61 protein-coding genes and 7 pseudogenes (1 of these 68 cut by a window edge) are annotated in these 53,224 nt (G+C 69.2%); 35 read left to right on the top strand and 33 right to left on the bottom strand.

Going from position 1 to position 53,224, the window contains the following annotated elements:
- Positions 1–25 precede the first annotated feature (25 nt).
- Positions 26–613: an Rv1733c family protein gene (locus ACZ58N_RS27535; RefSeq protein ID WP_471165002.1), complete on the top strand. Its 588-nt coding sequence runs from the start codon at positions 26–28 to the stop codon at positions 611–613.
- Positions 614–751: 138 nt separating this feature from the next.
- On the opposite strand, the gene ACZ58N_RS27540 is transcribed toward ACZ58N_RS27535, so the two are convergent.
- The gene (locus tag ACZ58N_RS27540) at positions 752–1,288 is read right to left on the bottom strand and encodes a universal stress protein (RefSeq protein ID WP_471165004.1); all 537 of its coding nucleotides are present in this window, start codon (positions 1,286–1,288) and stop codon (positions 752–754) included.
- A gap of 393 nt (positions 1,289–1,681) precedes the next feature.
- On the opposite strand from ACZ58N_RS27540, the gene ACZ58N_RS27545 reads away from it, so the two are divergent.
- From ACZ58N_RS27545 to ACZ58N_RS27565, 5 genes are all read left to right on the top strand, one after another.
- Positions 1,682–2,239, top strand: a complete 558-nt coding sequence (locus ACZ58N_RS27545; protein WP_471165006.1) for a universal stress protein — start codon at positions 1,682–1,684, stop codon at positions 2,237–2,239.
- 45 nt (positions 2,240–2,284) lie between these two features.
- Positions 2,285–2,506, top strand: a complete 222-nt coding sequence (locus ACZ58N_RS27550; protein ID WP_471165008.1) for a hypothetical protein — start codon at positions 2,285–2,287, stop codon at positions 2,504–2,506.
- 76 nt (positions 2,507–2,582) lie between these two features.
- Positions 2,583–3,452 (top strand): universal stress protein, encoded by an 870-nt coding sequence (locus ACZ58N_RS27555; protein WP_471165010.1) that lies wholly within the window; start codon positions 2,583–2,585, stop codon positions 3,450–3,452.
- A complete protein-coding gene (locus ACZ58N_RS27560; protein ID WP_471165013.1) occupies positions 3,452–4,537 on the top strand; it encodes an HAD-IC family P-type ATPase in 1,086 nt (361 codons plus the stop codon). The genes ACZ58N_RS27555 and ACZ58N_RS27560 overlap by 1 nt, the downstream gene beginning before the upstream one ends.
- A gap of 2 nt (positions 4,538–4,539) precedes the next feature.
- Positions 4,540–6,063, top strand: a complete 1,524-nt coding sequence (locus ACZ58N_RS27565) for an HAD-IC family P-type ATPase (RefSeq protein WP_471165016.1) — start codon at positions 4,540–4,542, stop codon at positions 6,061–6,063.
- A 66-nt stretch (positions 6,064–6,129) separates the two neighbouring features.
- Here the strand turns inward: ACZ58N_RS27565 and ACZ58N_RS27570 are convergent, their stop codons facing one another.
- Positions 6,130–6,270 (bottom strand): hypothetical protein, encoded by a 141-nt coding sequence (locus ACZ58N_RS27570; protein WP_471165019.1) that lies wholly within the window; start codon positions 6,268–6,270, stop codon positions 6,130–6,132.
- Positions 6,271–6,532: 262 nt separating this feature from the next.
- Positions 6,533–7,016 (bottom strand): annotated as a pseudogene (locus ACZ58N_RS27575) (sensor histidine kinase); the annotation flags it as partial.
- 448 nt (positions 7,017–7,464) lie between these two features.
- On the opposite strand from ACZ58N_RS27575, the gene ACZ58N_RS27580 reads away from it, so the two are divergent.
- Together ACZ58N_RS27580 and ACZ58N_RS27585 are read left to right on the top strand one after the other, a co-directional pair.
- Complete coding sequence (locus ACZ58N_RS27580; RefSeq protein WP_471165172.1) at positions 7,465–8,184, top strand: MEDS domain-containing protein; 720 nt, start codon at positions 7,465–7,467, stop codon at positions 8,182–8,184.
- Positions 8,181–9,149: an anti-sigma factor RsbA family regulatory protein gene (locus ACZ58N_RS27585; RefSeq protein ID WP_471165021.1), complete on the top strand. Its 969-nt coding sequence runs from the start codon at positions 8,181–8,183 to the stop codon at positions 9,147–9,149. The genes ACZ58N_RS27580 and ACZ58N_RS27585 overlap by 4 nt, the downstream gene beginning before the upstream one ends.
- A 253-nt stretch (positions 9,150–9,402) precedes the next feature.
- Here the strand turns inward: ACZ58N_RS27585 and trhA are convergent, their stop codons facing one another.
- Positions 9,403–10,188, bottom strand: coding sequence for a PAQR family membrane homeostasis protein TrhA (trhA, locus tag ACZ58N_RS27590; protein ID WP_471165024.1), 786 nt, complete (start codon positions 10,186–10,188; stop codon positions 9,403–9,405).
- Positions 10,189–10,383: 195 nt separating this feature from the next.
- Here trhA and ACZ58N_RS27595 point away from each other — a divergent pair, with 195 nt between their 5' ends.
- From ACZ58N_RS27595 to ACZ58N_RS27625, 7 genes and pseudogenes are all read left to right on the top strand, one after another.
- Positions 10,384–10,944 carry a hypothetical protein gene (locus tag ACZ58N_RS27595; RefSeq protein ID WP_471165027.1) on the top strand — a complete coding sequence of 187 codons (561 nt, stop codon included), beginning with the start codon at positions 10,384–10,386 and terminating at the stop codon, positions 10,942–10,944.
- 642 nt (positions 10,945–11,586) lie between these two features.
- A complete protein-coding gene (locus ACZ58N_RS27600; RefSeq protein ID WP_008734853.1) occupies positions 11,587–11,790 on the top strand; it encodes a cold-shock protein in 204 nt (67 codons plus the stop codon).
- Between the two features lie 332 nt (positions 11,791–12,122).
- Positions 12,123–13,637, top strand: a complete 1,515-nt coding sequence (locus ACZ58N_RS27605; RefSeq protein WP_471165029.1) for a DEAD/DEAH box helicase — start codon at positions 12,123–12,125, stop codon at positions 13,635–13,637.
- Positions 13,638–13,683: 46 nt separating this feature from the next.
- Positions 13,684–14,100 carry a CBS domain-containing protein gene (locus ACZ58N_RS27610; protein WP_471165031.1) on the top strand — a complete coding sequence of 139 codons (417 nt, stop codon included), beginning with the start codon at positions 13,684–13,686 and terminating at the stop codon, positions 14,098–14,100.
- A gap of 50 nt (positions 14,101–14,150) precedes the next feature.
- Entirely contained in the window at positions 14,151–14,465 is a 315-nt protein-coding gene (locus ACZ58N_RS27615; protein ID WP_471165034.1) for an SCO5918 family protein, read from the top strand.
- Between the two features lie 157 nt (positions 14,466–14,622).
- Positions 14,623–14,940: pseudogene (locus ACZ58N_RS27620) on the top strand (transposase); the annotation flags it as partial.
- Positions 14,941–14,972: 32 nt separating this feature from the next.
- On the top strand, positions 14,973–15,290 hold the full coding sequence (locus ACZ58N_RS27625) for a hypothetical protein (RefSeq protein ID WP_471165036.1): 318 nt from the start codon (positions 14,973–14,975) through the stop codon (positions 15,288–15,290).
- Between the two features lie 633 nt (positions 15,291–15,923).
- On the opposite strand, the gene ACZ58N_RS27630 is transcribed toward ACZ58N_RS27625, so the two are convergent.
- Positions 15,924–16,295 (bottom strand): STAS domain-containing protein, encoded by a 372-nt coding sequence (locus ACZ58N_RS27630; RefSeq protein WP_471165039.1) that lies wholly within the window; start codon positions 16,293–16,295, stop codon positions 15,924–15,926.
- Positions 16,296–17,363: 1,068 nt separating this feature from the next.
- Here ACZ58N_RS27630 and ACZ58N_RS27635 point away from each other — a divergent pair.
- Together ACZ58N_RS27635 and ACZ58N_RS27640 are read left to right on the top strand one after the other, a co-directional pair.
- The gene (locus ACZ58N_RS27635) at positions 17,364–17,714 is read left to right on the top strand and encodes a helix-turn-helix domain-containing protein (RefSeq protein ID WP_471165042.1); all 351 of its coding nucleotides are present in this window, start codon (positions 17,364–17,366) and stop codon (positions 17,712–17,714) included.
- 11 nt (positions 17,715–17,725) lie between these two features.
- A complete protein-coding gene (locus tag ACZ58N_RS27640) occupies positions 17,726–18,229 on the top strand; it encodes an STAS domain-containing protein (RefSeq protein ID WP_471165045.1) in 504 nt (167 codons plus the stop codon).
- Positions 18,230–18,832: 603 nt separating this feature from the next.
- On the opposite strand, the gene ACZ58N_RS27645 is transcribed toward ACZ58N_RS27640, so the two are convergent.
- Together ACZ58N_RS27645 and ACZ58N_RS27650 are read right to left on the bottom strand one after the other, a co-directional pair.
- Positions 18,833–19,180 (bottom strand): STAS domain-containing protein, encoded by a 348-nt coding sequence (locus tag ACZ58N_RS27645; protein ID WP_471165047.1) that lies wholly within the window; start codon positions 19,178–19,180, stop codon positions 18,833–18,835.
- Between the two features lie 299 nt (positions 19,181–19,479).
- Positions 19,480–19,653: a CsbD family protein gene (locus tag ACZ58N_RS27650; RefSeq protein ID WP_471165049.1), complete on the bottom strand. Its 174-nt coding sequence runs from the start codon at positions 19,651–19,653 to the stop codon at positions 19,480–19,482.
- Positions 19,654–19,869: 216 nt separating this feature from the next.
- On the opposite strand from ACZ58N_RS27650, the gene ACZ58N_RS27655 reads away from it, so the two are divergent.
- Entirely contained in the window at positions 19,870–20,031 is a 162-nt protein-coding gene (locus ACZ58N_RS27655) for a hypothetical protein (protein ID WP_053676175.1), read from the top strand.
- Between the two features lie 660 nt (positions 20,032–20,691).
- Positions 20,692–20,904 (top strand): hypothetical protein, encoded by a 213-nt coding sequence (locus ACZ58N_RS27660; protein ID WP_471165052.1) that lies wholly within the window; start codon positions 20,692–20,694, stop codon positions 20,902–20,904.
- A gap of 132 nt (positions 20,905–21,036) precedes the next feature.
- On the opposite strand, the gene ACZ58N_RS27665 is transcribed toward ACZ58N_RS27660, so the two are convergent.
- The gene (locus ACZ58N_RS27665; RefSeq protein WP_471165054.1) at positions 21,037–21,579 is read right to left on the bottom strand and encodes an EF-hand domain-containing protein; all 543 of its coding nucleotides are present in this window, start codon (positions 21,577–21,579) and stop codon (positions 21,037–21,039) included.
- Positions 21,580–21,774: 195 nt separating this feature from the next.
- On the opposite strand from ACZ58N_RS27665, the gene ACZ58N_RS27670 reads away from it, so the two are divergent.
- Positions 21,775–22,443, top strand: a complete 669-nt coding sequence (locus ACZ58N_RS27670; RefSeq protein WP_471165057.1) for a hypothetical protein — start codon at positions 21,775–21,777, stop codon at positions 22,441–22,443.
- Positions 22,444–22,537: 94 nt separating this feature from the next.
- Here the strand turns inward: ACZ58N_RS27670 and ACZ58N_RS27675 are convergent, their stop codons facing one another.
- The gene (locus ACZ58N_RS27675) at positions 22,538–22,687 is read right to left on the bottom strand and encodes a hypothetical protein (RefSeq protein ID WP_471165059.1); all 150 of its coding nucleotides are present in this window, start codon (positions 22,685–22,687) and stop codon (positions 22,538–22,540) included.
- 497 nt (positions 22,688–23,184) lie between these two features.
- On the opposite strand from ACZ58N_RS27675, the gene ACZ58N_RS27680 reads away from it, so the two are divergent.
- Positions 23,185–23,508 carry a hypothetical protein gene (locus ACZ58N_RS27680; protein ID WP_471165061.1) on the top strand — a complete coding sequence of 108 codons (324 nt, stop codon included), beginning with the start codon at positions 23,185–23,187 and terminating at the stop codon, positions 23,506–23,508.
- 517 nt (positions 23,509–24,025) lie between these two features.
- Here ACZ58N_RS27680 and ACZ58N_RS27685 read toward each other — a convergent pair.
- Entirely contained in the window at positions 24,026–24,313 is a 288-nt protein-coding gene (locus ACZ58N_RS27685; RefSeq protein ID WP_471165062.1) for a hypothetical protein, read from the bottom strand.
- A 401-nt stretch (positions 24,314–24,714) separates the two neighbouring features.
- Here ACZ58N_RS27685 and ACZ58N_RS27690 point away from each other — a divergent pair, with 401 nt between their 5' ends.
- From ACZ58N_RS27690 to ACZ58N_RS27700, 3 genes are all read left to right on the top strand, one after another.
- The gene (locus ACZ58N_RS27690; protein WP_471165065.1) at positions 24,715–25,029 is read left to right on the top strand and encodes a hypothetical protein; all 315 of its coding nucleotides are present in this window, start codon (positions 24,715–24,717) and stop codon (positions 25,027–25,029) included.
- Positions 25,030–25,256: 227 nt separating this feature from the next.
- Positions 25,257–25,736 carry a hypothetical protein gene (locus ACZ58N_RS27695; protein WP_471165067.1) on the top strand — a complete coding sequence of 160 codons (480 nt, stop codon included), beginning with the start codon at positions 25,257–25,259 and terminating at the stop codon, positions 25,734–25,736.
- A 72-nt stretch (positions 25,737–25,808) separates the two neighbouring features.
- Positions 25,809–25,994, top strand: coding sequence for a hypothetical protein (locus ACZ58N_RS27700; RefSeq protein WP_471165070.1), 186 nt, complete (start codon positions 25,809–25,811; stop codon positions 25,992–25,994).
- A gap of 299 nt (positions 25,995–26,293) precedes the next feature.
- On the opposite strand, the gene ACZ58N_RS27705 is transcribed toward ACZ58N_RS27700, so the two are convergent.
- The gene (locus ACZ58N_RS27705; RefSeq protein WP_471165073.1) at positions 26,294–27,523 is read right to left on the bottom strand and encodes an oxygenase MpaB family protein; all 1,230 of its coding nucleotides are present in this window, start codon (positions 27,521–27,523) and stop codon (positions 26,294–26,296) included.
- Positions 27,524–27,620: 97 nt separating this feature from the next.
- On the opposite strand from ACZ58N_RS27705, the gene ACZ58N_RS27710 reads away from it, so the two are divergent.
- Positions 27,621–28,157, top strand: coding sequence for a hypothetical protein (locus ACZ58N_RS27710; protein WP_471165075.1), 537 nt, complete (start codon positions 27,621–27,623; stop codon positions 28,155–28,157).
- Here the strand turns inward: ACZ58N_RS27710 and ACZ58N_RS27715 are convergent.
- From ACZ58N_RS27715 to ACZ58N_RS27760, 10 genes are all read right to left on the bottom strand, one after another.
- On the bottom strand, positions 28,043–28,588 hold the full coding sequence (locus ACZ58N_RS27715) for a hypothetical protein (protein WP_471165077.1): 546 nt from the start codon (positions 28,586–28,588) through the stop codon (positions 28,043–28,045). The two genes, ACZ58N_RS27710 and ACZ58N_RS27715, sit on opposite strands and share 115 nt — an antisense overlap.
- Positions 28,503–29,444 carry a phosphotransferase gene (locus tag ACZ58N_RS27720; RefSeq protein ID WP_471165080.1) on the bottom strand — a complete coding sequence of 314 codons (942 nt, stop codon included), beginning with the start codon at positions 29,442–29,444 and terminating at the stop codon, positions 28,503–28,505. The genes ACZ58N_RS27715 and ACZ58N_RS27720 overlap by 86 nt, the downstream gene beginning before the upstream one ends.
- The gene (locus ACZ58N_RS27725) at positions 29,444–30,595 is read right to left on the bottom strand and encodes a hypothetical protein (protein ID WP_471165083.1); all 1,152 of its coding nucleotides are present in this window, start codon (positions 30,593–30,595) and stop codon (positions 29,444–29,446) included. The genes ACZ58N_RS27720 and ACZ58N_RS27725 overlap by 1 nt, the downstream gene beginning before the upstream one ends.
- A gap of 54 nt (positions 30,596–30,649) precedes the next feature.
- Positions 30,650–31,318: a hypothetical protein gene (locus tag ACZ58N_RS27730; RefSeq protein WP_471165084.1), complete on the bottom strand. Its 669-nt coding sequence runs from the start codon at positions 31,316–31,318 to the stop codon at positions 30,650–30,652.
- The gene (locus ACZ58N_RS27735) at positions 31,315–31,746 is read right to left on the bottom strand and encodes a RapZ C-terminal domain-containing protein (RefSeq protein WP_471165087.1); all 432 of its coding nucleotides are present in this window, start codon (positions 31,744–31,746) and stop codon (positions 31,315–31,317) included. Before ACZ58N_RS27735 ends, ACZ58N_RS27730 begins: the two co-directional genes overlap by 4 nt.
- 83 nt (positions 31,747–31,829) lie before the next feature.
- Positions 31,830–32,252 carry an NUDIX domain-containing protein gene (locus ACZ58N_RS27740; RefSeq protein WP_471165089.1) on the bottom strand — a complete coding sequence of 141 codons (423 nt, stop codon included), beginning with the start codon at positions 32,250–32,252 and terminating at the stop codon, positions 31,830–31,832.
- Positions 32,253–32,265: 13 nt separating this feature from the next.
- Complete coding sequence (locus tag ACZ58N_RS27745; RefSeq protein ID WP_471165092.1) at positions 32,266–32,445, bottom strand: hypothetical protein; 180 nt, start codon at positions 32,443–32,445, stop codon at positions 32,266–32,268.
- 28 nt (positions 32,446–32,473) lie between these two features.
- A complete protein-coding gene (locus ACZ58N_RS27750) occupies positions 32,474–32,929 on the bottom strand; it encodes a hypothetical protein (protein WP_471165095.1) in 456 nt (151 codons plus the stop codon).
- On the bottom strand, positions 32,926–33,126 hold the full coding sequence (locus ACZ58N_RS27755; RefSeq protein WP_471165098.1) for a hypothetical protein: 201 nt from the start codon (positions 33,124–33,126) through the stop codon (positions 32,926–32,928). Before ACZ58N_RS27755 ends, ACZ58N_RS27750 begins: the two co-directional genes overlap by 4 nt.
- Before the next feature lie 91 nt (positions 33,127–33,217).
- The gene (locus ACZ58N_RS27760; RefSeq protein WP_471165100.1) at positions 33,218–33,745 is read right to left on the bottom strand and encodes a hypothetical protein; all 528 of its coding nucleotides are present in this window, start codon (positions 33,743–33,745) and stop codon (positions 33,218–33,220) included.
- A 368-nt stretch (positions 33,746–34,113) separates the two neighbouring features.
- Here ACZ58N_RS27760 and ACZ58N_RS27765 point away from each other — a divergent pair, with 368 nt between their 5' ends.
- From ACZ58N_RS27765 to ACZ58N_RS27795, 7 genes and pseudogenes are all read left to right on the top strand, one after another.
- Positions 34,114–34,635: an RNA polymerase sigma factor gene (locus ACZ58N_RS27765; protein ID WP_471165103.1), complete on the top strand. Its 522-nt coding sequence runs from the start codon at positions 34,114–34,116 to the stop codon at positions 34,633–34,635.
- Positions 34,628–35,239, top strand: a complete 612-nt coding sequence (locus ACZ58N_RS27770; protein WP_471165105.1) for a hypothetical protein — start codon at positions 34,628–34,630, stop codon at positions 35,237–35,239. Before ACZ58N_RS27765 ends, ACZ58N_RS27770 begins: the two co-directional genes overlap by 8 nt.
- A gap of 7 nt (positions 35,240–35,246) precedes the next feature.
- Entirely contained in the window at positions 35,247–35,966 is a 720-nt protein-coding gene (locus ACZ58N_RS27775; protein WP_471165108.1) for a hypothetical protein, read from the top strand.
- Positions 35,912–36,112, top strand: a complete 201-nt coding sequence (locus tag ACZ58N_RS27780) for a transposase (protein ID WP_471165110.1) — start codon at positions 35,912–35,914, stop codon at positions 36,110–36,112. Before ACZ58N_RS27775 ends, ACZ58N_RS27780 begins: the two co-directional genes overlap by 55 nt.
- Positions 36,113–36,438: 326 nt before the next feature.
- Positions 36,439–37,169, top strand: a pseudogene (locus ACZ58N_RS27785) (IS3 family transposase); the annotation flags it as partial.
- A gap of 473 nt (positions 37,170–37,642) precedes the next feature.
- Positions 37,643–38,872, top strand: a complete 1,230-nt coding sequence (locus ACZ58N_RS27790; protein WP_471165113.1) for an IS110 family RNA-guided transposase — start codon at positions 37,643–37,645, stop codon at positions 38,870–38,872.
- A gap of 22 nt (positions 38,873–38,894) precedes the next feature.
- Positions 38,895–39,374: pseudogene (locus ACZ58N_RS27795) on the top strand (IS3 family transposase); the annotation flags it as partial.
- 32 nt (positions 39,375–39,406) lie between these two features.
- On the opposite strand, the pseudogene ACZ58N_RS27800 reads toward ACZ58N_RS27795, so the two are convergent.
- A pseudogene (locus ACZ58N_RS27800) lies at positions 39,407–39,523 on the bottom strand (phosphatase); the annotation flags it as partial.
- A gap of 27 nt (positions 39,524–39,550) precedes the next feature.
- On the bottom strand, positions 39,551–40,012 hold the full coding sequence (locus tag ACZ58N_RS27805) for a hypothetical protein (protein WP_471165116.1): 462 nt from the start codon (positions 40,010–40,012) through the stop codon (positions 39,551–39,553).
- 640 nt (positions 40,013–40,652) lie between these two features.
- Here ACZ58N_RS27805 and ACZ58N_RS27810 point away from each other — a divergent pair.
- Together ACZ58N_RS27810 and ACZ58N_RS27815 are read left to right on the top strand one after the other, a co-directional pair.
- Positions 40,653–41,120, top strand: coding sequence for a nuclear transport factor 2 family protein (locus tag ACZ58N_RS27810; RefSeq protein WP_471165118.1), 468 nt, complete (start codon positions 40,653–40,655; stop codon positions 41,118–41,120).
- A gap of 291 nt (positions 41,121–41,411) precedes the next feature.
- Positions 41,412–41,669 carry a hypothetical protein gene (locus ACZ58N_RS27815; RefSeq protein ID WP_471165120.1) on the top strand — a complete coding sequence of 86 codons (258 nt, stop codon included), beginning with the start codon at positions 41,412–41,414 and terminating at the stop codon, positions 41,667–41,669.
- An 8-nt stretch (positions 41,670–41,677) separates the two neighbouring features.
- Here ACZ58N_RS27815 and ACZ58N_RS27820 read toward each other — a convergent pair.
- The 9 genes and pseudogenes from ACZ58N_RS27820 to ACZ58N_RS27860 all read right to left on the bottom strand — a co-directional run.
- Positions 41,678–42,109: pseudogene (locus ACZ58N_RS27820) on the bottom strand (IS5 family transposase); the annotation flags it as partial.
- A gap of 26 nt (positions 42,110–42,135) precedes the next feature.
- Positions 42,136–43,401, bottom strand: a complete 1,266-nt coding sequence (locus tag ACZ58N_RS27825) for an IS110 family RNA-guided transposase (protein WP_471165174.1) — start codon at positions 43,399–43,401, stop codon at positions 42,136–42,138.
- 480 nt (positions 43,402–43,881) lie between these two features.
- A pseudogene (locus ACZ58N_RS27830) lies at positions 43,882–44,259 on the bottom strand (transposase); the annotation flags it as partial.
- 295 nt (positions 44,260–44,554) lie between these two features.
- The gene (locus tag ACZ58N_RS27835; protein WP_471165123.1) at positions 44,555–46,207 is read right to left on the bottom strand and encodes an FG-GAP-like repeat-containing protein; all 1,653 of its coding nucleotides are present in this window, start codon (positions 46,205–46,207) and stop codon (positions 44,555–44,557) included.
- A 65-nt stretch (positions 46,208–46,272) separates the two neighbouring features.
- Positions 46,273–47,427, bottom strand: coding sequence for a transglycosylase family protein (locus ACZ58N_RS27840; protein WP_471165125.1), 1,155 nt, complete (start codon positions 47,425–47,427; stop codon positions 46,273–46,275).
- A gap of 190 nt (positions 47,428–47,617) precedes the next feature.
- Complete coding sequence (locus ACZ58N_RS27845) at positions 47,618–48,952, bottom strand: C40 family peptidase (RefSeq protein WP_471165128.1); 1,335 nt, start codon at positions 48,950–48,952, stop codon at positions 47,618–47,620.
- A 229-nt stretch (positions 48,953–49,181) separates the two neighbouring features.
- Positions 49,182–49,451 (bottom strand): hypothetical protein, encoded by a 270-nt coding sequence (locus ACZ58N_RS27850; RefSeq protein WP_471165130.1) that lies wholly within the window; start codon positions 49,449–49,451, stop codon positions 49,182–49,184.
- A 32-nt stretch (positions 49,452–49,483) separates the two neighbouring features.
- Complete coding sequence (locus ACZ58N_RS27855; protein ID WP_471165132.1) at positions 49,484–49,666, bottom strand: hypothetical protein; 183 nt, start codon at positions 49,664–49,666, stop codon at positions 49,484–49,486.
- 234 nt (positions 49,667–49,900) lie between these two features.
- Positions 49,901–50,827 (bottom strand): LysR family transcriptional regulator, encoded by a 927-nt coding sequence (locus tag ACZ58N_RS27860; RefSeq protein ID WP_471165133.1) that lies wholly within the window; start codon positions 50,825–50,827, stop codon positions 49,901–49,903.
- A gap of 646 nt (positions 50,828–51,473) precedes the next feature.
- Between ACZ58N_RS27860 and ACZ58N_RS27865 the strand changes: the two genes are divergently transcribed.
- Entirely contained in the window at positions 51,474–52,478 is a 1,005-nt protein-coding gene (locus ACZ58N_RS27865; protein ID WP_471165135.1) for a LuxR C-terminal-related transcriptional regulator, read from the top strand.
- A 330-nt stretch (positions 52,479–52,808) separates the two neighbouring features.
- Here the strand turns inward: ACZ58N_RS27865 and ACZ58N_RS27870 are convergent, their stop codons facing one another.
- Positions 52,809–53,224 carry the 3' portion of a hypothetical protein gene (locus ACZ58N_RS27870; protein ID WP_471165137.1) on the bottom strand. It continues 292 nt past the right edge of the window, so the window shows 416 of its 708 coding nt (coding positions 293–708); the start codon falls outside the window, past its right edge — the gene reads right to left on this strand; its stop codon occupies positions 52,809–52,811.

Consider the following 53,224-nt stretch of genomic DNA (forward strand, 5'->3'; position numbering starts at 1 on the left):
GAACACTCCCGACCGGAGGCCCGCCATGGTTCACGGAACATCGCCCAATCCGCTGCGCCGGCAGGCTGACCGGACGCGCGCCCGGTGGCTCATCGGCCTCGGCCTGTCGGTTCTCTTCGCCGTTCCCAGCGCGGTGGCGAGCGGGCTGGCTGTGTGGAACGCCGACAGTCGTGCCGCGCGGTCCAAGGCCGAGAGCCTGCACCGGATCACGGCCACGACGGTTGGGGCCGCCGAACACGCACCCGACGCTTGGACCGGCGGCGCCGCCGAGGCCGTCGCGCAGGCCGTCTGGGAGTTCCCCGCAGCCACCCGACGCGCCGGTCTTGTCGAGGTCCCGCCCAGCACTCCCGCAGGCCGGCCCATTGCCATCTGGGTGGACGACGCGGGCGGTACGGTGCGGGGCCCTCGGTCCGAAGTCGAGGGCGCCGTCGCCGCGATAACGGTCGGCGGCACTGCCGCCGCCCTGATCGCACTCACAGCCGCGGCTGTAGTCCACCTGAGACTTCGCACCGTCGAAGCGCACAGCCTGTCCGCCTGGGAACGGGACTGGAAGCGAGTGGAACCCGGCTGGTCCGGTCGGCTGCCCACTGAATCAGGAACGGACGAGGACTGAGGCCCTGGCGGACGGAAGGGCACCCGGCACGGCCTCAGCCGTTGTGCGGAACATTCAAGGTCCTCCACGGAGCGCGGACATGCAGGTATCCGGCAAGGCGGTCGGGCATGACCGACATCGGCCGGCTCTGGCGGGCGGTCAGTCGTGGGCGAGCATGGCTGCCCGCGCGGCCGTGTGGTGGAGGACGGCGCGGGCGACCGGGCCGAGGTGCGTGCCCATGGGCCAACGGCGGATGCGGCGTCCGATGACGACGAGGTCGGCGCCCGTGGTGGCCTGGACGAGCTGCTGTCCCGCTGAACCGATGAAGGTCTTCTCCTCAAGCCGCACGTTCGGGAACTTCAGCCGCCACGGCACGAGCATGTCGTCGAGCATCTGGGCGACGGTGCGGTCGACCTCGCTCGCGACCGAGGGATTGAGGACGGGGGATTGGCCGGAGGCGGAAGGGAGCTTCCAGCCGTGCACCGCCCGCATTGCCCAGTCGCGGCGTTGAGCTTCCTCGAAGGCGAAGGCCAGGACCGTGTCGCAGGCCTGATGGATGTCGACACCCACGACGATTTCGCCGTACGGCGTTGCGCCCGCGTTCTCCCAGTCGTCCACGGCCCGTACGAGGACCACTGGTGTCCGGGTGGCGGTGAGGACGGACAGGCTCACGGAGCCGACGACCAAGCCCACCACACTGCCCAGCCCACGGGAGCCGAGGACCAGGAGTCCTGTGCGCGGACCGTGATAGCGGGAGTCGACATGATGTCCGCGGCCGTACGGGCCGTGCGGGCGAGCACGTCGCTTTCGGAGACGACGCCGCCCACCCGGTCGCCCTCGTCCACGACGGGCAGTCCGGCGTGCGCACCAGCCGTACCAGCCGCCGTCCGCCCCGCCGGCGTCCGTACCGAGGGCCGAACGGTCCTGCTACGCGGGCCGACCGGGTCCGTCCACGCAGGCTCACGCCGATTACGGGAGCCGGACAGGGACCAGTTGGCCCCCGTCCTGGCCTCTATGGCCCTCGCCGACCACGCGCCCGCGATGCCAGCGTGAGAGGGCAAGCACGATGGCCCTTGATCAGGAGAAACCATGGAAGGCAGCATCACTGCCGGACCGGAACTCGGGACGGCCATCGTCGGCGTCGACGGGTCGGAGCCCGCACGCGGGGCAGCCCTGTGGGCTGCGGCCGAGGCCGCACTGAGGGGGAGCGCCCTACACATCGTTCACGCCGCCGACACGGACAGCAGAGCCGGCTACGCGTCGGTGGAAACCATCGAACGGGTCCGTGCGGCGGGCCGCGAACTGCTCGATGACACCGCGGGGGCCGTAGCGGGAGTCCATCCCGATCTGCACGTCACCACGGAGTTCAGCCGCAACGCACCCGTGCCCAGCCTCCACCGTGCCGCCGGCGTCCACGGCACGATCGTCGCCGGCAACCGCGGTTTCGGCGGGTTCACCTCGCTGATGCTCGGCTCCGTCGGACTCAAGGCCGCCGCGAGCGCCACCACCCCCTTGGCCGTGGTGCGGGGAACGGACCCGCGGGCCGCCTCGGGCAGCGTGCTGGCCGGTGTCCGCGACGAACACGACTCGACTGCGTCCGCTACGCCGCGTGTGAAGCAGAGCTGCGCAAGGCCTCGCTGCGGCTGATTCACGTATGGAATCTGCTCCAGTCCGTCGGCAAACGTCGTAAGCATGCTCGACGACGTCGAGGAGATCAGCGGACGCCACACACACCGCCTGAAGGCCGTGGCCAACCTGATCCGCGACGACTTCCCGGATCTGACCGTCCAGGCGGACGTCGAGAAGAACTTCTCGGTGGCCGGGGCACTGGCCGAGGCATCCCGGCACGCGGACCTGCTGGTCGTCGGGGGAGACGCTCCCCGGGCCACATCGGCCGCACGCTCGGACACGTGACCCACAACCTTCTGCACCACGTGCACTGCCCCGTGCTGCTGGTCCCGCGGCACGCCAACGGTCAGGGGAGCGAGTCGTGATCGAGAACATGACTGGCCACGAGATCGTCATCGGCATCGACCCGGTCAGGGACTGGCACATGGCTCTGGCCTGGGCCGCGGACGAGGCGCACCGCCGGTCGCTCGGACTGTGTCTCGCCCTTGCAGTGCCACCGCCACACGACACCCGGCACGTCGACTGGAGCACGCACCGCATCGACTTGCGCCGGTCCGGATCGAAGACCCTCGAAGCAGCCTACGCGTGGACGCGCTCGCGCCACCAGGAGCTCGAACCGTCCACCCACCTGCTCGACGGGCTTCCGGCACATGTCCTCGGCCGCCTTTCCCTGAAGGCCCCCATGGTCGTGCTCGGCTCGCGACACCTCAGCCGCACCGAGGAGTTCCTCAGCGCCGGTTCCCTGGTTTTGCCCGTCGTCGCGCAGTCGCACTGTCCGGTCGTGGTCGTGGGCGACGCGGAGCACGTCAGCCAACAGCCGCCGTACATGGTCGTCGCGGTCGACGGCAGCGAGTCGTCGAAGGCGGCGCTGGCAGTGGCCTTCGAGGAAGCGAGCGTGCGGGGATGCGCCCTGCGGGCGATCTCGTTGTGGCACCAGCCCTTGCTCTCGTTCCAGGACAAGAACGCCGGTCTCCGGGCACAGCGCCGCATGCTGTCCGAGACCGTCGCCGGCTGGTCGGAGAAGTACCCGGACGTCGCGCTCACTCACGACGTGCTGGCAGGCCACCCGGTCGAGGAGCTCGCGAAGGCGGCGGAACACGCCCTGGCCCTGGTCCTGGGCCGTCGCGGGAACGGGGGCTACACGGGCATGCGTCTCGGTTCCGTCGTCCACGGACTGCTGCACCGGGCCCACTGCCCGGTCATCACGGTTCCCGCCGGTCGGGGGAGCTGATGTCCGCGCTCACGGCCGGCCGGAAACCCGCCACGCCAAGGGAGCCCAGGGGACTCACCGAGCAGGAGGCGTCGCGCCGGCTCGCCGAGCACGGCCGCAACGAAGTCGCCGCCCAGCCGGCCACTCCCCTCTACACGAGGATCCTCGCGCAGCTCCGCGACCCCCTGATCATGGTCCTGATCGGCGCGGTCCTGCTCACGATCGCCATCGGCGACCACGCCGACTCCGTCGTCATCGGCCTGGTGATCCTGTTCAACACCACCGTCGGCGTGACCCAGGAGATCCGCGCCGACAACGCGGTGGCCGCCCTCTCTGCCATGTCCGCCCCGGGAGCACGCGTACTGCGAGACTGCACGCCACGCGAAGTCCCGGCCACCGACGTCGTCCCCGGCGACGTCCTCCTGCTCGGCGAGGGCGACATCATCGCCGCCGACGCCCATCTCACCGAGGCCTCGGCCCTCCTTATCGACGAGTCCATGATCACCGGCGAGTCCCTCGCGGTGGACAAGGACGCGGGTACGACCCTGAGCGCCGGAACCGTCGTCGTCCGGGGGAGGGGCGTGGCCACCGTGACGGCAACCGGCGTGGCCAGCGCCCTCGGCCGCATCGCCGCCCTCCTCGAAGGCGGGCGGGAGCCGACCCCGCTGCAACACCGCCTCGCCTCCCTGGGACGGATCCTGGCCGCCGCCACGCTCGGACTCTGCCTGGTCGTCTTCTTGCTCGGTCTCCTGCAAGGCCTGCCCGTCGGGATCATGGCCGTGACCGCCATCAGCCTCGCGGTTGCCGCGGTACCGGAATCCCTTCCCGCCGTCGTCACCCTCGCCCTCGCACTCGGTGCCCGCCGCATGGCCACTCGCCACGCCCTCGTACGTCGCCTGCCCGCTGTGGAAACACTCGGCTCGGTATCGGTCCTCGCCACTGACAAGACCGGCACCCTCACCGAAGGCCGCATGGTGGTTCAGCACATCTGGACACTACGGGCCACGGCCGACCTCTCCGGCGTCGGCTATGAGCCGAAAGGCGACATCCAATCGCCAACCGTCCCCCGACGCCGACCGAATGGGGCCCACTACGCGAACTGCTGACCGTGGCGGCACTCTGCAACGACGCCTCGATCCGGCCCCCGACAGGGCTCGCCCCGCCCGACGACCGCTGGACCGCGATCGGGGATCCCACCGAGGCAGCCCTCCTCACAGCTGCGGCCAAAGCGGGCTGCGCCGCCCAGGCCGACCTCCATGAAAACCACCCCCGTACGGACGAAGCGCCCTTCGACAGCCTGCGCAAACGCATGACCACCCTGCACAACACGCCTGAGGACCGGGTGCTCGTCTGCCTGAAAGGCGCACCCGAGGCGATCCTGGACTCCTCCGTCCTCGCCGATGACACCGACGTGCTGCGCACGGCGGAACAGCAGGCCGCGCAGCTGGCCGCACGCGGCTTCCGTGTCCTTGCCATCGCCTCCGGGACACGGGACGCCATGCCGGACGACGCCGCCGACGCCGAGTCCGGGCTCCACCTGCTCGGCCTGGTCGCCATCAGTGATCCGCCCAAACCGGAGGCCGCGGCCACCATCGCCGCCTGCCGGGCCGCGGGTATCACCCCCATCCTCATTACCGGCGACCACCCCGCCACCGCGCACGCCGTGGCCACCCAGGTCGGACTGCTCGCCGCCGACGCCTCGCCCAAGGACGTCGTCACCGGCGCGGACATTGCCGCCGGCCAGGTCGAGGACCTCACCGCCGTCAGGGTGTTCGCCCGTACGGACCCCCAGCAGAAGCTGGACATCGTCGAAGCCTGGCGCTCCCACGGCGCCGTCACCGCGATGACCGGTGACGGCGTGAACGACGGACCCGCGCTGCGCCAGGCCGACATCGGCGTCGCGATGGGCGCACGCGGCACCGAGGTCGCCCGGCAGGCCGCCGACCTCGTGCTCACCAACGACGAAGTGTCGACGGTCGTCGCGGCGGTCGAGGAGGGACGCCGCGTCTACGACAACATCCGGCGCTTCCTCGTATACGGCCTGGCGGGCGGGACGGCCGAGATCCTCGTCATGCTCACCGGCCCTCTCATCGGTCTCCCCCTGCCCCTGCGGGCCGGACAGATCCTCTGGATCAACCTTCTCACCCACGGCCTCACCGGCGTCGCAATGGGCGCCGAACCCGTCTCACCGGGCGCCATGAACAGGCCTCCCCGTCCGACCGGACAACACATCCTCGGCGCGGGCGCCTGGCAGCGACTCCTCCTGCTCGCCACCGTCGTCACCGCCTCCTGCCTCGCGGCGGCCCTCGCGGCACGGGCCTGGGAGCTGCCGTGGCAGAGCGTGCTCTTCCTCGCCCTGCTCGCCGCCCAGCTCGGAGTGGTCCTGGGCCTTCGAGCCCGCCTTATGACCAGGGATAACCTCTTCCTCCCCCTGGCCGTCCTCTCCTCCGCACTCCTCGCGGTAGCCGCGCTCTACCTTCCCGCACTCCGGTCGATCCTGGAAACCGAACCGCTCAACCTGACCGGCATCGGACTGGCGGCCACAACAGCCGTCATCGGCTTCTTCGCGGCCCGAATCGTAAGGTCCGCGTTCCACAAGCAGCCACGGACGCCGACGACGTCCTGCGGCTGAAGCCAAACGGATGCCGGATGAGTGTGCAGGCCGTCTGATGGAGGTCTGGGGGAGCGTCGGCAGTGTCTACTGCGGGACGTCCTCGGAAGCGGACAGTTGGGCCTTGATCCCGGATGGATCGGTTTCGACGAGGTCGCGGAGCCGATGGGCGAGCCAGAGGCCGCGGCCGCCGACGTGGCCGGCGTCGGGCCGCGTACGGCCGGCCATCCCGTCGGGAATGTGGGCGGAGCGGAGTTGACAGACGGTACGCAGGCGTCGTCCAGGACATCGAACGGGTAGTCCGCAGCGGTGAGGTAGACGTCGTTGGGCATCTGCTCTCCGTCCTGGCGGATCAGCGGGGTGCGACACGCAACGCGCATGGCGCCAGGCGGGTTCACCGATGCCCAGCATCGACCTGTGCCCCTCGCCCCCCTCCCCATCCCGGCCGCCCAGGCGACGTACGAAGGACCTCGTAGCCCTTATCAGTGCTTCAGGGCACAGGCCTTCGGATCAGGTCGTAGCCCCGGCCGGTAGGTCGGGGCGTGCCTGCGGTGCCCCGTCCTACAGGGGAAGGGAGAGGACCATCGTCAGTCAGGCCGCCGCCGGGTGTGTCCTCGGCGGTGAGGGTGGCGTCCATGGCTTCCAGGAAACCTCGCGCCACGGCGAGGCCGAGGCCCACCCCGGCGCCCCCGGGGACGTCCCCGTATCGCTGGACCGGCTCGAAGATCCGGTCCTTGGCCTCGTCGGGGCCGCCGGGCCCGCGGTCGACGTCACGCACTTCGAGCCGGGTGACGACGGCGCTGGCGGCCACCAGGACGCTCTCACCTTTCGGGCTGTACTTGAGCACTCGACGGCGTTCTCGACGATGTTGGCGCCGGCCCGTTCCAGCAGACCGCGGTCGACGGAGAGATGGGCAGCGTTTCCGGGATATCGACGAGGACCACGCTGTCGGCCGGTCCGCCGGCCAGGGCCAACATCCCCAGCCAAAAGTCAACGCCCTGCGGCGGCTTCCACCGGTATCAGGACGAGAGGCCGGCCCCCGCTCACAGCGACTCTTCGTTGCTCGCCCAACTGCTCGATGCCAACCGGGACGTGCGCCCCGGATACGCGAACGACCCGCCCCGAAGGCGTTGGACGGGCCCTATTGCGCCTGGGCCTGCCCGGCCGCCTGGCTGGCACGCCCGGTCCTTTCCGCCGGTCAGCGGTTCGCGCACGCGGGGATGGGCAGGTACCGGGTAGAGCGGGTGTGCGACAGATTCGGCTTTACAGCCATCTGCTGTCGCCCATTGGTGTTCTGTGTTCTGTGTTCGCAGGTCACGTGGGCGTTCGGAAGGGGTCGGGGTGAGATCGGTGCGGGCTTTGGCGACGCTGGACGAAGTCGAACTCGGTGACCACGTCTGCTAGAGGGTGGACCCGTCCGACGTGTTCGCGGGTGCACGTTCCTACGTGGCCGATGGAGCTCTGTACGGGGACAAGGTCGTCGTCATCGGCTCGCTCGGCAGCGCTGCTGTTCAGCGAGACCGCCTCCCCACGACCTCGGTGATCCTCGATCTTCCGGACCTGGCCGATACCGACGTGATGCTGGCCGCGGTGCGGCGGGAAGCCAGCGCGGCGGTGCGAGAGGGCTTTCGATCCGTACGTGTCCTCGCCGAGCAGGCCCCGTCGGCGGAGCCCGGCGGCGCGGAGGAGCTGCTGGCGCGGGAGCTGAAGCTGGAGGAGTTCGCCTCGGAGAGCGGGGCGATCGTGGTGTGCGCGTTCAGGGCGGCGCAGTGGGAGGAGTCCACGCTGGAGCAGGCGGCGTGTGTGCATCCGCAGGAGACGGGCACACGTGCTGCGCGTCCGGCTTTCCGGATGTTCAGCACAGGCACCGACAGCTGGGGTGTGGACGGAGTGGTCGACTGGGAGTGCGCGGATGCGTTCAACGCGGCGCTAAGGACTGTGACGCAGCGCGCACCCATGGTGAAGCTGAGGTTCGACGCGGTGGAGATGATCGACGCCGCCGGCATGCACGCCTTGGTCGACGCGGCCCTTCACCTGCCGGACCGCCGGATCTTCGTGGAAGGCGCCAACGAGATCGTGCGGCTGTGCTGGGACCTCGCGGGCTACGCCACCGAAAGCGTGCCGGTGGTGATGGCGGCATGATCGAGACCGTGCCTTCGGCGCCGGCCCGTCCCGACGGTGCCTCGTTCCGCCACGAGCTGTACCCCTACCGCGGGGAGGACCAGTTCCTGACCGGGACCCTGGACTACATCCACGAGGCACTGGAAGCCGACGAGGCAGTGGTCGTCGCTGTCCCCTCGGAGAAGACCTCGCTCCTGCGCGGCGAACTCACCGACGAACCCGCCGTCACCTTCGTCGACACCGCGACGGCCGGCCCGAACCCCGGCCGGCACATCGCCGCCTGGTCGGCATGGATGACCGAGCGAGGCGAAGGCGGCAGGCCCGTACGGGGCGTCGGTGAAACCGCCTGGCGCCAAGCGCGCAGCGCCGCGCACCTCTCTGAACTCCGCTATCACGAATGGCTGATGAACCGGGCCTTCGCACGGAGCGCCACCTGGTCGATGCTGTGCCCCTACGACGCTGCCGACGAGGACCAGGATGCGCTGTGGTCGCTGTCCAGGTGTCACCCGCAGATCCGCCGCGACGGCCAGTACGCGCCCAACGAGGACTACCTCATCGGCGGAGAGTACGCCTTCGACGCCCTGGCCGACCCGTGCGACCCGTTTCAGGAGCTGAGCTACACGCACGGCGACCTGGGTGCGATCCGCTCGAAGGTCTCCCAGTGCGCCTCCGACGCGGGCGTCCGTGAGGACCGCCTGGCGAAGCTCGCCGTCGCCGTCACCGAGATCGCGTCGAACAGCATCCGCCACGGCGGGGGCCAGGGCACCCTGCGTACCTGGGCCCAGGACGCGACATTCCTCTGCGAGCTCCGCGACTCCGGCTACATCCCCGACGTGACGCTGGGCCGTACCCGCCCCGAACCGACGCAGATCGGAGGCCGGGGCCTGTGGCTCGCTCACCAGCTCTGCGACCTCGTCGAAATCCGCTCCACTCCCGACCAGGGCACCACCGTCCGCCTGCACATGGACGCCCAGCGGCTCCCGTAGCGGACTGGGAGGGGCCACCTTCACGGCCGTGGGGACGTCTCAACGCGTTGTGGTAGGTGTTCAGCGGGACGCTGGGTCGTGTCACATGGGGACTGAGAAGGTGCCGGAGACGCTGTGGTTGGTGCGGGCCTCGAGTGCGTTGTTGAGGTCGGCGAAGGTTCCTTCTGGTCACCTGCCCTGGAACTGGCCCTGATCCGTGACCGACGGTGTTGTCAAGTCATACCCCCGTGACGAAGGTCGCTCGATAACAGCGTTAGGAAGCGACGAGGAAGATGGCGGCGTAGTGCGCGGTGAAGGCTGCCACGGTCAGGGCGTGGAACACCTCGTGGTATCCGAACCAGCGGGGTGAGGGGTCGGGGCGCTGGAGGGCGTATACCACCGCGCCCGCGCTGTAGAGGAGCCCGCCGGCCACGATCAAGGCGAGTACGGCTGCCCCGCCGTTGTGCAAGAAGTCGGGCAGGTAGAACACTGGTGCCCATCCCAGGGCCAGGTAGCAGGGGGTGTACAGCCAGCGGGGAGCTCCGACCCACAGGACACGGAAGGCGATGCCTGCCGGCGCGCCCGTCCACACGACCCACAGGAGGACGGACCGTTGGTCAGGGGAGAGCAGGAGCACGGCGAGCGGGGTGCAGGTGCCGGCGATGATCAGGAAGATGTTGGCGTGGTCGAGGCGACGCAGGACGGCCTCGCCGAGCGGTCCCCACGTGCCGAGGTGGTAGACGGCGCTCGTCCCGAACAGCATCCAGGCGGTGACGGAGTACACGGTGCAGGCCACAGTGGCCTGCGGCGTCCCCGCAAGGCAGATGAGGACGATGCCCGCGGCCAGTGATGCGGGGACCATTCCGGCGTGAAGCCAGCCTCGTAGCTTCGGTTTGATCGGCTCCACCAGATCGGCCGCTCGTTCGAACAGGTCGGAAACCGGGTGGGAGTCCTCACATCCTCCGACCGTTGCTGCGAAAGAGGCACTGCCGGGTTCGGCGTCGTCTCGGGACACTGCTTCCCGTCCGGGCTGGGGGTGCTGGGCATCACGGGCAACCATGTGGTCATGGTAGGAGCCCGCTCGCATCAGCTCCCCAGAGGTCCGCCGCGGACGTGGCACGTCACCCGCCCCATTGTTCTGCTCCTTGCGGTCCGCCCCCGGTTGAGACCGTGAAAGTCGTGTAATTCGGCGGCTCATGGCAACGATGAAGGATCCGAACGAGCCTCTCCGCTCTCCTACGTTCAAGGACCGCCGATGCTTCCCGAGTTCCGCTCCCACGCGTCCGTCCCCCTTTCCCATCAGCTGGAACAGCGGCTGGGACTGGACCCCCGCCTCGAAGCCGGCCGCCTCGACGTGGAGCGCGTCGCGGACATCGCCGTCGTCGCATCGGCCCACTCAGACGGATACGCGGCCACCGCGCACCTTCTCGGACTTCTGGCCGCGCTACCGGCTCCGACTGAGGCCGGAGAGCATTTCTGGTCGGACTTGTGGAGGTCCTCGGGTTCCCTGTACCTGCTTCCTGCCAACATCAAGGAGTACGTGCTCAGTTCGCTGGCGGGAGAAGGAACCGGTCTGGCAGGGCAGATCCTCTCGGCCTTGGATGAGATGACCCCGCCCCAGCGCATCGCAGCGGGGGAGGTCATCGGCCAGGCGCTCTCCGAATCGGACCATCTCCCCGACCTCAAAACGCAGGTCATCGGCGAGCTATGGCTCCGGGACCTCGAACTCACCGCCTGGCGCGTCCTGCACGCCGACCATAAATCAGCCGATCCGGCCAGGCGGAAAGCCTTCCTCGCCGCATGGACGAGTGCCTGATCGACAAGGTCGCCTGTGCCGTTCGGCCCCGACGGCACCCGTAGAGCAGGTGAGGGGAGGGACGCCTGACACCTCCTTCCCCTCACCCCCCGATCGTCAGGCGCCCCTCGCTGAGTTGGGCAAGGGAGAACTTCGTGGCGGCAAGCCCGCTTCGGGCACCCTGACCCTGGCCGCCTCCACGACAACGCCTTCGCGTTCGTTGTCGTACAGGACCTCACCACCGCGAGACCCGCTCCAGCGGTCCGCCAGGTCGGCACCCGCCCCCAAATACGTCTTCAACCAGCCAACTTCGCGACGACCGCGCTGCCGCATCCTGCAGCCGACGGCGAGCACGTGAAAACGCTGCGCTCGGGGTGAATAAATATCTGTCACCGCGACCTGAGGATTTAACGGATCCTGCGGGGAGAGTTTCTGCCGCCATGCGGCAGCCCGAAATATCTAGCGCACACAAGCCGCTGCAGCGTGCTACTGTCGATCTCGGTTGCAGTTTTGGTACCCAAAAAACTTCAAGCGCCTCCAGTCGGATTTCGGTCCGAAGGAAGCGTTTTGTATTTCCCGGTCAATTTCCGGGCGGGGCATCATCGCGGCGACACGGCGTCCGCACAGTGCAGACGTCGATGTATTGCCCCAAAGGAGATAGACATGGCTGCTGGTACCGTCAAGTGGTTCAACGCGGAAAAGGGTTTCGGCTTCATCGAGCAGGACGGTGGCGGCGCTGACGTGTTCGCCCACTACTCGAACATCGCCGCCCAGGGCTTCCGCGAGCTGAACGAGGGTCAGAAGGTCACCTTCGACATCGCGCAGGGCCAGAAGGGCCCGACGGCCGAGAACATCGTTCCCGCCTGACGCTGACACGCATTCTGTAGCTGGGGCCCGCATCCCTCGGGGTGCGGGCCCCAGCTGCACGCATTTCCCGCGGTGCGTTCACCCGCGGTATCAAGCATTGAGAGATCCGAGCATTGAGAGACCCGGCCGACTGGCCCTCTCGGAGCTGCACCCGATTTCTTTTCTTGGTTGTCGCGTCCGCATGACGCCACCTCATTTCAGCGTCTGAGCCCGAACAGATTCCTGTCCGCCAGATCGCCATCGCATTCCATTCGGCCCGTTCTCGCAATTCCCTGCGTCTCTCGTACGCTGCGGGAATTCCTTGATACGTGCCGTATCGAGGAAGGTTCCGCATGAACCCCACACGTACGAACGAGCGCTCTTCTCGCACCCGCGGCCGCACCGGCGGCCCCGCTTTCGCCGCCGGCGCCGGTGCGGGTCGGGGCAGCCGCTTCGGCTCGTCGACCCCGAGCCGTTCCGGAGGTCCGAGCCGCTCGGGCGGATACGGCCGTCGGCCCGCCGCGATCCAGGGCGAGTTCGCACCGCCGAAGACGATCACCCCCGCGCTGGACGCCGTCGAGGCATTCGCCGACCTCGACATGCCGGCCCAGCTGCTGGCCACGCTCACCCGTGAGGGCATGGCCACGCCGTTCCCGATCCAGGCCGCGACGCTGCCCAACACCCTCGCGGGCCGCGACGTCCTCGGCCGCGGCCGTACCGGCTCCGGCAAGACCCTGGCCTTCGGCCTCGCGCTGCTGGCCCGTACGGCCGGCCGGAGCGCCGGGTCGGGTCAGCCGCTCGCGCTGATCCTCGTACCGACGCGAGAGCTCGCCCAGCAGGTCACCGCCGCCCTCACCCCTTACGCCCGGGCGGTCAAGCTGCGCCTTGCCACCGTGGTCGGCGGCATGCCGATCCACCGCCAGGCCGGTGCGCTGCGTGCCGGAGCCGAAGTGGTCGTCGCCACGCCCGGCCGCCTCAAGGACCTCATCGACCGCGGTGACTGCCGCTTGAACCAGGTCGCCGTCACCGTCCTCGACGAGGCCGACCAGATGGCCGACATGGGCTTCATGCCGCAGGTCACCGCCCTCCTGGACCAGGTACGTCCCGAGGGCCAGCGGATGCTGTTCTCCGCCACCCTCGACCGCAACGTCGACCTGCTGGTCCGGCGCTACCTGACCGACCCGGTCGTGCACTCCGTCGACCCCTCGCAGGGCGCGGTCACCACGATGGAGCACCACGTCCTGCACGTCCACGGCGCCGACAAGCACCGGACGACGAAGGAGATCGCGGCCCGCGACGGCCGGGTGATCATGTTCCTGGACACCAAGCACGCCGTGGACCGCCTCACCCAGGACCTCCTCGACAGCGGGGTCCGTGCCGCGGGCCTGCACGGCGGGAAGTCCCAGCCCCAGCGCACCCGGACCCTGGCCCGGTTCAAGACCGGCCACGTCACCGTGCTGGTCGCCACGAACGTGGCGGCGCGCGGTATCCACGTCGACAACCTGGACCTCGTCGTCAACGTCGACCCGCCGACCGACCCGAAGGACTACCTCCACCGCGGCGGACGTACCGCCCGCGCCGGAGAGTCCGGCAGCGTCGTCACCCTCGTCACCCCCAACCAGCGCCGCGAGATGGCCCGCTTGATGCAGGCCGCGGGCATCACCCCGCTGACCACCCAGGTCCGCTCGGGCGACGAGGCCCTGAACCGCATCACCGGCGCCCAGGCCCCCTCCGGCATCCCGGTCACCATCACCGCACCGGTGTCCGAGCGGCCCAAGCGCAGCACGGCCTCCCGCGGTCGACGCGGGCCCGTGTCGGCTGCGCGGCGCGCGAGCCTGCGACAGACCGCCTTTGATGCGGCGGCCTGAGAACCACGTGATCAGGACAATGACACATCTCTGCAGGAGGCACCTTTTGACGCTGGTCCAGATGCAGCCCCGCCCGGCGCATGTCGATGCACCTGCCGACCTCGCCAACCGGACGGTGGACGATGTCATGGAAGCGGCCGGTCCACAGGTTTGCGACGACATGACCGTCGAGGTGGCCCTGGCCGTCATGGCCGGCGCCCGCACGGACCATCTGCTCGTCTGCGACGAGGACGGCCTGTGCACCGGGATGGTCACCCGTGCCCGACTCACCACCGTCCGCGACGACGCGGCGTACACGGACCGGACCCGTCTGCGCGATGTTCTCGGCGACCGCGGGCCGTTCGCCTCGCCCATGACGACGATGGCCGAGGCCGACCACGCGATGCGCTACCGCAGGCTCACCGCCCTGCCCGTCGTGGACGAACAAGGCAGCGCCATGGGCGTCCTGGCCCTCAGCCGCTGAACCACCGGCACCGTGGTCGGCCCGTTTCCCCTTCACCCTGTGAGGCATCCATGCGCTTTGTCATCGCCCGTTTCCCGTTCGACCTGACCAGAAGCGGTGTTCTGGAATCGATGAAGGGCATCAAGCCCGAGCAGGTCATCGGCGAGTCAGTGATCATCGGCCGCCGCACCTACCCCGTCAAACAGGTCGGCCAGGTCATCACCCGCCAGGACCGCCGCGACTTCAGCGCTGGCGAAGTCCTCCGCGCCATGACCCAGCTCGGCTTCACCTGCCGCGGCGGCCTTCTCCGGACCGCCGTGCCCACGCGCGTGCTCAGCCCCCTCCAGCGGGCCTCCGCGATGCTCGGCACCCCCGTGACCGCCTGACGGGTGGCCCAGCGATACCGCCACCCAATGACCGCAAGGGGCCCGACCGGCACACGCCGACGCTGTTGGTCAATCCGGGCCTGAGCGTGACGTCGGCCTTCACGACCTGGTTGTGGTCGTGAAGGTCGACGTTGTGTTCGGGGAGGGCGTCCGTGCGTTGCGTGTGGAGCCGGGGGAGGTCCCGGCAGGGACGGTTCGGGTGGCCCGGAGGGCGTTTCCCAAAGGGAGTCTGGCGATTCGGGTCCGGGACGAGCTGGGGGTGTTGTTCCGGGACGAGGACTTCGCTGCGGTGTTCCCGGCGCGGGGGAAGCCTGCCCGGTCACCGGGCCGGCTGGCGCTGGTGGTGGTCTTGCAGTTCGTGGAAGGGCTGACCGACCGGCAGGCCGCGGAGGCGGTAAGGGCCCGTATCGACTGGAAGTACGCGCTCGGCCTGGAGCTGGAGGACCCCGGCTTCGATCACTCGGTCCTGTCGGAGTGAAGTACTCCTCCACCGACGGTAAGGAGTGGATGTCTCCGGCCGTCTCGGTGGACGCGCACTGCTCGCACAAGACGGCGGTGTTCTGGAGCGAGCAGCCGACCTGCAAGTGGAGGGGCACGCTGTCGATGAAGAAGGACGGCGTCCAGAAGTGGCGGGAGACGGGCTGGGGCAGGACGACCGAAGCCCTCCACCGCGGTGACACCGAGCAGTACGACCACTACCGGTGCCAGGGCAACGGAAGCTACGCCCTGACCCTGGAGGACATCAAGATGTGGGTCGGCCACTCCGACGACACGTGGCACGAGGTTCACCTCCAGCCCGTCACACACACCGGCAGTGGCTGCTGACCAGGTCCGCCAGGCCGCTGGCCAGACGGAGCAGGCGCAGCTCCGCGCCCAGTCGGCGCCGTCGGATGGTGGGATTTCCGTTCGCCGTCACGGGTGGGGCACCTCCTGCTCGGGACCGTCTGCCGGCCACGGGACTGCCACGGCCGGGCCCGACAGGATGCGGCCGCCGCGCAGAAACGATCAACGAACCTCACGGCCGGGCGTCACCCCACCCGGAGCAGGATCACCCCGGGGCTGAACCCGGACAGCCGCAAAGGACCTTCCCTCTGTCCGCGGTGTCCGCGAGCGCCCCGGCGCCCCGGCCGTCCGCCGACTGCGGGCTGGTTGGGTGGGCCGGGGGAGGTCGGCCTGTACGACGGGCCCGCCCGCGGCCGCCGGGGCGCTCGGCACGGCTACCGGCGCGACCACCGCTCCAGGGCGTCGGCTGTCTGCTTTGCGGGCGGGCCCTGCCTACCGCAGCAGCGTCCGCCGCTCGGTGTCGACGCCCCGTCGCCGGACGGCCTGCGGCCGTACGGAGTGCGGGTAGCGGCTCGGGGGGCCGGCCTCCCGGGGCCGGGGCTCGGGTCTCTCGGCCGCCGGCCCTGCTCGTACGCGGGGCTTCCGTGCCCTGGGCAGCCGCCCGCCCGGTGCGGGTCAGGCAACTGTCGGGGGCGGGGGTGCGTGGTCGAAGAGGGTGAGGGCGCCGGTGCGGTGCAGGAGGTTGAGGAGCTGTGGGTTCGGCCCGTGGAGGCGCAGGGTGCGGCCGTGGGAGAGGGCGGTGAGCTGGGCGCGGAGCAGGACGTCGAGGCCGGCGGAGTCGCAGAACCCGAGCCCGGTGACGTCGACGGTGATCTCCGGAGGGCTGCCGGGGTCGGTGATCGCGTGCTGCGGTGCCGCGTCCAGGGCGGCGGTGCGGTCGGTGTCCATGTCGAGCTCCCCGGAGACGCTGACCACCACCACGGCGGGCGGGGCCGCGGGCACGGCTGCCGGTGAGGGCCGCTGTGCGGGCTGGTCGTGATCGGTCATCGTTCCCCCGTGGTAGCCGTCTTCCCACCGACCGTAACCGCTTCACCCCGTGAGCCGAACCCGTCCTCACCTGCACTCCTCCCCTCCCGAACCGGCCGTCGGCCGCCCTGCGCCCGCCACTGGCGCCGGCATGCTCCGCCGCCACCGATTACCTCTTCGCCGACCATCCAAAAATCTGTGACGGCCGTAGTAGACATTGGGTGGTGGTGTGGTTATGGTTTCTCTCGTAGCCCAGTCAAGAAGGGCCCGGCAGAGACGAACTGCCGGGCAGCGGTACAGGTTGTTGCAGTTCGGCAGTGCGGTGCGGTGGTGGAGTGTCGAAGCCAGAGCGGTAGCAGGTCGGCGACGGGACTGGTCACCGGACCGGGTGGCCCGCAGTCATCAGGGGCCACCACACGCAGTACCAGCAGTTCGCAGTAGGCAGTACCTCGGTCAGGCGTCGAAGGCAGGCGTCCGCACCGGGAGGTTCGGCAGTGGGGTTCCAAGCCAGAGCGGACGCAGGATGGGCGACGGGGCTGGCTGCCGAAAGCGTGGCGCTCGGTCAGGCCACGAGCAGTTCGCAGTAAGGCAGATTCAGCAGCGAAGTCGAGTGGAGTGGTACCTCGGTGAAGGCGTCGGCTGCGGGCGCGCGCATCGGGAGGTTCGGCAGTGGGGTTCCAAGCCAGAGCGGACGCAGGATGGGCGACGGGGCTGGCTGCCGGAAACGTGGCGCTGAGTCAGGCCGCGAGCAGTACAGGCGGTAACCGCAGTTCGCGGTATCAGCAGTTCCCAGTGGTATGTAGTTGGTGGTTGATCATCCGAGGGATGAACGGAGGGATTGGGGCGCCATCAGGATCGCCCGGACGCCACGCGAGTTCGGGTACCGCAGGACATCGTGAGTGAGGTGGTCTCCGGTCGAGCAACCGCGATCCCCGCACCCCCGACGCAGAGCTCAGGTCGGGTAGGCGGAAACAAGTAGGCCGGCGCAGTATCAGGGCCGGCAGATGGTGAAGCAGTTCCTTCGGGGCCCTGGTGCACGTACGCACCAGGGCCCCTCCACGCGTTTTCCGCGAACACGAAGAGGTGTCGATGGCAGCAGAATCCCCGACCGGCCCGCTCGGCGGTCACCTGGACGACGATGATCTCCCCGCCTACACGATGGGCCGGGCCGCCGAACTGCTCGGCACCACCCAGGGCTTCCTGCGCGCGATCGGCGAGGCTCGCCTGATCACCCCGCTCCGCTCCGCGGGCGGACACCGGCGCTACTCCCGCTACCAGCTGCGGATCGCGGCCCGGGCCCGTGAGCTCGTCGACCAGGGCACCCCGGTTGAGGCGGCCTGCCGGATCGTGGTCCTGGAGGACCAGTTGCAGGAAGCGCAGCGCATCAACGCCGAGTACCGCCGCACTTCCGGCTCGGCGAACCCATCGGCGGCGGCCTGATGAGGGCCGAGGTGAGAAGCCACACGCCGGCGCACCTGCGGCAGTCCGACAGCCGTGAACCGGCGGCCCTGAGGCAGCCCGGTGCGACCCCTCCCCGGCGGGACGCTCGCACGCTGCTCCCCGCCGGCGACGGCCTGGTCCGTCTCACCGGGGAACTCGACGTGGCGACCGCTCCGGCTGTCCGCGAAGCGGTCCGCGCATCCCTCACCGCCTGCCCGGCTGTGCTGCGCGTCGACATCGGTGGGGTCTGGTTCTGTGACTGTGCGGGCCTGGGTGCCTTGTTGTGGGCGAAGGCGGAGGCGGCCCGCGCCGGGGCCGGGTTCCTCCTCAGCGGCCCGTTCCGGCCCGCCGTGGCCCGGCTTTTGGACGTCACCGGGACCACGACCCACCTCGGCCTGACGCCGGAGCGGAACGAACGGGGCTGCGGGCAGGGGGCACCACGCGGTCGTGCTGCGGCCTGTGACCCCGCCGGCCAGTCCCGCGGCCAGGCAGCCGGGCGAGCGTTCGCACACTGAACGGAATGGGGCCGCGAGGGTGGGGTCCACCGTGGCGGAGCGGCGCCGACGCGAACTCTTTACCCTCTGTGGTCTGACCGGGGGAGAGCCCATGTGCGGGTCAGGTCAGTCGCAGGGCGATCATGATGGTCTTGCCGTGCGGGTGACTGTCGATGTGGGTGTGTGTGGAGAGGTTGTGGACGAGGGGCCATCCGAAGCCACCGGGCTGTTCGATGCTGCTCGTGCGGTGTGCGGTGTGCGGGAGGGTGGGGGTTGGCGTCCCCGACGGAAAGGCGGAGCACGCCGTCGATGACGGCGGTGTGGAAGGTGGTGAGGCCGCCGCCGTGGCGAATTGCGTTGGTCACCAGCTCGGAGACGACCAAGAGCGCGTCGGTGATGGCGCGGGCGGTGAGGTCGATGCCCGCGCCGTCCAGGAGCTCGGTGACGTGGTGTCGGGCTGCCGCGGCCGTGGCCGGCAGCGGGCCCGCGCCGTGGTCGCCGTCGTCCGGGGGCCGGGGTGCGCCGGTGTCGGGGCTCGTCGGCGGGCTCATCTCGTCATCGCCTGCCCGTGATCGGGGACGGCATGCCGGTGCGCGCCCTCGGTTCGAGGACGGAGCGCGGCGGTCAGCATGCCATCGCGGTCTTCACGCTGTCCGTGATGCGGAATGCGGATCGGGTGCCGGTGACCTCGAACAGGCGGTGCACCGCGACGTGCAGCGGGCCGGCGATGATCAGCGCGATTCCGGCCGTCATGTGGGCCTGGCGGGGGCCGAGGAGGGCGTGCAGGACGGAGGAGTCCGCGAAGACGGTCTCCGAGAGATCCACGACCGTGCGGGCGGCCCCGTCCGAGACGGCCTCGGTGAGCGCATGGGCGAGTGCGGGTGCGCCGTCCTGGTCGAAGTGACCTCGCAGGTGCACGACGGTTATGCCTTCGTGGGTGGTCTTGGTGACCAAGGCCGCGTCTTCGATCACCGAGGCATTCTCCTATATGCCGATATGGGGGCGGGCCATCGGGATTCCGCCCGCCCGAGCCCGGTGCGAACTCGTCGAGCTTCAGCTCCTGCGCGAGCATCTTCTCGGCTCCGCCCGGAGCCGTCGAGGGTGTCCGCTCGGTCAGAACGGGAACGGCGCGGAACCCTTCGCGGACGGCGGCACGGCCTTCCCGGCCGTATCGAGGCGTCAGAGTCCGGGCATGCACCCGGGCCCCGACCTGGGGGGGGGAGGTGGTCGGGGCCCGGCGGGGTGCGACGGCTGTGGGCCGTGCGCGGGTCTCAGTGGCGGAAGGTGTCCTTGACGTCTTCCTTGGCCTGGCGGGCGTGGCCCTTGGCCTGCTCGGCGTGGCCTTCGGCGGTCATCCGCTCGTTGCCGGCCATGCGGCCCATGGCTTCCCTGGTTTTGTTCTTGGCCTGCTCGACGTGCGCCTTGGTCTTCTCCGTGCCCGACATCGGGACCTCCTCGTGTAGTACCGGATTGGTCGTGACGACCCGCCTGCTCGCGATCCCCGACCGCAAACCCCTCCAGTGGGATCCGGCTTCCGGTGGGGCCCGGTGGTCGACTCCGAGGCGGGCTCTCCTGCCCGAGCGTTCGGATGAGAAACACGTAAAAGTCGTGTGCGTGGTGGGGGAGGGGCCGGGCACACGATGCCTCGGAGGTTGATAACCATGGTTCCCCTGCTTCTTGTTCTTCTGCTCGCTCTGATCCTCTTCGGTGCCGGTTTCGCGGTGAAGATCCTCTGGTGGGTCGCGATCGCTGTTCTGGTGTTGTGGCTGGTCGGTTTCGTCGCCCGTCCGAAGGGCGGTAGCGGACGCTGGTATCGCTGGTAGCCGAACACCGGCTTCCGGAACGTGATGGGGCTCGGGGTGGCGCGAAACGGTCCGGCCCGGGTGTGTTGGGCCGCTCGGGGTACCCGCCGGAACAGCCGGGGCGTCCGTCGTGACGCAGCAGGGGACCTGCTCACCTCCAAGATCGACGGCCGCCCCGCCCCCACCAAGGTGCCACGGGCGGCGCGGAGCAAGGCCTCAGGTTCCCCACCGGGGATCCGGTCGCGGAAGTCGTGGCCCTGGATGTGAAATGTGGCGTGTCGACCACCAGATGGCGTCCCGTCTGCTTCAGTGGCCTAGATTCGGATGCCGACCGGTGGGAAGCACAGACTCATGGTGGACGCTCTCGTACGGTCGATGCCCTGCGGATTCTGTCGGGCCACCGAGGAGGACGGCGCGGCGCGCACGTTGTCCATGGTCGGAGGCCGTTTGTCGGTGACGTGGCATACCGGGTCGTGTCCTCATCTGGCGGCCGACCGGATCCTCGCGGAGCGGGCGTGAGGGTGACGTGGAGTGGCGCCGGATCGTTTCAGCGGACGTGAATGAAAGATTCCGCTTCCTGTCGTCGATGCTCTGCAGGCCGTCGGTCACCGCCTGTTCGACGTACGGAACCCCGATGGGCGAACACGCTCGTTGTGTCCCCGAAGCCGTCTGGGAGGCGAGGTGAGCGAGCGGTTGTTCTACTGGTGCCGCTCCTGCCGCCAACCTCTCTACGCCACCAGCTCGACCGCCTTGGGCGCCGACCGGGACTGGGAGGTCGACCACCAGCAGCCCGGTGCCTGCGGCAATGACCACCTGATGCCCCTCGTGGGTACGGCCCCAGCTCCTGAGAACCTGCCCGACGCCCCAAGGGTTCTGCGCCTCTTCGGATCGTGACCCCCAAGAGCCCACTGCGCCGCCGTGCAGGGGTTCAGCGTCACTCCCGTCCGTCGGGCCGGGAGTGGGGAACGGCCGGCGTGGGCGACCAGTGCAGCCGGAACGGACCCTGGCGCGGGCAGGTGCGTTGGTTCAGGCCGGGACGGCGAAAGCCTGCTGGGGTTCGCCGGTGGTGTAGTAGGCGGTGACGGCGGTGAGGATCTCGTCCTCGGTGATCAGTCCGGTGGGGTCGGTGCGGTGTTCGGCGGCGACGCGGCGGGCCTGTTCGGGTTGGGCGCCGAGCGCGACCAGCATGCGGTCGACGGCGTTGACGGTGACGCGGCCGTCGCCGTCGTGGTCGGCGGCCGTGAACACCGCCCGGTGCCAGGGCAGGGCGATCCGGGTGAACGCTTCCGGGTCCTGGTGCAGGCCGGCCAATGCGGCGCCGACGAACTCTCCGCGGGTGATGCGGCCGTCGAGGTCCCTGTCGGCGAGGCCGGCCATGCCCTCCCAGTACCGGTCGCCCGCCTCCCGCAGAGCGACGGCCTGGCTCGTGCCGTCGGCGACATCGAAGGCGAGGGCGACCCGCTGCGCCATGAGTCGGACGTCGGCGCGGGTAATGTGTCCGTCACCGTCCTGGTCGAAGGTGTGGAAGCGGGCCGCCATCTTCGCGGCGTAGTCGTCGAGCTCACTCACAGGGGAAACCTCGCAGGTTGGCGCGGCGGGAAGAACGCCGAGACTAGACGGGCCACGAAACACTCGGTACCGCCGCACATGTGCCCCCGTGCGCCGCCACCGCGCCCCGCCGCGCTGTCGGCCACTGTTCGAGGATGAAGGAGCCTGCCCGCCACATGCGGCCGGTCGCTCCGTTGCCGACCTGAAGGGATGACCGTGATCACCCTGACCGAGACGCTCGCCGTCCGCACCGTGCCCGCATTCCTGGACCCGAAAGAGATCACCGGTCTGACCGCGCTCCTTGACGATCATCTCGCCGTGACGGGCTGGCGTCCCGCCTATGTGGGCGAGGAACTCGACGACCTGCCCGCACGCGCGCACGAGATACTCGATTCCGCGGTCGCGCGGCATCTGCCGGAGATCCGCCGGATGTTCCCCTCGGCCGTGGGGGCGTCGCCGTGGCAGTTCATCGAGTTCGGGCCCGGCGAGGGCGCCGTCCGTCATCTCGACGGCATCGGCCCGGACCCGCTCGCCCACCCGCGGCACGTCGCCCGGATCGGAGTGACCATCGAGGACGCCACCACTGGAGGCGAGTTCTTCATCGAGACCGGCCCCGGCGGCGGAGTCTGGGACACACGACTCGATGCCGGCCAGGACGCCGGCTACGAGCCGGGCATGCGGTTCACCCTCATCGCACCCCACGACAAGATCTCCCGCGGCGAGCAGGACACGTCCTGGATCCACACCGTCACCGGCACTCCCAGGGTCCTGCCCGCCGATACGGGCACCGCCACCGTCTACGGGGCCCAGCTCATCCACGGCATCAAGCCCGTCCACCAGGGTCGCTGCCGCAAGTTCATCACCGGCCTCGTATCGGGCCGGTGACCGGCTCCCGACATTGCCCCCCGAGGAACGACCGCGGCCGGCACTCCCCATCTTCGGGTGGCCAGGGGCAACGCGGGGGACCGGACGGTGTGGGTCAGGACTGGCCCTGTTGCATCAGGTTGCGGGCCTGCGCCTGTCCTTCGGTCGCTTCTTCTCCCCGCGATCCGTCGCGGGCGTCCTGGTCACCGGCGACGGTGTTGACGACGAGTTCGGCCTCGTCGGAGTAGAGGTCCTTATCGGTCATGGCGATCCTCCTCACGCGCCCGGCAGGGTGCCGGCCGCCTGCCGATGATGGCACTACGCAAGGTGGCGATCTGGCAGCGGAAGGTCGCCGCCGGCTGTGTCGGTGCGCCGGCGGCCCGGCCCGGCCCGTGGCGGGGTGGCAGACCGTGGCTTGATCATCCCAGCCGGCCCCGGCCCCGGCCCCGGCCCCGGCCCCGGCCCCGGCCCCGGGCTGCGGCCGCACCGCCAGGCATGAACGGGACCTCAGAAGAGTCGAGTTGACGCCTACGGCGCCCTGTCGGCGGATCGGTCGGCCGTGATCGCGCGCCGGGCGTCAGACCCTTGATCACTCGAAGGAGTGGCCATCGACGCGAAGGCGAAGAGTGCCCTCTCCTTCACGTTGAGTCATGGCACGATCTTGTGGTGCCGTTCCGGCCGTGGACCTGCGGCGCAGCGCCATGACCGAAACCCACCGCGCGGCGCCCGGCACACCCGATCGATCCACCTCAGGAGAAGCCAGTGCCCGGCCACGACGCGACCAGCAACATCACCGGCAACCGCCCCTACAACTACCAACTCTCCGCGAAGGAGAAGCAGGCTCAGGAGGACGAGGGCAAGACGTTCTACGTCACCGTCACCGGGGGCGACAAGGACGTCCTCGACACCCTCATCTCCGAGCGGAACCCCGAGTACTCCGACCACGAGCGCGCCAATCTGCTGGACCGCCAGGACGAGACGTTCACGGTCGCCTACGCGAGCCGTCAGACCGCCGAGCGCGCCGCCGGCCTGTTCGAGACGGCGGGTGCCCGGGTCGAGACGGCGGACAAGGACGCCAGGCTCTGACCGCGCCCCAGAGCTGATCCCGGTCAGGGTTCCGGCAGGGCGATGGCCTTCCACCTCCTGGACCGGAAGGACAACATGCCGTCGTTACCTACGGCGACGTGCCATCGGCGCAGACCGCAGTCGATCTCTTCCAGGCCGCCTGGCGCCACCACAAGGTGAGCACGCATAGAACGAGGGATTTCTGACACCCACGCTCGCGCATCCTCCCCGGCCGAACGCTCCCTGGCCGGGACCCACCGGTCCGGCCGGGAAGTGTGGGCGGAGAACCTCGACAGTGCCCGGAAAGCCACCCTGCCTGCGGCCGACGACGAGTCGCCACCACCTCCGTCACGCCAACGAAGACGCGGATCGCGGCGAATGGCATCAGCGCACTGCGGACCTCGGCGGCGTGGTACCTGCCGAGACGACGCAACGCCGGTCATGCGGTCCCGCACATCGACCCTCGTGGTGCACAGAGGCGGCCGGCCGCGACGGACTGGTCGGGGCGGAACTCAGGCCGCGGCCCGCGGGCGCCGGTTCAGCCGTTGCTCGCCCTCACGTCCAGCTGGGCAGTCTTGCTGTCCTCGTTGGCGGTGAAGTCGACCTCCACGGGGATGTCCTCGCCCGGCCGGGGCGCGTCCAACGTGTCGGTGATTGCCGGGAGCCGTGCGCTGTGAGGGTTCTGCTGCTCGATGTCCGTCGTGAGAGCGGTTACGTGGTGCCGCATGGTGGTCTCGTCGAAGGTGTCGCCGTCGGCGTGCGCCAGGCCACCGGAGAGCAGGACGGAGCCCACGATGAGGGCGGCTTGCGTGGTCTTCTTGATCATGCAGTGGTCAACGAGAACACGCTGCGCCGGTCACCCCGCCGGACATCGGAGCGGCCGGTTCGTCAGGAGAGGTCACCAGCCGCTGCGGGTGTGGATGGACTGCGGGCCACACCCGACCGAGTAGCCGGCACGAAGGGGCGCAGGCGGCGTCGCAGAGGGGCCGGTCCTGCTCCGAGGCGGGGAGTTTGGCGTACCCGGACCGTTCACGGGCCTCGGCCCGTGTCGTCCCCTGCAGGAAGGGCCGGTCACCGGGCGTACGGCCGTAACCAGGCGGCGTCAGGGTGGGTTGAACGCTCGCAACAGCGTGCGGCCCACCGACGCGCGACGCCATCGGTGCATCGTCGGCCGGTCCGTGGCTACGGCTTGCATACCCCTGTTACATCGACCGAAAGGCAACCATCATGGGCTACTTCGACAACGGGCTCGGCAGCGACCAGATGAACGGCACCCTGACCTCCTCGGGCAGGCCCATCTCCTACCTGTGGAACGTCGACGTCTCCGGCGGGGACCAGGACCTGCTGCGGGCCGTCCTCGAGGAGAGGGTCGGTGACCAGTACAGCCCCGCGGAGATCGACAACCTGCTGGGACGCTCCGACTCCTCGTTCACGCTGGCGTTCTTCGACGAAACCTCGGCCACGACGTTCGCCGAGCTGGCCAGGGCCACCGGCGCGACCGCCGAAGCGTACGAGACGAAGAAGATCAACATGATCTCCTAGCGATCCGGTCGCGGCCGACTCACAGCCTGTGCCGTCGGCTGGGCCCTTCGCGGCCACGCATTACATGGAATCGGAGCCCTGCAGGCGGGAAGCGTTCGCGGCACGCTTGGAACCGGACAAAGTCGGCCTCCCGCAGCCGGGCTCCATCGGTCTTATGTGATCATGCAAAAAACGGACCGCCTCGTCACCGGACGACGTCACAAGGCCCGTTCTCAGAGGGAGATTTCATGCGTAGTCGTCACGTGCTGGGCGGTCTGCTTGCCGCCGCTGTCGCCGTCGGTCTCGCCGCCTCACCGGCATCGGCCGCGACTCCCAACGGGAAGTACCGGATCCAGGTGGGCGGTCAGTGCGCGAAGGAAATCGCAAAGGGATCGGAGTACATGATCGCGCTCGTCAACGACTGTTCGACGTCAACCGTGTGGAACGTGACCACCACCCTCACCGTGACGACCTTCCGCAGCGCCTCGTCCGGTAAGTGCCTCGGCGTCTCCGCGCCCAGGCCCCATGAACCCACCTGGGTTACCTCCAAGGCCTGCGCGGACATCTTCGCCCGCAAGGCTTGGCGCATCAACGAGCCCGACAGCGAGGGATTCACCGAGATCTCCCAGCCGTTCAAGGGCAGGACCGAATGCCTGGCCAACGAGCACCGGGGCTTTCTCCAGCAGGATGCGTGCGGCGGCAACACCACCGAGCTGATCAAGGTCTAGGCCTACCCCAAAGCCCGCACCCTGCAGGGACCCCTCGGCGCCCGCCCCGATGTCGCCGCCGGCTTCGGGGCGGTGGACCACCTCATCGGCGGCACCCAGGCGTACCACTACCTCACCACACGCTACTTCGGTGACGGTCACGTCCCCGACGGCTCCACCTCCGGCCGGCTCAGCCTCACCGAACCCCTCGCACCACTGCGCCCGCACCCCGCCAGCTGCCCGGCAGGTCAGGGACAAGACCTCTCTGCCGACTGGTAGGGCTGCGGTGGCCTGCGGACGGCCGGAGCCCGGCTACCCACGGGCGGGCCGGCATTCGGCATCGGGACGGCTCCGAGCCCGGTCACCCGGCGGCTGTGGGTGCTCACGGCGGCGCCGGACCGCCCTCCCTGCTGGCCGGCCAGACGGATCCCGACTTCTCGTGCCAGGGAAGGATGCCTTCCCAGAGAGCGCGGGACCGCTCCCGCGAGCCGCCGTCCCCACCCAGGGCCCGGGCGGAGGCCAGGGCCAGGGCGAAGACAGCAGGGGCGAAGGGGACGCCTGTCGTGAGCAACCCCGCTCTACCGGTGCCCGTATAGGTGCAGGGGCATCGTCAGTTCCGCCCTCTTGCCGTCGTTCATCGCACGCTCCACCATCTGTACCGCCAGGCGGGTCATGGTCGCGGACGGGGTCGGCAGGCCGCCCGCCTGGGTGCCGGTGAAGAAGCCGTGAACGGCAGTCGGCACGACCGCGTCCCACGTGGAGCGGGCGAGGTCGAACGCGTCGGCGTCCACGTCGCCGATCATGTACCGCACCAGCGCGGTCGCGGGCGGGACGGTGATCTCCTTCGGGCCGGCCAGCGAGGAGAAGTACTCGATGGTGGCCTTCACGTACTTCGCGGACTGCGGCGTCACCCGCGCGTGGACGGCATCGACGGCCGCCGCGCGCTTGCGCGCCGCGGCCAGCGTCGGGGGCATACCGTCCGCCCTGATCCCCATCAGGTAACCGCCGGCGCGGCACTCGTGGAAGTAGGCCTCCGCCTCCTCCTCACTGGGGTGGACGCCCAGCTTGTCCAGGTGGTCGATCAGGTAGCAGGTGAACAGGCTTCCCTCGGCGAGCAGGTCCAGCTGGTTGATGGGCAGGCCCCACTTGGCGGCGTCCCAGTGCCCTTCGGTGTGCAACAGATAGCGCACCGCGGAGTGTGCCATCCGTACCCGCGCCGGGGTGACGAAGGCCGCGCCCTCGGGCCCGTAGGGGGTCTTGTGCAGGATGTCGCCCACCGCGCGCAGCGCCTTGGCGAAGCCCTGCTTGTTGTCGTGCGGGCCCTCGATGCCGATGATGGCCGCTGCCGCGGCGGGGAAGCGCATCCTCTCCGGCGTCACGTCCAGCACCGCGGCGAAGGAGATCTGCTGCGCGTGCGCCATCCCGAAACGGTGACCGGCGGCCAGCGCCTCCGGGTCCACCCAGGACGGCAGTCGACGGGTCGTCTCCAGGAAGTCGCGCAGCTTCGCAGGCAGACCGCCGGGGATCGCCTGGCCGTTGGTCTTCCACCCCTTGAGCGCCTCGTTGACGGCCGCTCCCTGTCCCCGATCGAAGGCCTCGCTCACGGCCTCGTCGCACTGCGGGTCCGCGACCTGCTTCAGGCCCTCCAGAAACGTCCTCTCCTCGGGGGCGACATCAGCCGCGGTGGCCCGCGACGGTACGGGTGCGGAGCCCGATGCGGCTCGGGCGGCGGATGCTGCGGTCCCGCTGCCAAGGAGGGCGGTGGCGCCGGCCGCCGTTGCGGCTCCGAGAATGTGACGTCGTGTCATGGGGCGGCTCATGCGACGATCTTGGTCGATCGCCGCCACGGGCACCGCATCGGAAGACCAAGATCCCCTCGATCGGATGATGGTGTTCACAAGATCGGTGAGCTGTACGTCCGGATCGAGGGGACGGGCAGGCCGTACCTGCGCCGACGAGGCCGAGAAAGCCGCCCGCCGCGGCCTCGCCGAGACCGCCCGGGAGTCCCTGCAGCGCACCGTCCACACCGCGGCCGCGCTCGCCCGGGATGATGCCGACTTCCTCGACCGGCTCCGCGACGCGGGCCTGCGCGTGCGCGAACGCCGCGACGAGGAGGGCGCCCTGCTCGGGTACGCGGTCGCACTGCTCGGGGGCCGCGCGGACGGAGGCAGCCACCCGGTCTGGTTCACCGGTTCCACGCTCGCCTACGACCTGTCGCTGACCCGCCTCCGCGAACGCTTCGAACCGCTCGTCACTGAGGCGGACTGGGCGTTGGCCGAGCACCGGATCCGAGAAGGGGTGGGCGAGTTTTACGGAGATGACCGCGGTCAGGCCCTCGTGTACGGCCTCGGCTGTGAGGTCCTCGTCCTCTGCGGATATATGCCGTTGACGGCGCGCGTGCTCGTTGACGAGGTGAGCGCGGTGCGGAAGCCGTGTTCGTAGGTGCCGCCTTCATGGGTGCGGGTGCTGTTCGCGAAGGAGCGGAACTCTCCCGGTGACCAGGTGTTCCACTGCATGGCGACCTGCACGGAGATCGCCTGCTCCTCGTTCTCCGACGTGAAGCCGATGGCGGGGGAGTGGACGAGACTCGGGGGGTAGGGGTTGAGGTGGGCGACATAGGAGCGAAGGCCGTCAAGGACGCTGTTCTGTCGGTAGGTCCGGCCGAACAGCAGGCGATCGCCCCGGGCGTCCGGGTAGTACTTGACGTATCCCAGGAAGTGCGTGCCGGGATGAACGTCGCCGATGACCTTGAAGATCACTCCGTTGCGGTCCAGGAGGTAGTCGCGGTCACGGATGGTCGCCAGCGCCGTGCCGAGTGGCGAACTCTTCGAGGTCGGGGAAGAGGGCGGTATCGACTGTCCCGGTGCGCTCATACTGCTCGAGTCCCTTCGTGACGAGGTGACGGCGGTACTGCCACTTCAGGTGCTTGTCCGTGCGTGAGAGGTCGGCGGGCCGCATCAGGGCGAGGAAGAACAGGGCCTTGACGAGCAGGTAGGCGCCCAGGTTCTGACTGACCGGCTGCCCGGTCGTGTCCAGGCTCGCTTCGTCCAGCACGGCGAGGTAGCGGCGCCGCTGGGCGGGGTTGGCGGTGTAGCCCTTGCTGCCGCCCTTGAAAGCGATGATTTCCAGGGCGGGCAGGACGTCATAGCCCAGGGGCACCAGGCCGTGGTGCTGCCAGTCGATCACCCCGGCCGGCAGAACGTTCGGCAGCCCGTAGTCGAGGTGGCCCCACACCATCGCAACCGTGCCCAGCCGATCCAGTACGCGATCGAGCACGGCCTGCGTGCGGGGGTTGTCCAGGTCGGGATTCTCCTGGAAGACGTTCCGGGTGAACCCGGCACTGGCCAGCCACTGCCGCAGGGCTCCGGGCTCGGGCGCGACAAGGTGGGCCGCCTGCGCGCGCAGCAGGCGAGCGCCGACCTGCCCGGCGGTGTCGACGACGTTGTCGTCCAGGGCGCGAGCGCCGTTCAGGGATGCCGACGCCAGGTCGTGCAGTGTCCGGTCGCCCAGCGACTCCTCCACGACGTAGTACCGGCCGTCGCCGGTGACGCCCTCCTCCAGGATCCGCGGGACCGGGTAGTCCAGGCCGGCGATCCGGCGCTGGAACGCCGCCTCCTCCCTGAGCTCGGCTCCGCCGGTACGCCGGTAGCGCGTTCCGTCGCCGCAGACGTACACCGCGCCGTCGGTGGCGGTCCGCTTCTTCACGAACCGCCAGTCGTTCTCGTCCATCAGCTCGCTCCTTCCGGCTCCTGTACGAAGCCGTCGATGACCGGATCTTCGGGGATGGCCCGCGACAGGGTCCCGATGTCCATGACCCAGCGCATATCACCCGCCGCGACGCACTGCCGCAGTTCGGCGAGGACATCACTCCCGGGAGTGTCCGACCGGGCAAGGTGGGCACGGCGCAGAAATTTCAGAAGGCCCGGGAGCTGTGCCACCGTGATGCCCGACCGGAAGTGCAGTGCGCACAGGGGCAGGAACCAGGTGAGGAACAGGTCCCGCAGCGCCGGGCTGACTCGGTGCACCTCGCACCAGCGCTGCAGCCCCACAGGGTCGTCGTAGGGGATGCGCCCGTGCAGGCCGTACCGCAGCCTTGTGCCGTCGTGTCGCCGGAACAGAGCCCCGTAGGCGACGACGTTCGCCGCCGCGTTCTCGGTGACCGTCATCACCGGCTGCCCGGCATCGAACCGGGCAGCAGCGGCGAGCACGGTGATATGCACTCCGGCCCGCGGGTCCAGGACCAGACCGTCGAGCCCCAGCGGCGCCAGGCTGATGCCGTGGTCGCGGGTGCGGGACAGGATCAGGCGCCGAGGAACGTTCCCGGCGATGGTCAGCAGATGCCCGGGCGGCCGAGCCCGATGGGCATGGAAGTCATCACGTGAGAGAACCGGTGCGCCCGGGGGCCGGTCCCACACCAGCAGCCGCCGGGTGCGAGGCCGGGAGCCCTGGTGCCCGCACGCCCGGCAAAGGTGCGCGACGGCGCCGGTCATGTGACCGCATCGGACGCAGAGATGGACAGCTGTGGGAACGACCGCCAAGTCGCCCTCCAGCAATAGGCGTTCGATGATCTGCAGCGCCAAGGCGGCCACAGCGGGAGTGGTGTCGGTGACAGTGCCACCGGCCGGGGGCGCGCCAGGCGCGTACTTGGCGACGATCGCCCGTTCCTCCCGCTCCTGCCGACCGATGATGTCCCGGTCGGGGGCGTCACGATGGCGCAGGTCCCCGGCCAAAGTGACGGTGTTCCACAGATGCGGGACCGGCCCGGCGCCAAGGAGGGTGTTGAGTGCTTCGGCCGCACGGATACCGGCCGCCTTGCCCGGCCGTTCGACGAGGGTGAAGGGCCCGTTCTGCACAGGCCCGTTGAAGTACATGACGTTCATGACCGTTTTCCTCCTCAGCAGATCCGCCGCTCTGCGTGAGCGGCCCTTTGGCCGTCAGGCTGTGGCGGCTCCGTCGAGAGCGGCAGCCAGGAGCACGGCAACGTCGTTTCGGTACGGGTCGCTGTAGTTCTCAAGATCGTCGAAATCGAACCGCGCACTGGCCGCGGTGACCGTGAACCCCGGGACGACCGTGGCCGCCCGGCCCTCCAGAGCGGTGGTGAGGCGGTCCGCGTCGCGGGAGGCGAGACGGGTCTCGCTGTATGGACCGAGGCGGAGCACGGTGAAGCCGGACCCGTCGGACTGTCGTGCTTCGACGTCGACGCCGTAGTGAGCCGGGAGCATGCCGACATCGTCGGGAAGTACGAGGCCCGAGGCAGCGTGGGAAAGCGCGGCGAAGGCCGGCTGCCAAAGGCCGAGGATCGAGGTGGTCTCGCAGCGCCTCCAGCCGGTGTTGTACTGGCGGTCGTAGGGCGTGTGCGGGCTGTCGGGGTGGACCAGGGCGACGGCGATCACGTCGGGTCCGTGGTTGTCGCCCGGCCGGATGTGCGCACGTTCGATGTAAGCGCCGACCCGGAGGGCAATGTCCTGGGCGCAGCCGGGGGTCCAGGAGTCGGGGGTGCGCAGGGCGGCGAGCATCGCGCGGAACGCGTCGATGACGGCCTGGTCTGCGGGGGCGAGGGTGGCTCTGGGCGTGGTGGCGCAGCGGCGGAAGCGCCGGATCATCGGGCCGCCTCCTGCTCGGGCTGGGAGGCCGGGGCGCTGGGCCTCTTGAGGACGCGCGGAAGGCGGACGTGGAGGTGCTCGATGACGACCTCGCGGCCGCGGCGGCGAAGTTCGTGGCCAAGTAGTTCGGTGAGACCAGATGCCCTGTCCCTACCTCCTGCACAACCGATCGCGATGCGGCTGGGGCCGGCGGGCAGGTCGGCGTACTCGGCGAGGTTCGCGAGGAGCTCGCGGGCGCCGGGGGTGTTCAGGACGACGTCCTGGACGCGGGGGTTGAGACCGTCCAGGTCGAGGATGTCGCAGGCGGCGGGGTCGCGGAGCCGGTCGCGGACGTCCTCGATCCGGTCGGCGGCGGGCGGGACGGGGAGGCCGTCCGGGCCGGTGGGCAGGTGCAGGCAGCCGAACGAGATGAGACGGATCGGGCGCATGGTGCCTCCAGGTCGCGGGTGAGAGCAGGACGACGGTGCGCCGCCCCGGCCGGGAAGGCCGGGACAGCGCTCCGGTGGTGTGGTCAGGAGTTGGGGGCCGTGGCCGCACGGATGATGTCGGCGTGGTCGAACGCCAGCTCCGGCAGGTCCGTCAGCGGCCACCAGCGGGCATCGCGGGCGTCGTCCCCGGCGGTGACCGTTGTGCCGTCGGGGACGATGGCCATATAGGCGAAGGTGACGAAGGCGCCGCGCGGATCCCGGTCGGGCTGGTCCCAGACGCCGATCTGGTGCAGGGTGCCAGCGGGAACGTCGAGGCCGGTCTCCTCGGCGAGCTCGCGGGTCGCAGCCACGAACGGCGCTTCCCCGGGGTCGACATAGCCGCCGGGCAGCGCCCAGGCGCCTTCGAAGGGCGGTCGGCCCCGCTCGATCAGCAGGACGTGGCCGCTACGGGTCAGGGCGACCACGTCGGCGGTGTACTGGACGGACTCGGGCTTGGTCTCGGGCATGTTCGCCTCTCGGCTAGCGGGTGGTGTCGGTGACGACGAGGAACTCGTCGCCGGCGAGGTCCATGACGACGCGAGCGCCGCTGCCCTGGGCGCGCTGGGCGGCGGCGTACTCGTCGGCGGGCCAGGAGCCGCGGGGGCGGCCCGCGGGGAACCGCTCCAGGACGGTGCGCTGGACGGGCAGCGTGGCCGTCATCGCGTGGGACCGTTCTCGAAGGCGTCGATCAGGTCGAGGATGGCGTCGGGGGTGGGGCCTCGGCGATCCACTTCCCGGTCACGGTGAACACCGGGACGCTGTCGCGATCGGCGTTGAAGACGGTCGCGTAGTTGCCCCAGCGCTCGAGGACGAGGTCGTACAGCACGGGGGCCGGCGCGGCGTTCAACACCTCCAGGGCGTCGACGGTGAGTTGGGCCGGGGTGCCCTCGGTGGTGGGCTGGTGGAGGGTGCCGGTGACGCGGAGGAAGTCGCCGGGCTTGATCTCGCGCAGCAGCACGTCGGTGAGGCGCGGGTCGGCGGTGGTGCAGGCGTACACGGTGTCCGGGGCGTCGGGGTCGAGCTGGTCCGCGTCGGCGGGGGAGTGGATGAGGTCGAAGACGGCGGTGCCCCAGCTGGTGCCCGGCGCCGGGATGGCGTCGACGTAGCCGTCTATGGCGAGGTGGGTCTGGGGACCGGCCATCATCGGGCCTCCGTCCGGGCCTTGGTGGTGTGCGGGGTGCGGGGGCGGGGGGTGTACTGCGCGCGGAGCAGCAGCTCGCAGTTGCGTTGCTGCTGTCCGGCGGTGATCGGCCGGGCCTTGGGGCCGTGGCGGTGCCAGAGCGGGGAGGCCGGCGGTTCGGGGTAGGCGAGTGCGTGGTCGACGTCGCGGTGGGAGGACATACTTGGGTCTCCGTCTCGTCTTGTACGGGAGGGAAGGCCCGGGGCAGGCGGACTGGTTTGGACGCCGATGTGCGTCTGTCCCGGGGCAGAGTTACAGCTCGAAGGGCTTGCGTGTGAGCCAGCTGTACGGGCTGTTCCAGAGGCCGGCCTTCGCGGCGGGCCAGTCGAGCTCCCAGCCGGGCCGGTATCCGCAGGCGCCCCAGCCGTCCGGGCGCCCGTGGGGGATTTCGCGTCCGGCCGCCGCTGCGGCGCGGGCGGCGTCGTAGACCTCGTGGGCGGCCTTGATGGCGGCGGTGCCGCTGTCGGCCTGGCCGGTGAAGACGTGCACGCCGCGCAGGCACTCGGTGTTCCGTATGGGGACGTCCACCTCGAAGTAGTCCTTGGCCATGACGTCCAGCTCCTCTCGTGCTCGCGGTGGTGAGGGACCACCGCGACCGCCCCGGCCCCGGCCGGTGGGCGGCAGGGGCCGGGGCGGCACGGAAGACCATCGCTCAACCGCGGTCGGGACCTCGTAGATGTCGATCACGTCGTCGCCGCCGGACCAGGTGCCGGGGGCGTGCCGGATGTAGACGATGTGCAGCGGGGAGCCATCGCGGGCGGCGACCTCGTACCCATGCACCAGGTGCTACTTCAGCGCGGGGCGGACGGCCGGGGCCACCGACCTCTCGGGCCGCCTGGCGCGGCCACAGGCGGGCGGCGTTCATCGCGCCGTGCGTGCTCGCGCAGGGCCTGGGTGCGGGCGTCAGGGCATCCAGGGCGCCGAGACCGCGGCCACCGACGGGGACCATCCGCTGACGAACCAGCCGGCCTGACTGTGGCACCCCGGCGGGACATGGTCGGGCAGGGCCCGGTTCGCACGGCTGGCCCCACGGCCCCAACGGCCCCCACGGCGCCACGGCATCGGTGATTTTTCTTCCTGGGGATGTCACGACCCCTCCCCAACAACGCACTACATCACAGGACGATGCAGATGAAGGGAGGGGCTGCATGGATGTTCCCGGTGCGGATGATGGTCTGGAAGGGTTCGACGACTTCTACACCAACGAGTTCAGGCCGCTCGTGCGATTCGTCATGAGGTACGGCGCGACGGTCCAGGAAGCGACCGACGCGGTGCAGGAGGCGTTCATCGAGGCGGCCCGTAAGTGGCCCTCGATCAGTAACCGACGTGCCTGGATGCGGAGAGTGGCCTATCTCAGGTTCCTGCGCTGCGTCCAAGTCAGAGAGCTGCCCGTGGGTGAGCCGCCGGACACCCCCGGACCGCTCTCACCGGACGCCCGATGGGAAGTCGACGAGCAGACGGAGTTCGTACGCGCTTGCTTCGCCAAGCTGCCCTACGCCCAGCGCCGAGCCATGAGCTACCACTACGACGGCTTCAGCCACTCGGAGATCGCGACCGAGTTGGGCACGAGCGTCGAGGCAGTGCGCCAGAACGTGAGCCGGGCACGCAAGAAGCTTGCCGAGCTGCTTGAAGAGGTCAGGAACGAGGAGAAGGAGGCCGACGATGACTGACGACGGACGGCTCGCTGTGGAAGCCGACGATCCCGTGGACGCCGCAATGCGAAGGGCCGACCGGCGCGTGGATGAGGCGCTGAGCACCCACCTCGACCTCGCAGCCGGCCTTGCCGCCGTGAGGAACCGCTCGCAGCGCTCCGAGAAGGACGTCTGCGCCCCTCTCGCCCCACTCGGGCTGGCGCAGGACGTACTGGCCCGGATCGGGCCCGACCAGCTCTCGCTGTTGCCCTCGCACATCAGGGCGGCCGAGGTAGCCGGCGAACAGGGTGGGCCCGGTCAGCATGGTCGGCCCGCCGCCCGGCGCCCTCGACGCAAGCGCCAGTGGTTGGCCGGCGTCGCCGGCTGGGGTTCAGGCGGCCCGAGCGACGTCGTGACCCTGCTGGCACCGGTGGTCGCGGCCGTTGCCCACGAGGTCGTCCGCTACTTCACGGCCGAAGCACTGGACGCCCGCGCCGACCGGTGGAGGGACCGGGTCCGTGAGCGTTCCGACGAGGTGCGCCGGATCGTGCGGATCACGGGGCGCGAGGCGGGTCTGTCGGAGGAGAGCGTGGAAGAACTCGCCGACGCGGTCGTGGAGGCACTCGATGCCGGCACCGACTGAGGGTGCCGTGGAGAGCCGCAGGAGCTGGTCTCCGGAATCGGTCGTCTCCGGGACGTCGACCCGTTTCGCCCTGCTGGTGTTCTCCATCCTCGTCACCAGTGCCCAGCTGTTCACCGTGCTGTACCTCCTGTTACCCGGCCACGGGCGCGACCTGCTGACCGCTCAGTCCACCTGCGAACGGGCCTATCGGGCACGCGTTTCCGACCTGGACCTGCGCTACGACATCGAAGTGCTGGTCGATGATCGCGCGGTAGACGCGATGCGACAGGCGAAGCAGGCGCAGTGGGCGTGCGTCGCCGGCGAGAACCTTGAGATGGGGTACTGGGTCCTCGGAGGTCTGACGGTCGTGCTGCTGGTCGCCGGTCTCCTGTACGTTGTGACGCCCCTGTGGCAGCAATCCCGTCCGGGGGTCGCGCCCTTGCAGGCCAAGAGATTGAGGGACGATATCGAGGCCCTCATGGGACAGGTCGGTTTGCACCCGCGGACCGTCAGCTTCGTGGTGTCGACCCGTCCGGTCACCGGAGCATCTCCGGACCGGGTGACGTCCGGCCTGAACGCGGTTACCTTCGGGCGGTCCGGACGCTACGTGGTTCGGCTCGACAGCGGCCTGCTGCAGGCGTACGGCTCGGATCGGGAGATGGCACGGTCAACGAGTTCGCCCACGGGCACGGCATGCGGCGCTGCCGCTACCGAGGACAGGGAAAGGCCCACATCCAGCACGTCCTGACGGCGATCGCCGTCAACATCGAGCGCCTCAGCGGACTACCGTCGACAGAGGCAGGCTCTCCGCCTCGACAACCGACGGCCTTCCAGAACTACCTCGACCAACGCCAGATACCCCGGCCGAAGTCCTGGCGAACCCTGGGCAGCTGACCCCGGCGGCTCCAAGATCCCCGACAGAGTCAAGCTTAGAGAACGGGACGCCGACACGCCCACGGCAGCAGGGCTCCGCAAGTCTGGATGAAGCGATCGATAGGGTCACTGGCGGGCATGACACGAACGCCCGCGCCGCTGAGGCAGAGATCCCACGCCCTCTGCCTCCTAGCCGGCCAGGCTCCCCGGCACCCACCGATACGGGCCCGTGCACACGACCAAATCACCTGCGGACGCGGACCCGGGTGGAGCGTGGGCTGTGAGGCTGATCCTTTGGAGTGGACACCCTGACAATGGATCTTGATGGTCCAGGGAGGGATGTCCAGGTGGGACGTAAGTCTCCGTATCCGGAGGAGTTCAGGAAGGACGCGGTCGCGCTCTACCGCGCCACGGCCGGGAGGCGGACGTACGCGGCGGTGGCCGCGGATCTCGGCATCACCGCGGAGTCGCTGCGGACGTGGGTGCGCAAGGCCGAGGCCCAGTCCGTGCCTGAGGCCCGCGACGGCAGCGGGAGCGCGGCCGAGGAGCTGGTCCGGCTGCGGGCGGAGAACGCCCGGCTGCTCAAGGCCGAGCAGGAGTGGCGGCTGGAGCGCGAGATCCTGCGCCGGGCAGCCGCCTATTTCGCTCGGGAGGTGAAGTGAGCGCCCGCCGCTGGGCCTTCATCTCCGACAACCGCGCCGACTTCGGCGTCAAGCGGATCTGCCGGGTGCTCGGGGCGTCCCGCGCCGGCTACTACCGACACCTGGGCACCGAGCAGGTCCGCACTGAGCGCCAGGCCGAGGAGGCTCGGACCGTCAGCGAGATCCGCGCCATCCACGCCGAACACCTGGGTGCCTATGGTGCCCCGCGCGTCCATGCCGAGCTGCGGGCGAGAGGGCGCAGGATCAACCGCAAGCGGGTCACCCGGCTGATGCGGATCAACCACATCGTCGGCCGGCACCTGCGGAAGAGGAAGCGGACCACGATCGCGGACAGGACCGCGGTGCCCGTGCCGGACCTGGTGATGCGCGACTTCACCGCGGACACGCTGAACACCAGGTGGTGCGGCGACATCACCTAATCCCTTGTTAAGGGCGGTGCTGGAGGAGATCGAGTTCCTCGGGCCTGTTCGAGTGCAGGCTTGCGACATCTTTCGATTCCCGGGCTGTAGGAAGCCTCTCCGTAGATCGGTGCGCATGTCTGCACTGAATTGAGGGTGTTGGTGCCCGCGGGTGCCGGACGGACGCCTAGACATCACCTGGCTTTGCGCCCATATGTAGAGCGGCGACGTCCGGTATCTGCGAGCGTCAACACCCAACTCTTGATCACTCGTTGGTGTTGGTGGTGCGAGCCCGCTTCACGGTGACCTCTTGCGAAGCCCGAGCTTTCCAGAGCTCCCGTTTAGACCGAGGCCCGTGGGGTGAGCTGGTGCCACGAACAGCTACTGAGGTGGCGGACCGGTCGAGCCGGCCGAGTCCTGGGATTAGGTCGCTGCGTGGTTCCGCATGAGCTCGTGACCAGCACAAATACACAGGATCACTCGGAGGGGCCTTGATCTACTGCGGCATCGACTGGGCGGAGAAGACACACGACGTCGCCCTGGTTGACGACAGCGGCCAGCTGCTGGCCAAACGGCACATCACCGACGACACCGTCGGCTACCGGATCCTGCTGGACCTGCTCGCCGAGTACGGCGACAGTCAGGAGGCCCCGATCCCGGTCGCGATCGAGACCTCCCGCGGCCTACTGGTAGCCGTGCTCAGGACCGGCAGGAGGCAGATCTTCGCGATCAACCCGATGGCCGCCGCCCGATACCGCGACCGGCATTCCGTCTCGCGCAAAAAGTCCGACCAGGGCGACGCCCTGGTCCTGGCGAACATCCTCCGCACCGACATGCACGCCCACCGGCCTCTGCCCCAGGACAGCGACCTGGGGCGTGCCATCGCCGTGCTCGCACGAGCCCAGCAGGACGCCACCTGGAATCGTCAGCAGATCTCCAACCAGCTCCGATCCGTCTTGCGCGAGTACTACCCCTCCGCCCTCGCAGCCTTCGATCCTTGGCGCAACGGCCTCTGCCGACCCGAGGCCCACGAGCTCCTCGAAGCCGCCCCGACACCGGCCAAGGCCGCACGGCTGACCCGCACGCAGCTTCAGGCCGCACTCAAGCGGGCCGGCCGCCAGCGCGGCATCGACGCCGAGGCCGAGCGGCTCCGGGAAGTCTTCCGCGCCGACTGGGCCCACCAGCCACCACTGGTCGAGGACGCGCTCGGCAGGCAGATGCTCGCCCTCTTGGTCCAGCTGGAAGCCGCCTGCGCGGCCGCGGGCGACCTCGCGAAGGCGGTGGAGGAGACGTTCCCTCAGCACCCCGACGCTGAGATCATCATCAGCTTCCCCGGCCTCGGCACCCAGCTCGGCGCCCGGGTGCTCGCCGAGATCGGCGACGACCGCAAGCGGTTCGCTGACGCCCGCGGCCTGAAGGCATACGCCGGCGCCTCGCCCATCACCAGAGCCTCGGGGAAGAAGTCCAGCATCACCCGCAGATGGGTCAAGAACGACCGCCTCAACCACGCCGGATACCTCTGGGCCTTCGCCGCCATCACCGCGTCACCGGGCGCCAAAACCCACTACCGCCGACGCCGCGACGCCCACGGAGACTGGCACGCCGCCGCCCAGCGCAACCTCTTCAACCGCATGATCGGCCAGCTCTACCACTGCCTCCAGCATCACAAGCTCTTCGACGAACACACAGCCTTCTCGGCCCAACTCGCCGCCGCTGCTTGACACGTTGAGTGCCTGAGGTGTCTACATACCCGTCGGCACGGCCTGGCTCTATCTCGCCACGGTGATCGACATCTGCTCGAGGAAGGTCGTGGGCTGGTCGATCGCGGACCATATGCGAACCTCGCTGGTCACCGACGCGATCGAGATGGCCGTGGCCGCCCGCGGTGGCCGGGTCCACGGAGTCGTTTTCCACACGGACAGGGGCGCCCAGTACAGCGCGGCCGCCTTCGCCGACGTCTGCCGCCGGCACGGCATCCGCCGCAGCATGGGCCGGGTCGGCTCGAGCTACGACAACGCGCTCGCCGAGTCGTTCTTCCAGGGCCTCAAGCGCGAGTGGCTCCACGGACGTCGCTGGACCTCGAAGGCACAGGCCCGGCTCGAGCTGTTCCGCTGGCTGTCGTACTACAACCGGCGCCGTCGCCACTCCGCGCTCGGCTACCTCACACCAGCCGAATTCGAACAACAACTGATCACGACACGTACGCTGTCACTCGTCGCATGAAACCCGGTGTCCACCCCCAGGAATCAACCTCAGGTGAGGGTCTCGGCGGTGGTGGACCAGTCGAAGTTGTCGCCGTGGATGTCGTACGCCGGTTCCAGTTGGGCCCCGATGGCGTACTCCGGCCGGGCGCACGAGCGCGCCGGCAGCAGATCGTGCCTGCCATCTCACGACCAGGGTCACATCAGGGCAATCATCAGCAGACTACTTACGAGGGACATGACGGCGAGTGCGGCTGCGATGCGGCCGACGCGCTTGGCCACCGCTGCAGCCTTCTGATGAGTCTTGCGCCAGTCGATAACCTCCTCCATGGTGCCCACAAACGACCGGGTCGGGAGCTGGTGGTGACGAACTATCGGATAGCTGCCGCCGATCACCAGGTCGGGCGTGACCGTCACACCTGTCTCCTTGCGGACGTTGTCACCGCCGGACACCTCGATCTCGTACACGGCACTGGCGTAGCCGCGGGTGCCGAAGGGCTCCAGGTACGTCAGGCGCGCGTGGCTCTCTATGCCCATGTCTTCCAGCTCGCTGAACTCGCGCACACCTGACGTTGAGCCGAGGAAAAGCGACCGACAGAACCAGACGACAGGCAGGCACAGAAAACCCAGTCCGATGAGCACACAATTGAAGATGATCACGACCCGGACACTACGCGCGGAATGCATTGGTCAGTACCCGAGGACGCCGACGTCGACGACGTCCATCATGGCACTCCGTCGCTCAACCCGTCCGGGAGGGTCGTTCGAGTCGGAGCAGGACTCACCCGGCCGGCGCCCGCCGGGCAGTGCGCTCTTTCAACCTGGTTGCGTGGTCGACATGTTGATGGGTGGGGGCTGTATGGGCGAGGAAGCTCCCGGCAGATGGGTTCCCGACCAAGGTCACCATGTCCGCCAAGAGTTTCATGTGCCCGTCTACCCGTCGGTGTGGGGCGCTACCGGGTGCTGCACGAGGTCACAGGCGCCACGGTCGCCGTCGTCGCCGTCGTCGCCGTCGTTGCCGTCGCCGTCGTCGCCATCCACGTCGGCCGCGGCGGCTGGCCGGGTGCTGCCGTGGCTCCAGCCGGTCGGGGTCCGGGCGAAGGCCCGGCGACCGATGGTCTGCCACCTGGCGCGGGGCGTCGGTCGTGACCCGACTTTTGGACGCGCTGCGGGTTGGAGTACACGCGGTGGCAGCCGTAGGAGGTATCGCACCGACACGGTGCCCAGCCCATCCGGGTGGTTGTGACATATTCTGCTTCCCGAGCGGCTCGGGGTGCGCCGAGTCCGCAGGATGATCTGCATGGACAGCCAGACCTTGCACATCGAAATCCGGTCCCTGACCGACCGCGCCGAGATCACCGACCTGTTCGACCGCTACCTGCGTTCCCTTGACGAGCGAAACTTCGACCGGGCGTGGGCGGAATCGTTGTTCACCGAGGACGCCAGCACCGAGACGCCCGCGGGACTCGTGCGCGGACGCGAAGCCGTCCTGGAGAACGTGCGTACAGCAATGCGTCTTTTCGATCGGACCGTCCACTTCGGGACCAACTACGTCATCGAGGTGGACGGCGACCGCGCGATCCTGTGTGGGAACCAGCTCAGCACCCATGTGCTCGCTGGTGACGGCGGCCTGTTCCTCTCCGGTGGCCACACCGAGAACGAACTGGTGCGAACCTCTGTCGGCTGGCGGCTGCGCCGCGCCGACCTGCACATCATCTGGACACAGGGCAATCCGCCGGTACTGCCCTACGGCATGACCGGGGCCTGATAGCGGGCGATGCCCGAGGGGCCCGCGCTCATGGCGAACTTGCCCGTTCAGGGCCCTGGCCGGTGCCGCTTTGAGTACGACCGGGTACCGCGGCCATCAGGAATGGGATGGCGACCAGCGGGGCGACTGTCAACGGCCATTGGGATGCCCAGGTGGGTGGCCGTTGGGTGACCAGGCTGGTGGCCATCAGAAGCCCAGGCGTGTGATCAGTTGTACTCCGACACGTGATCTTGACCGATTGCCAGCCGATCTTGGCCGACCCGATCGAACGGCAATGGGTACGGTCGGCCCATGGAAAATCTGCCGGAGAGCGTTGACCGCGAGATCCTGGGAGGCCGGATCATCCATGCGATCAAGGCGTTTCGGGACGCGTCAGGCTGCACGATCCACGAAGCGATGGATTTCGTTGAGGAGCGTCGAGCGGAACTGCGCGCCGATCGGCCAGGTGAATTTCGGCTGAGCCGTGACGAAGGGGCAGGGACGTCCGCGTCTGACCTGCGAGCTTTCCGACTGGCCAGCTCGCCTGCTCAATGGGGACTACTCCCTTAGACGTCATCTCATTTGGCGAGTCTGCGGTAGCAGATAAGGGTGCAGGCGATGCTGGTGAAGGCGAGGAAATGTTCGGCCTTGCGTTCGTAGCGGCGGTGGAGGCGGCGGCAGCCGGCGAGCCAGGCCATGGTGCGTTCGATGGTCCAGCGGTGGCGGCCCAGTCGCTGCGAGGACTCGATGCCCCTGCGCGCTATGCGGTGCTTGATGCCACGTCCGCGTAACCATCTCCGCAGGTGGGCGTAGTCGTAGCCCTTGTCCGCGTGGAGCTTGCCGGGCCTGCGCCGTCGGCGTCCGCGGCGCGACCGGATGGGCGGTATGCCACGGACGAGAGGCTCGAGGGCCTGGCTGTCGTGCAGGTTCGCGCCCGAGATTCCGACGGACAGGGGCAGACCGGTCCGCTCCGTGATCAAGTGGATCTTCGACCCGAACTTGCCCCGATCGACAGACATCCCACGCGCTTAACTTGTCAAGCGGCTGCCGCTGCAAGGCCCCCTGTGAGCTGGTTGGGGAAGGCTTTCAGCTCCTCGTAGGGCTCGCCGTGCTGGAGGCAGTAGAAGAGCATCCCGAGGAAGCGGTTGAAAAGGTTGCGCTGGGCGGCGACGTGGCGGTCACCTGCCTCTTTGCGGCGGTCGTAGTGGGCTCTGGCACCGGTGGAAGCGGTCAGGGAGGCGAAGGCCCACACGTAGCCGGCGGCGGCCAAGCGCTGGTTCTTGACTCGGCGGGCCATCACCGAACAGCTTTTGCCGCTTGCCCGGGTGACTGGTGCACTGCCTGCGTAGGCCTTCATCGATCCCGCAGTCGCGAAACGGGATCGGTCGTCGCCGATCTCGGCCAGAACTCGCGCCCCAGTTAGCGATCCGAGACCCGGAAAGCTTGAGATGAGCGGGGCGTCAGGATGCTTCTCGAAGGCCTCCCTCGTGGCAGCGCCGAGCTCCTCTACGTTCGCGCAGGCCGCCTCCAGCTGACGCACCAGGGCCACGGTCTGCTGGCCGAAGGCCTCCTCAACCTGCATCGGGTGGTGGAGGTAATCGCGTCGGAGGACCTCGTGGAGCCGGTTGGCCTCGGATTCGATACCGCGCTGGCGTCCAGCCTGCTTGAGTAGCGACTGCAGCCGCCGACGCGTCAGACCGGCCGCCGCTTTCGGCGTCGGAGCCGCAGCCAGGATGGTTCGGGCCTCGGGCGAGCAGATGCCCTCGCGCTTTTCAGCGAATGCAGCAAGGATCGCGGGATAAAACTCGCGCAGCTGCGAGCGAAGCTTGTTGTGGGCCTGGACCCGGTCCCAGACCGCGTCCTGCTGGGCTCGTGCCAGCACCGCGATCGCCTGAGCCAGCTCGGAGTCCTGAGGCAAAGGCCGGTGGGCGGCCATATCGGTACGGAGGATGTTCGCCAGCGCGGCAGCATCGAAGGCGTCTGACTTTTTCCTCGCGACCGAGTGTCGATCTCGGTAGCGGGCCACCGCGAGCGGATTGATCGCGAACACGGGGCGTCCTGTCGCACGAAGACAGGCGACCAGCAGCCCTCGGGACGTCTCAATCGCGACTGGGATTGGATGATCCTTGCTGTCACCGTGCTCTATTAATAGGGCTGTGAGCTGTGTGAATCCTGCAGCATCGTCGCTGATTCGCAGCTTAGCGAGCCGTGTTCCGCCGGCATCGACGAGTGCGACGTCGTGGTGGTCCTCTGCCCAGTCGACCCCGCAGAACACCGGCACTGGTAACCCTGCGATCTCCATCATCTTTCCCTTCGTCCTCTGCTGTTTCCGCAGGCCGGAGCCTATGCAGGGTGCGCGTGCTCCCTAATGGAAGTGCTCAAGGCACAACATCCCACCAGCCGTTCGCAGCCCCAGTGAACTGCACGGTGCTTCGTCTTCGTGAGAGCTCTCGGGCTCACGACGCGATGAAAGGTGTTCCGTGCGGTCGGCTCAGGTCACGACCATCGAAGCCGCCGGCGCGTTTGGCCCGGTGGCGTGTTCTGAACTGGGTCCGCTGAGCTCCATTGCGATGCGTTTGTGGTCTGAAGCAGTGCGGTTGTGCTCGCAAAGGTCAGAGACACGAACGGTTCCGGCCGGGCTGGATCGCTCTCAGTAGAGGACTTCCTGCCCAGTGGCGGATGAGACCTTCGTCCCGGCCGGCACCGCTGTTGAAGCAAGCCCCGCGGTCTGTCGAAAGAGCTATCGCTCCGGATTCGGATAGCGATGACTTGCTTCGCTGTCCATTAGGATTCGGACCCGTCAGATCCCCCTTTTCAGGGCCCGCATGTTCACCGAGTCGATCGCGCAACGCGACCAGTCCAGCTCGCCGCGGGCGCCGAGCTCGTCGAGGACCAGGCGGTGGAGCTTGGCCCACACCCTGGCTTTCGACCACTCGGAGAACCGCCGATGGGCGGTCGCGCCGGAGGGCCCGAACGACGCCGAAGGCAACTGCTGCCAGGTACAACCCGAGGTGGCAACGAAGACGATCGCGGCCAGTACTTCACGGTCACCATACCGACGCCGGCCACCGCCTTGAGGCCGCGACGGCACCTCCGGCACCACCCGCTGGAACAGCTCCCACAACTCATCCGGCACCAACCGCTCAACAATCCCCGACACGACCGACAGCCTACCCAACCACCCAAATGAGATGGCTTCTAAAGCCGGCCCGGCTGACGGTGGCCGACGTGCAGGCGGCGGACATCCGCGCGGTGACCGCCCTCCTGATTGCCGCCCTGGCGGCCGACGGCACCTCTACGATCGGCGGCATGTACCACCTGGCCCGCGGCTACGGCCGACTGCTGCCCAACCTGGATACGGGCATTGCGGCGTGTGTCGATGCGGCTGACAAGGCGGTTCAGGTGTGGCCTTGGAACGGCCGGCCGCGCCAGGGGCGGGCCGGCCGGTCAGTGCCTCAGAAGAGGAGTTCCCCGTCCGGGTAGCCGTTGCCGATCTGGGTGCGCGGGCTGTAGGAGCCGGCGCCGTCGCCCTGGTAGAACCAGAGTCCGCCGTTCGCGTCACGACCGACCAGGTCCGCGCGGCCGTTCCCGTCGAGGTCGCCGGGCGAGGCGAGCGCGGTGTAGGTCTGCCAGCCCGCACCGATCTGGGTGCGGGGGCCGTAGGTGCCGGTGGTGGTGGCCTTGTGGAGCCACAGGGCTCCGGCGGGGTCGCGGGTGACCAGGTCGGGACGGCCGTCACCACTGAAGTCGCCGGGCGCCAGCAGCGCGTCGTAGCCCTGCCAGTCCGTGCCGATCTGGGTGCGGGGGCCGTAGGTGTCGGTGGTGGTGGCCTTGTGGAGCCACAGGGCTCCGGCGGGGTCGCGGGTGACCAGGTCGGGACGGCCGTCACCGGAGAGGTCGCCCGCCGTCAGTAGTACGTCGTAGCCCTGCCATCCGGTGCCGACCTGAGTGCGGGTGGAGCCGGAGTAGGTGCCGGTGACCGGGTCCGCGGGGTAGCGCCACAGGGTGCCGGCCGTGTCGACGGCGAGGATGGCGGCGCCGTCGCGGGCGATGTGCGTCATACCGCTCCAGCCGATGCCGACCTTGCATGCGCCGGCGACACCGGTGGCGCCGGAGCGGCCGGAGTAGCTGAACAGGGCGCCCTTGGAGTCGCGGCGCAGTACGGCTCCGGTGCCCGTGGTGGTGGGCCCGCAGTCGGACCAGTAGGCGGCGGCGCGCAGCGCGTTGTGGTCGGAGGCCAGGCTGTCCTTGGGGAGCACGTCCGCTTTGGCGCTCTTGAAGTGCCGCTCTGACAGGAACAGGTAGTCGATCTTCGAGGTGTTGAAGGTCGGCTCCCCGCTGCGGCAGCGGGCGCGGTCGTCACCGCAGGGGGTGGCGACGAAGTGGTCGCGGTCGGTCTCGTCGGCTTCGATGAAGATGCCGTTGCCCCCGTCGGCGATGCTCGGGGCGTAGAAGGAGGAGGCGGCCTTCGAGCGGGGGTGGGCGTTGAAGTCGCCGCCGAGGACCACCGGGACACCCGCGTCCTGCCACTGCTTCGCCTGCGCGGCGAGCTTGGCGGCCTCCTGCTCGCGCAGGGTGGCGTCGTTCCAGTAGAGGTGCACGGAGCAGGCCCAGTTGGCGCGGCTCTGGGTGTAGGTCTTCACGCAGGGCACCGTGATGGGTTCCGTCTCGCCGCCCACGGTCAGGTCGAGGACCTTCGTCTCGGACAGCGGTCCTTTGACCAGGACGGCGTTGCCGTAGTCGGCTCCCCCACAGATGTTCGGGTTGCCGCCGGGCACGGCGGTGGCGAAGAGGCCCTGGAATCCGTACGCCTGCAGGCGGGTGCGGATCGCGTCGAACTGCGGTCGGCACACTTCCTGGAGGTGGAGCTGATCGGCGTTCCACGTGGCGCCGGTCGCCTCGGCGACGACGGCGTCGATACGGTGCGCGTTGTCGTAGCCCTCGCTCGCGGGGCAATTGTTGCCGCATATGTTGTAGCTGAGAAACCTCAAGGGCGGGGCGTCCGCGCCGGCGACGCTGTCGGCCTGCGCGGCGGGGGCGAGAGCGAGCGAGCCGAGGGCTGCGCCGAACAGGGCTGCCGCTGTGGCGAACGTCTTGCGTAGTCTCACGAAGTGCTCCTGAAGAGGTGGGGACGGTAGGGGAAGAGGAAGAACCGGGTTGCGAGGCGGGGACGTCACCAGCTCGTGCCGAGCCGGACGCGCGCGGCGCCGCCCGCGAAGGCGGGCCCCGAGTAGCGGAAGAGGTGGCCGGTAGCGATCTCGGAGGCCAGCAGGTCCGGGACGCCGTCGCCGTTGATGTCGCCGACACCGGTGATGTTGGTCATGGCGTCCCAGCCGGTGCCGATCTGGACCTTGGTGGCGCCGTTGTAGTTCGGGCCGGAGTAGCGGTAGAGGTTCCCGTTGGACGCGTCGGCCGCGAGGATGTCGGCCACTGCGTCGCCGGTGAGGTCGCCGACGCCGGTGATGCTGCTCATCGCGTTCCAGCCGGTGCCGATCTTGACGCGGGTTCCGCCGGTGTAGGCGGGCCCGGAGTAGCGGTAGAGGTCGCCGGTTGCCTTCTCGACCGCGAGGAGGTCCGGACTGCCGTCACCCGTCAGGTCGCCGACACCGGTGATGTTGGTCATGGCGTCCCAGCCGGTGCCGATCTGGACCTTGGTGGCGCCGTTGTAGTTCGGGCCGGAGTAGCGGTAGAGGTTCCCGTTGGACGCGTCGGCCGCGAGGATGTCGGCCACTGCGTCGCCGGTGAGGTCGCCGACGCCGGTGATGCTGTCCATCGTGTTCCAGCCGTACCCGAGCTTCACGCGTGAGCCGCCTCCGTAGGCGGGACCGGAGTACCGGTACAGGTCACCGCTCTTGACCTCGACGGCGATCATGTCGTTCACCCCGTCACCCGTGAGGTCACCGACCTGCGTCAGGTGGGTCATCCTCGACTGCGGCGCGGGAGGCTCGTCCGGGTAGGGATCAGCCGGATCGGCGGCCAGACCGGCGGCCGGGCCGCAGGTCGCCCAGGCTCCCTGGCCCTGCGTGGCCAGGACCTTCTCGGCTATGCGGATCTGCTGCTCCTTGGTCGCCTGGTGTGGGTACGCCGCGTACTGCCGGCCGCCGAAGGCGTCCCAGGTCGACTTGAGGAACTGCAGGCCGCCGAAGTAGGGGTGGCCGGCCCTGGTGTAGCTCCAGTTGCCGCTGGACTCGCACTGGGCGACCTTGTCCCAGGTGGACACGGAGGCGGCGCCGGCTGGGGTGGCCGCCGGGGAAAGCAGCGTCGCCAGGGCAAGGGGAACGGCGACGAAGGACGTACGGCACAGGGACGTACGGAGAGACGAGAGCATGTTGGTTCCTCGGTGAGGACAATGAGCGAGTGGAAACGTGACCGGGCGGCCGGGGTCACAGGGGCCGTCGGGCCTGCCGCATCTGAGCCACTCCCGCGGGCGCCCAAGGCGGTGCCCCACGGACACATCGGGCGGACGGGGCAGACAGGAGGGGGAGCCTGCGAAGTTCAGCTCCCCCGGGTGGTGGCTGCTACCAGTTGGTGCCGATCTCCACCGCACTGCCGCCGGCGAACGACGGGCCGGAGTAGCGGTACAGCTTCTGCGTCGAGGCCTTGACCGCGAGCAGGTCCGGGACGCCGTCGCCGGTGATGTCGCCGACACCGGTGATGTTGGTCATGGAGTTCCAGCCGGTGCCGATCTGGACCTTGGTGCCGCCGTTGTAGTTCGGGCCCGAGTAGCGGTAAAGATGTCCGGTCTCGGTCTCCACGGCGATGATCTCGGCGACGCCGTCACCGGTCAGGTCGCCGGCACCCACGATCGTGGAGTAGATGTTCCAGCCGGTGCCGATCTTGACGCGGGTTCCGCCGGTGTAGGCGGGCCCGGAGTAGCGGTAGAGGTCGCCGGTTGCCTTCTCGACCGCGAGGAGGTCCGGACTGCCGTCACCCGTCAGGTCGCCGACTCCGACGATGTTGGTCATGGCGTCCCAGCCGGTGCCGATCTGGACCTTGGTGGCGCCGTTGTAGTTCGGGCCGGAGTAGCGGTAGAGGTTCCCGTTGGACGCGTCGACCGCGAGGATGTCGGCCACTCCGTCCCCCGTCACGTCCCCGACCCCGACGATGTCGCTGACCGAACTCCAGCCGTACCCGATCTTCACCCGGGAGGTGCCGCCCGTGAAGGCGGGGCCGGAGTAGCGGTAGAGATCACCGGTCGCGGTCTCCACTGCGATCACGTCCGTCACACCGTCGCCGGTCAGATCGCCGACCGCGGTAACGTTCGTCATGCCCTTGTCGGGCACCGTCACGGGGGTGTCGGCGACCTTGTTGTAGCGGTACGGCTTGAAGTTGTTGGACGTGATGTAGCTGCGGGTGTAGGTGCTGCGGCGTGCGTCCGTGCCCGGCCGGGCATGCTCGATGATGTTCGCGACTGTACGGCTGGAGTCGGTCCAACCGGCGAACAGCACCACATGGGCGTCGATGTTGTTCAGCGCGTCGCCCGGCTGCAGGTCATCGAGGCTCGCGAGTTTCGTGGAGTAGTTCGGCAGGGTCCACGTGGTCGCGCTGGTGGGCAGATGCCAGGCCATGGACACCAGCCCGGAGCAGTCGGTGCGGTACAGGCGGCCCTGCTGGTCGCGGTACGAGGCACCCTGGCTGTACGGAACGCCCTGGTCCACCCAGTACTGCGCCCGGTTGATCATCTCGGAGCGGGTGATGGAGCCTCCGACGGTGGAGAGCGACGTGGTCGCGGCACCGGCCGTGACGGCGGTCGACGCCGGGACCGGGGCCGGAGCGGCCTGGCTCGGCGCGGTGATGCCGAGGACAACGGTGGCGAGAGCGGCGATGGTGATGGCGCGGGCGGTGGAACGCATGGGTAAGTCCCCCGTGTGGGTGTGTGGGTGATTGGGTGTGAACAGCCCGACGGAAGCGGGCAAGGGGCATGGACATCACGGCGCGGTAGCGGCGGATGGCGCGGTTCATCGCGCGAACGACCGCACGTGCTTGTGCGACTGACGTGGCGACGGGTGAGAGGAAGGGGTGTGCCCGTTCCGAAGGCGACGCTGACCTGGACTGTTTGGTGCAGGAGGTCCCGGGAGGGGTTCAGGCGGGCAGCAGGGCGGTGAGGCCGTGAGCGGCGATCGGCTCACGGGCCCGCAGGAGCAGCGCCCGCGCTCGGCCCAGCGCTGCCTCGTCGGAGGCGGCGGTGAGGAAGAAGGTGGCCTCCATCCCGTGCGGGACGGTCCGTATGGCGATGTGCTGGATGCCGTCTCCCGGGGTGGCGTGGGCCCAGAGCAGATCGTGCAGTAGGTGGGAGCCCCGGGCGGTGGTGGCTTCAGGAGCACCCTTCATGAGGGTGCGGACGATGCGCATGGCTGGCACGCAGAGTGCCGTGGCGCGGGAGATCAGTCCCAGCCGATGATGTCGGCCCTCGGCGTGTCCCACCCGATGGTCACCTTCGGCCCGTTGGCGGCGGCGCTGGTCTCGGCGGGGTGGACGTCCCAGCCGATGCCCGTTCCGATGGTCAGGGCGCCGAGGGCGAGGGCGAGGGCGGCAGCGACACGATGGACGGATGTAGGCATGAGCATGACAGGCTCCTTCGGATGGGGCTCCGCACGGGGCGCGAAGTCGGGGTGGCGGTGGTGCGTTCCGCTCCGAACGGGCCGTGCCGGCAACCTTGTCGGTGCCGCGTCCCTTTCGGTGATCAATATCCTGTGCCACCGGACGTCCGAGCTGAAGTCCTAGTGCCCGTCACCAAGGTGACTTGGCATCAAGGTGACGGTCTTGGTCCTTCACCGACCCACTTCCGCAGCCCGCCCCTCTTACGGTCGTGGTGCGTCCGGTGTGGTGGACGGGTAGAGGAGGCGGGCCGCTTCAAGGGCGGTGTGGGCGTAGGCGCGGGTGGTGGGGGTGTTGTGCGACTTCAGCCAGACGGGCGCCCAGGTGAGCGGCGGTGCGTCGATGAGTGGCACGTAGGCGATGTCGGGACGGGTGTAGAAGCGGGTGACCTGCGCGCCGACGATGACGGCACCGGTTCCGGAGGCGATCACTTGCAAGGCTTCCAGGAACGTCTCCACCTCGGGGCCCGAGGCGATCGACTTGCCCTCCGGCGTGCGGTCGGGCCAGCGGTCCGAGAGCCACTCCCCGGGGCGCACCCCGGCCACGCGCAGCAGCGCGACGTCGGCGAGGTCCTCCATGGTCACGCTCTCGCGATGAGCCAAGGGGTGCCCTGCGGGAATCCCCAGCATCATCTGCTCGGAGAGGACCACCGGTCCGATGACCATGTCGGGGTCGGTGAGCGGCAGGTGCAGGAGCAGGACGTCGACGTCGCCCTCACGGAGGCGGGTGAGGGCGTCGAAGAGCTGGACCTCACGGATGCGGACGCACCAACCCGGCTCGCGATCGGGGAACATGTCACCCGCACAGTGGGCGATTTGTCCGGCGGCGGCACCGATGAATCCGACTCGCAGGACGTTGGTGACCTTCACGGTGCTGCTGACGGCGCGGGCCAGGGCGGCCTGGATCTGCTCGTACGCGGGCCAGAGGTCCTCGTGCAGCTGGTGGCCGAGCGGGGTCAGGCTGACGCTGCGGTTGTTGCGTTCGAAGAGCGGAGCCCCGACTTGGCGTTCGAGCTTCTTGATGAGCTGGCTGACCCTGCCGGTGGTCACGTGCAGGCGTTGCGCGGTGCGTCCGAAGTGAAGTTCTGCGGCCAGCACGAGGAACGCTTCCATCTCCAGGCGTTCGAGCACTGATTTGCACCCCTTGTTGAGCCTCGCTAAACGAAGGTTCCAGTATCTCTCGTTGAACAACGCGAAACCGACGGGCATCCTGATCAGGGCGGCGAGGCCGGCACGGGACGATCACCACGGGGGGCCGTCATGTTCCCAGTCCGATTCGCGCACGACCGCTGTGGCCCTATCGAGGAGCAAGGGTTGGGCAGAACCGCCGCGTTACCCGGCATCCCACGGCGCATCTTTGTGCGTCCGTACGGTGCGACCTGCGGTTGTTCACGTCTTGGCAAGCATCCGCCAGCTCCACCGCGGTTGCGCTTACCGGCACCAACCCATCAGGGCATCGGCCTGGCGGCGGTCACCCCGGTTGCCCAACGACGCGAGGGTAATGCCCGCATCGGCGGTGAGCGGTCCGGGACTGCTCCGACGCGTCCATTGACCAGGACGCTGCCCTCCGGTCGGCGGCCCCGGGGTGGGCAGCCTGCAGCACTCGCGCACAGCGGCCCGGCGTCCGCCGGGCCGGATCCGCCCGTCCGGGGTGAGCACCGGCTCAGCTCCGAATACGCGCAGGTCGCCCATGAGACCTTGCAGTGCGGCGGTGTGCGCTGAACACGGACGTTTCAGATACGACAGCGCGTCCTCCGGGCGCGCATGGGGTGGGGGAATGAACGACACATCAGGACTGGAAATCCTTGGCCTGGACAGAACCCAGGAGGCCGTCTACCGGAGCCTGCTGGCAGGATCGGCCGAAGGAGTTGAAGAGCTCGGCTCCCGCCTGGGCATCTCCACGGGTGAGGTGGGAGCCTGCCTCGAACACCTCCTCGACGTGGGACTGCTCCAACCCTCACGGGACCGAAGCGGCACGCTCCGGGCCGTCAGCCCGGAGATCGGCTTCGACATCATCCTGCGCCGCCACGAAGCAGAACTCCTGCACCGCCAGCGCCAGATCGCTCTGGGCAAGGAGATCGCGGCCCGGACCGTCGCCGCCCTCGCCCGAGAACACGGCCCGGCCGACACCGAGACGGGAGAGCGCCTGATCGGCCTCGACGCCATCCAGCGACGACTCGAAACCCTCACCCGCCGGCTGCGCGACGAATGCTTGGCAATCGAACCCGGCGGAGCACAGTCCCAAGCAAGTCTGGACGCCGCACGCCCCCTGGACGAAAGCGCCCTCGACCGCGGAGTCCGCTTCCTGACGATCTACCAGGACACCGCCCGAAACGACCCCGCCACCCACACCCACGCACGATGGATCAACGAGAGGGGCGGCCAGGTGCGTACCAGCCCGGCAACCCCACCCCGCCTGATCGTGTTCGACCGCCGGACCGCCATAGTGCCCATCGACCCCCACCACACCCGCAAGGGCGCGCTGTGCACCACCGCCCCGGGAATCGTCGCCGCACTCGTCTCCCTGTTCGAACAGGCCTGGGAAAACGCCCTACCCCTGGACACCGACCCCCGTACCGACAGCGATGGCGGGGGCCTGGCCCCCGCAGAGCGCGGCCTGCTGAAGCTGCTCGCGTCCGGCATGACCGACGAGGCCGCCAGCAAGCGCCTCGGCCTCTCCCTTCGCACCGTTCGACGCCAGATGGCCGCTCTGATGGAACGCCTCGACGCCACAAGCCGCTTCGAAGCGGGCCTGAAAGCCTCCCAACGCGGCTGGCTTTGAAAGGCCTTCCCTTCTCGGTGCTCGAATTCCGGAATAGCCGCTCTTCTGAGGCGTCGTGTCACACGAGGCGATGCTGCTCTCTCCGGTGCGACCGCGCGTGCGCGGAATGTGTCTCGCCGGCACGTGCCTGCAAGGGGGGACCCGCGGTTGCCCAGCGTTGCGGCGGCAGGCGGCAGGCGGGCAGGCTACGACCTCGACGTCCTGCGTTGCTACGGCGGCCTTCGCCCTTGACCGCCGCCGCGCTGCGGAGGAGCTTCCGGTACCTGAACAGGAGGAAAGTCCCGCCCGGTGGACATCGCCCGGGCGGGGTGGGCGGTTCGTCGGTGAGGGTCAGCCGAGTTTGGTGAGCTGGATGTCCAGGACGTCCAGTGCCAGCTCGGGTTTCAGGCCCACCGTGTAGGAGGTGGCCAGGGTGTTGCCCTTGCGGACGACGACCAGCCGGGTGTCGAGGTCGTCGTGGGAAAGATTGAGGGTCACGGCGTCGTCGGCGCCCGTGACTGCGGGCCCGGGGGCGACCTTGGTGATCTTCTCCTCCGCCTGGGGCACGGCGTAACCGTCGGCGCAGGCGGTGCCGGCGGTCTTCACGGAGGCGAGAGCTTCCTCGGCACCCTTGCCGTCGTAGGAGGTGAGGGTGAGGGCGGTGAGGCCCAGGCCGGCCACACCGGCGCTCTCCGGGGTGCTGACCTTGGTGCGGGCGGCACCGGTAGCGGTGCCGATGGCGCCCAGGGACTGTGCCTGGGCGAGGA

Source organism: Streptomyces sp. NPDC040432, from assembly GCF_055595445.1.

Bases quoted from the DNA above. Each gene is read 5' to 3' on its own strand.
- ACZ58N_RS27535 (WP_471165002.1), top strand. From the start codon at position 26: ATGGTTCACGGAACATCGCCCAATCCGCTGCGCCGGCAGGCTGACCGG.
- ACZ58N_RS27545 (WP_471165006.1), top strand. From the start codon at position 1,682: ATGGAAGGCAGCATCACTGCCGGACCGGAACTCGGGACGGCCATCGTC.
- ACZ58N_RS27550 (WP_471165008.1), top strand. From the start codon at position 2,285: ATGCTCGACGACGTCGAGGAGATCAGCGGACGCCACACACACCGCCTG.
- ACZ58N_RS27560 (WP_471165013.1), top strand. From the start codon at position 3,452: ATGTCCGCGCTCACGGCCGGCCGGAAACCCGCCACGCCAAGGGAGCCC.
- ACZ58N_RS27570 (WP_471165019.1), bottom strand. From the start codon at position 6,270: ATGGCCGGCCGTACGCGGCCCGACGCCGGCCACGTCGGCGGCCGCGGC.
- ACZ58N_RS27585 (WP_471165021.1), top strand. From the start codon at position 8,181: ATGATCGAGACCGTGCCTTCGGCGCCGGCCCGTCCCGACGGTGCCTCG.
- trhA (WP_471165024.1), bottom strand. From the start codon at position 10,188: ATGGTTGCCCGTGATGCCCAGCACCCCCAGCCCGGACGGGAAGCAGTG.
- ACZ58N_RS27595 (WP_471165027.1), top strand. From the start codon at position 10,384: ATGCTTCCCGAGTTCCGCTCCCACGCGTCCGTCCCCCTTTCCCATCAG.
- ACZ58N_RS27600 (WP_008734853.1), top strand. From the start codon at position 11,587: ATGGCTGCTGGTACCGTCAAGTGGTTCAACGCGGAAAAGGGTTTCGGC.
- ACZ58N_RS27605 (WP_471165029.1), top strand. From the start codon at position 12,123: ATGAACCCCACACGTACGAACGAGCGCTCTTCTCGCACCCGCGGCCGC.
- ACZ58N_RS27615 (WP_471165034.1), top strand. From the start codon at position 14,151: ATGCGCTTTGTCATCGCCCGTTTCCCGTTCGACCTGACCAGAAGCGGT.
- ACZ58N_RS27625 (WP_471165036.1), top strand. From the start codon at position 14,973: ATGTCTCCGGCCGTCTCGGTGGACGCGCACTGCTCGCACAAGACGGCG.
- ACZ58N_RS27630 (WP_471165039.1), bottom strand. From the start codon at position 16,295: ATGACCGATCACGACCAGCCCGCACAGCGGCCCTCACCGGCAGCCGTG.
- ACZ58N_RS27635 (WP_471165042.1), top strand. From the start codon at position 17,364: ATGGCAGCAGAATCCCCGACCGGCCCGCTCGGCGGTCACCTGGACGAC.
- ACZ58N_RS27650 (WP_471165049.1), bottom strand. From the start codon at position 19,653: ATGTCGGGCACGGAGAAGACCAAGGCGCACGTCGAGCAGGCCAAGAAC.
- ACZ58N_RS27655 (WP_053676175.1), top strand. From the start codon at position 19,870: ATGGTTCCCCTGCTTCTTGTTCTTCTGCTCGCTCTGATCCTCTTCGGT.
- ACZ58N_RS27675 (WP_471165059.1), bottom strand. From the start codon at position 22,687: ATGACCGATAAGGACCTCTACTCCGACGAGGCCGAACTCGTCGTCAAC.
- ACZ58N_RS27685 (WP_471165062.1), bottom strand. From the start codon at position 24,313: ATGATCAAGAAGACCACGCAAGCCGCCCTCATCGTGGGCTCCGTCCTG.
- ACZ58N_RS27690 (WP_471165065.1), top strand. From the start codon at position 24,715: ATGGGCTACTTCGACAACGGGCTCGGCAGCGACCAGATGAACGGCACC.
- ACZ58N_RS27695 (WP_471165067.1), top strand. From the start codon at position 25,257: ATGCGTAGTCGTCACGTGCTGGGCGGTCTGCTTGCCGCCGCTGTCGCC.
- ACZ58N_RS27705 (WP_471165073.1), bottom strand. From the start codon at position 27,523: ATGACACGACGTCACATTCTCGGAGCCGCAACGGCGGCCGGCGCCACC.
- ACZ58N_RS27715 (WP_471165077.1), bottom strand. From the start codon at position 28,588: ATGAGCGCACCGGGACAGTCGATACCGCCCTCTTCCCCGACCTCGAAG.
- ACZ58N_RS27720 (WP_471165080.1), bottom strand. From the start codon at position 29,444: ATGGACGAGAACGACTGGCGGTTCGTGAAGAAGCGGACCGCCACCGAC.
- ACZ58N_RS27725 (WP_471165083.1), bottom strand. From the start codon at position 30,595: ATGAACGTCATGTACTTCAACGGGCCTGTGCAGAACGGGCCCTTCACC.
- ACZ58N_RS27730 (WP_471165084.1), bottom strand. From the start codon at position 31,318: ATGATCCGGCGCTTCCGCCGCTGCGCCACCACGCCCAGAGCCACCCTC.
- ACZ58N_RS27735 (WP_471165087.1), bottom strand. From the start codon at position 31,746: ATGCGCCCGATCCGTCTCATCTCGTTCGGCTGCCTGCACCTGCCCACC.
- ACZ58N_RS27740 (WP_471165089.1), bottom strand. From the start codon at position 32,252: ATGCCCGAGACCAAGCCCGAGTCCGTCCAGTACACCGCCGACGTGGTC.
- ACZ58N_RS27745 (WP_471165092.1), bottom strand. From the start codon at position 32,445: ATGACGGCCACGCTGCCCGTCCAGCGCACCGTCCTGGAGCGGTTCCCC.
- ACZ58N_RS27750 (WP_471165095.1), bottom strand. From the start codon at position 32,929: ATGATGGCCGGTCCCCAGACCCACCTCGCCATAGACGGCTACGTCGAC.
- ACZ58N_RS27755 (WP_471165098.1), bottom strand. From the start codon at position 33,126: ATGTCCTCCCACCGCGACGTCGACCACGCACTCGCCTACCCCGAACCG.
- ACZ58N_RS27765 (WP_471165103.1), top strand. From the start codon at position 34,114: ATGGATGTTCCCGGTGCGGATGATGGTCTGGAAGGGTTCGACGACTTC.
- ACZ58N_RS27770 (WP_471165105.1), top strand. From the start codon at position 34,628: ATGACTGACGACGGACGGCTCGCTGTGGAAGCCGACGATCCCGTGGAC.
- ACZ58N_RS27780 (WP_471165110.1), top strand. From the start codon at position 35,912: ATGCGGCGCTGCCGCTACCGAGGACAGGGAAAGGCCCACATCCAGCAC.
- ACZ58N_RS27810 (WP_471165118.1), top strand. From the start codon at position 40,653: ATGGACAGCCAGACCTTGCACATCGAAATCCGGTCCCTGACCGACCGC.
- ACZ58N_RS27815 (WP_471165120.1), top strand. From the start codon at position 41,412: ATGGAAAATCTGCCGGAGAGCGTTGACCGCGAGATCCTGGGAGGCCGG.
- ACZ58N_RS27825 (WP_471165174.1), bottom strand. From the start codon at position 43,401: ATGGAGATCGCAGGGTTACCAGTGCCGGTGTTCTGCGGGGTCGACTGG.
- ACZ58N_RS27840 (WP_471165125.1), bottom strand. From the start codon at position 47,427: ATGCTCTCGTCTCTCCGTACGTCCCTGTGCCGTACGTCCTTCGTCGCC.
- ACZ58N_RS27845 (WP_471165128.1), bottom strand. From the start codon at position 48,952: ATGCGTTCCACCGCCCGCGCCATCACCATCGCCGCTCTCGCCACCGTT.
- ACZ58N_RS27850 (WP_471165130.1), bottom strand. From the start codon at position 49,451: ATGCGCATCGTCCGCACCCTCATGAAGGGTGCTCCTGAAGCCACCACC.
- ACZ58N_RS27855 (WP_471165132.1), bottom strand. From the start codon at position 49,666: ATGCTCATGCCTACATCCGTCCATCGTGTCGCTGCCGCCCTCGCCCTC.
- ACZ58N_RS27865 (WP_471165135.1), top strand. From the start codon at position 51,474: ATGAACGACACATCAGGACTGGAAATCCTTGGCCTGGACAGAACCCAG.